The organism is Limibacter armeniacum, from assembly GCF_036880985.1.
In the GTDB taxonomy this organism is placed as follows: Bacteria; Bacteroidota; Bacteroidia; order Cytophagales; family Flammeovirgaceae; genus Limibacter; species Limibacter armeniacum.
The window spans coordinates 2,392,501-2,450,171 of record NZ_JBAJNO010000009.1 but is presented as its reverse complement, the minus strand read 5'-3'; the positions used below and the strand labels follow the sequence as shown (position 1 = coordinate 2,450,171).

Genomic DNA, 57,671 nt, shown 5'->3' with positions numbered 1-57,671 from the left:
AAGTTGCAGAAGCGTACAGATATCGTCATTTATGATAGGCAAGGAAAGCCGTTTATGCTGGTAGAGTGCAAGGCGCCTGAAATCAAGCTTTCGGATGCGACTTTCAATCAGGCGGCTAGTTACAATATGGTACTGAAAGCGCCCTACCTTTCTATCACTAATGGAATGCAACACTATTTCTGTCATATTGATTTTGAGAACAAGAAGTACAGTTTTTTGGAGACAATCCCTAAACTGGAGGAGTAAAAGAAACCTTTTGTATAAGGAGATTTACCGTTAGTCAATTAATGTAAGACTTTCATGTGAACTCTTTTTACATTTTGGAATGGTGAAAAGACAGTCAAGTTATTATGACAGCAGGTTTTTCTGATACGGAACGTAGAATTGATAATATCTGGAAGATAGAACAGCGTAGGTTATACCTGATCTGCCAGATAGGAGGATGGTCGCTTTATGCTGCATATATGGGAGTACTGCTCGCTATTCAAGGCAGCTTGACTTGGAGGAGTGTGGCAGATGTGGTGTTTACAACTACATGCTTGATGGGTTTGTCCCATCTCTACCGAAAGTTTGTGATACGTCATAAGTGGCTACAGCTTACGTTCCCAAGGTTGTTGCTCAGGATGCTGATAGCATCCGTTGTACTTTCCATGTTAGCAATACCTATCGGAATGCTGTCAACTTTATGGTTTAGCCCCGCATCATTTCGCTTTTCATTGTTTGAACTGCTGGGACCACTGATTGCCGGTACTTTTATTTTTATGTGTTGGTCATTAGCCTATTTTCTGTACCACTACGTAAGCAGCTATGGCAGAAGCCTTAAACTGGAGGCAAAAGCCAATGAGATAGAGTTGAACAGGTTACGATCACAGCTGAACCCGCATTTTCTTTTCAACTCACTGAATACTGTAAAGTACTTGGTAGATGAGAACCCAAATAAAGCGAAGGACTCTATTCATCAGTTATCCAATATTTTGAGAAGCTCCTTGATGATGGGCAAAAAACTCCTGATCCCTTTTGAGGATGAGATTGATATTGTAAAGGATTATTTGGCACTTGAACAAACCCGTTTTGAGGAGCGACTACAAATCAGTTACGATATTAAAGGAGATCTTTCTTCATTTAAAGTGCCTCCTATGATGATACAGACTTTAGTCGAGAACGGTATCAAACATGGTGTGGCCCAGTTGGTTGATGGTGGTGAAATTAGGATCAAGGCTTGGAGAGATGAAGAGGTTCTTTACTGCAACATCTACAATAGTGGTTATTTGAACCCAACAAATATCCCCAATGCGGGTTATGGAATAAAAAATACAGAACAAAGACTGTGGCTGTTGTTTGGAGGAAAAGCAACCTTTGAAATACAAAACCAAGATGGAGGTGTTGTAGCATCATTGAAGTTGCCAAAGTGGCAAGAGGAAAAAGTATAATAAACTTGCTGCTATAAAATTTGGACCTTGGCACGGATTTGTTTCATGAATTTTTTGATTGCGAAAAAAAGTTCATTTAAATTATTAAAGAGAAAAATACTTTTAGCTAAGAGAGCATCACCGAGTAAAACAATGTGTTGAAAAGAAATGTGCGCATTTTCAAAGCATAATCATTGAAAAACAAATAGTTCTGTTTTTCAGAATTATGTTAAAGCTTTTGAAATCGGGAATTTTTTTTAAACTAGGTTGTTACCTCAGCGAAGATAAAAGGTTGTTTCTTTAATAAAATAGTTTATTTTCGCAGCCATAAGCCGAATATACATTTGATGGGATTGTGTTAAATGTGACTATTGATGTGGTTTGGCGGTGTTTTTATAAAATAAAATTCTGAGACTGAATTTTTTACAAGTTATTCGTTTGTTGATCATATCATAAATTAGATCAATAAACAAAACAATTGACGCTTATGTACTGGACGTTGGAATTAGCTTCATACTTGGAAGACGCACCTTGGCCAGCAACAAAGGATGAGTTGATCGATTACTCAATCCGTACTGGTGCTCCTTTGGAGGTGGTAGAAAACCTTCAGGAATTGGAAGATGATGGTCAGCCTTACGAGAATATCGAGGAAATCTGGCCTGATTATCCAACAAAAGACGACTTCTTCTTCAACGAAGATGAGTATTAGTCTTCCATTAAGTTATGGTAAAGAAATAGGTCTCTGGGGCATGTCGCACCAGAGACCTTCTTTTTTGTCTATAAAAATGCCTGAGCGACTTTTAAATCTTCAGGGGTTGTAATCTTGATGTTTTCGTAATTCCCTTCAATGAGATTGACCTTGTGGCCAGCATGTTCAGCAACACTCGCATCATCTGTAAAGAATGGTTGGTATGCTGTATTAAATGCATCAAGTATCAGGTCTGTTCTGAATGTTTGAGGCGTTTGGATCAGCTTGAATGCGCTTCTGTCCTCTGCCTTGCTACCAGATGAGGAGATACTCCTGATAGAATCTTTTAAAGAAACGGCAGCGATGGCATTGCCTGTTTTTTCAGCAGTTTCGAATGAGTTGATGATTACCTCATTTGCCACAAATGGACGTACGCCGTCATGAATAGCCACAACACCTCCCCTTTCTACAAGCTTTAGTCCGTTGCTGACCGAGTGAAAGCGTGTTTCTCCTCCAGCAGTCGTTGTGTGTGCTATGGCAAAATCATGTGCTTTCACAAGTGATTCCCATAATGGGATTTCAGCCTCAGGTAGTACAATAATCAACTTGGCTGTTGGAAGCGTATGGGCAAATTTTTCAATTGTGTACATCAAGACAGGCTTTCCTGCCAACTCAAGAAACTGTTTGGGTGTAGCAGTTCCCATTCTGCTTCCCTTTCCTCCAGCCACAATGATTACATATTTTTGCATAAAAAATCTTCAGTGTTGTCGAATTACATGAGTGCCAAGGTCTTTTCCTGTGTTTTGTTTTTTAAGGAAAACTTATGACCTTTGAGCGAAAACGTAAAATTAAACCATATTATTGGAATTTTAAGTGTCTTGGACTTGTCTAAGATGCGAGTGTCTGAAAAGCGTTAAACACTTAACTGAATACGATAATGTCTACAGAAAAAGTAGCGAAACAAGAGAGGACTTTTTCCAAGGAGACCTATATGAAGTGGTATAAAGACATGCTGCTTATCAGAAGGTTTGAGGAAAAATGTGGTCAATTGTACGGACAGCAGAAAATCAAAGGTTTCTGCCACCTTTACATTGGACAGGAAGCTTGTGCAGCAGGTGCTGTATCTGCTTTGGATAAAGACGATAAGTGGATCACAGCTTACCGTGACCACGCTCAGCCATTGGCACTGGGTACTGAACCTAAGAAAGTGATGGCAGAGATGTACGGTAAAGTGACCGGAACTACCAAAGGTAAAGGTGGTTCAATGCACGTCTTTGATAAGGATGTACACTTCATGGGTGGACACGGTATTGTAGGTGCTCAAATCCCTATGGGAGCAGGTATCGCATTTGCAGAGAAATATACTGGTACAAAGAACCTGTGTATTTGTTATTTCGGTGATGGTGCAATCCGTCAAGGTGCTATGCACGAGGCATTCAACATGGCTATGCTGTGGAAATTGCCAGTGATTTTCGTTGTGGAAAACAACGGTTACGCTATGGGTACTTCAGTATCAAGAACATCAAACGTAACAGACCTTTACCATATCGGAAAAGCATATGACATCCCGTCTAAGCCAGTAAATGGTATGGACGTAGAGGAAGTGCATATTGCAGTTGAAGAAGCAGCTGAGCACGTAAGAGCTGGTAACGGTCCTTACTTCCTTGAGTTCAAAACATACCGTTTCAAAGGTCACTCAATGTCAGATCCTCAGAAGTATCGTACAAAAGAGGAAGTGGCAGAGTACAAGAAGCAGGATCCAATCGAGCAAGTGAAAACTTCATTGATCGAAAAAGGTTTTGCTACTGAAGAAGAGCTGAAACAAATTGATAAGGATATCAAGAATGAAGTGATGGAATCTGTGAAATTTGCAGAGGACTCACCATTCCCAGAGCCTGAAAATATCTATGAGGATGTTTATGCAGAACAAAAGGAATTCCCATTTGTGGAAAACTAATTTTGTTGTTCTGTACAATGATATATAAAGCCGGGTTTTATTCCGGCTTTTTTTATGAACATAGTATTGACTGTGGAGAATGTTGCCGGAATAAAGATTGCCAAAGCCTAAAATCCGAAAAATTATATTGCATTTAAGCAATAAAGATTTGGAATATGGTTATAAATTACTATTCTTGCTAGTCAAATGTTTTGAGAATTATATTTAAAAGTGAAAAACGCTTACGTATAATATCTCTAGTTTTAAGAAATTTGGTTATTTTTGCGGCTCAAAGTGGGAATAAAGTACTTTGGAAAAAATCATGGAGGATAAGAAAAATAAGCAGCAGGAAAATCTTGAAAAACTAATTGAAAGCCCAGAAGCGATTCAAGATACCCTTAGTCAAACACAAAGGTTTGCAGACAAAAACAAAAATGTAATTCTGGGCGTACTGGGAGCAGTTATAGCCGTTATTTTTGGCTACTTCTTCTATCAGTTGCACTTAGAAAATAAAAACAAAGAAGCACAAGCGGAACTTTCTCCTGCAGTATTCTACATGGAGAAGGATTCTTTGGGCAAAGCATTGAATGGTGACGGCAACTTTACAAAAGGTTTTGCTGGCATCGCTGATGAATACAGCAACACAGAGGCTGGAAACTTGGCTAAATTCTATGCTGGTGTAGCTTCAATGAGAATGGGCAAATTTGACGAAGCTATCAGCTACCTGAAAGACTTCTCATCTAATGACCTGTTAGTTCAAGCTAGAGCATATGCACTGATTGGTGATGCTTACACAGAGAAAAAAGATTTTGATAATGCTGTAAGTTATTTTGGAAAAGCTGTAGACTATAAGTCAAACGAGCAGTTTACGCCAGCTTACCTGCTGAAACTTGCTTTTGCTCAGGAAGCAAAAGGAGACAAGGATGCAGCAAAAGGTTCTTACGAGCGTATCATTAACGAGTATAGCAAGTCACAAGAAGTGACAGATGCGAAAAAATACCTGTCAATGTTGCAAGTGGTGAAGTAATTATCACTGTTAGCAATAGTGCTAAAAATAAAAGGGAAAGGTAGTATCGGTTACTGCCTTTCCTTTTTTTGTTTTAAAAAAACCTGTGACCATAGTTTTTTCATATCAAATTAGGAGGTTATATTAATTAAGAGGCTAACAGAGAGTGCCTTATTTTTTAACCTTAAAAACTAAAGCGTATGACTCCCCTTTTGCGCTTGATTGACCCATAATTGATATGAACCTTAACTCGATCAGGACAAAGCTGTTTGCAGCTTTTTTCTTCTCTATCCTTCTTGCCCTGATAACAGGGGTGCTTTATTATAGTAGTGCAATCAAAGTAGATCTCTACAATCAAATGGATAAGGATGTCAATACAAGTATCCATCTGATTCATAAAGTGCGTCAGCATATAGATGACTTTATGCTCGAAGAAGTGAGATCTCCTACCTTTTATGAATCCCATCTTAGTACCAATATTCAGCAGAGTTATTACCTGATAGATTCTGCGGCTATGCTCCTTTTTTCTTTAGGTCAAAGTAGTGTTGGGCAGCAAGCCTCAATAGCCAGTCAATTGCAGTTGTTACAGGGAGCTTTGAAGGAGTATAAGAAAAAAGCGAATATGCTGGTGCAAAAGCAGTTGCAACGAGGCTTCAAGGATTGGGGGGCAGAAGGTGAGTTCCGTAAGCGCATTCATGATTTGGAGGCAATCCCTCAAGCAAATAAGGAAATGATTTTGATGTTACGCCGCTATGAAAAGGACTTTCTATTGAGAGGTGGCAATGAGTATGTGCTTAAGTTTGAGAATACATTTAAGGCTGCAGTTTCGGAGTTAAAGAGGCGATTTAATTCTCATTTTGATGAAGCTTTTACAGAAGAGGTTCTCAAAGAGTCATTAGCAAAACTTCTAGCATATAAATATGGCTTTGAGTTGGTAGTAAAGCTTGAGCGAGAGCTTGGAAACAGTGAAGGAAAAGGTATTAGAAGAGATCTTCGGGAAATGAATGCTGCAATTTTAGAAAAGGTGATCATACTTCAACAGGGGGTTGAAAAGGAGACAGACAAGGCTGTAGAGATCATCGAGTACCTATTTATTGCTGTGGTGATACTTCAGGTTTTTTTGGGTGGATGGATTGGGGTTGTCTTTGCTAACGGTTTGTCAAAGCGTATTTTCAGCCTTGCCCGGGAGATCAGGACACTTGCTGATGGTCGTTATATTACACATTATGGTAAGGTGGATGTTTCTGATGAACTTTCAGAGGCAGTAGCACATATTCATACATTAAATGAAAGAATGAAGGCTGTAGCTGCCTTTGCTAAGCAAATTGGAGATGGAGATGTATATGTCAGATACAATAAACAATATAGAGAGGGAGAGTTGGAAGAAGACCTCAGAAAAATGAGAGATAAGCTTCGCAAGGTCAAAGAAGAAGAAAATACCCGAAAATGGATAACAGATGGGGTGGTAAGGTTTGGTGATATCCTGACAGAAGGGAGTGCTCTCGAGCAGATGGGAAACAAGCTGATTAGTGGGTTAGCCCAATATATTAAGGCTAATCAGGGGGCAATGTATATGGTTGTAGAAAGGAATGGAGAGACCTATTATGAGTTAGTGGCTGCTTTTGCCTTTGAAAAGCGGAAATATATTTCTCAAAAAATTGACTTGAATGAAGGGCTGCTGGGACAGGTTTACCGTGAAAAGCGAACCTATTTACTTAATAATATACCTGAAGGGTATGTACATATCACTTCTGGGTTAGGTATGGCAACCCCTAATTATCTAATTATGGTACCGCTTATTGCAGATGGTGGAGTATGTGGGCTGTTGGAATTTGCTTCATTTCATCCATTTGAATCACATCATGTCCAATTATTGGAACAATTGGCAGAAAGTGTGGCTAATGTATTGAGAACTGTAAAAATCAATGAAAAATCTCAGGAGGTAGCACGTTCTCTCCAAGAGCAAGCAGTAGCCTTAATGAGAAAAGATCAGGAATTGGAAGATCAGGTGAAAGTGCTTGAATATGTGCAGAAAGAAATGAAAAGAAATGAGGAACATTATCTCAGTAGAATTCAAGAGTTAGAAAAAACATTGGAAAGTTTGGCGCAGTGAGTTGATAGCGGATTATGAAAAGAATGGTTACCTGAGGAGGTGACCATTTTTTATTGAAAATTATTTATACCAACAGCAACATACATAGCCCATTCATGTAATATTATTTGTTTTTTGTAGAAATGAGTATGATATAAGAATGTCAAATAGTATTATGTGTACTATTTCTTGTGCTATTTTTTGTTTTAAAAGAAGAACAGTCTTTACTGATGAATACAAACTTTAGAAAACCGACGCTGATAGAGGCATTAGTGCCTATTATTTTTCTCATAGTAACGCTGGCAATTAATGTCGCTTTTGTCTTTAAGGATGATGGGCTGTCAGGATCCAACCAAGTGGTAATGATGTTGGCTACTGCAATAGCAGGTATCATGGCTTACAGGCTTGGAATGAAGTGGGATACGATCCTTCAGGGAATAGTGGATAGTATCTCATCAGCGATGTCAGCTATTCTGATTCTGTTGATGATTGGAGCTTTAGCAGGTACTTGGTTGCTAAGCGGGATTGTCCCAGCAATGATTTACTATGGTCTGCAAGTACTTAATCCTTCTATCTTTTTGGTTGCAGCATGTATTATTTGTTCTATAGTTTCAATTGCGACAGGAAGTTCATGGTCAACAGTAGCAACAGTAGGGATTGCTCTGATTGGTATCGGTACAGCATTGGGAATAGATAAAGGGATAGTTGCGGGTGCTATTATTTCAGGAGCTTATTTCGGTGATAAAATGTCTCCCCTATCAGATACAACCAACTTAGCTCCAGCGATGGCAGGTACTGACTTGTTTACCCATATCAGGTACATGATGTACACCACGATCCCATCTCTAATATTGTCGTTACTGATTTTTCTTGGGATAGGATTTACCTACCACACAGGTGGAGAACAAGCGGATATCAGTGGTGTATTAAACTTACTTGAAAATACTTTCAATATTACCCCTTGGCTGTTTTTAGTGCCTGTCATTGTTGTCGTATTGATTGTGAAAAAGATGCCGGCTCTACCGGCACTATTGATTGGTTCTTTGTTAGGAGGTGTGGCAGCCTTGGTATTTCAGCCTGATATTGTGAAAACGATCGCAGGAACTGAGGACTTTGCTATGGCTTCTTACACTGCTATAATGAAAGCGATGTATGGATCAATCTCGATTACGACAGAAAATGAAATGGTTAATGAGCTATTGTCTACGAGTGGAATGTTTGGAATGCTTGGTACAATATGGTTAATATTGATGGCAATGGCTTTTGGTGGGGTAATGGAAGTAAGTGGAATGCTTCATACAATCACGGAAGCAATTATCAGACGTGTATCCTCTACCGGAGGTTTGGTTACTTCAACGGCCCTTACATGTGGATTTTTTAATCTGACAGCATCAGACCAGTATTTGGCTATTGTAGTACCTGGTAAAATGTATGCAGAAGCTTATCAGGATCAGGGGTTGGCTCCTGAGAATTTGAGTAGAACATTGGAGGATTCAGCGACTGTTACTTCTGTACTGATTCCTTGGAATACTTGTGGCGCAGCACAATCAGCAGCTTTGAACGTAGCCACAATGGCTTATATGCCTTTCTGTTTCTTTAATATTATTAGTCCTATCATGACGATTCTGTTTGGTGTATTGGGAATAAAAATCAGAAAGCTATCTGAAGTAAAAAGTAAGGCAACTGATGAAGTAATGGCTAATTGATTAGGTGATTTTATATCAACTTTAAGTGAAGTCGTCATTGTAATGACGACTTTTTTTATGGGGAAATGACTCAAAAGAAAATTAAAGAAATTCTCAAATTGGGAATTAGTATGTTAATTAATTGATTTGGAGTTGCTTTTAAGTTTCTCTTCTAAGGTTGAAAAATATATTAACTTATAATAGTTATATTTTTTATTCAAATAGTTAAAGTTAATTGTTTGGTTCTAATCCTGTACTACTAATTATGTAATGATCATAGTGATTAAATCCGTTAATAATTTGGTGATGAAAGTGATTGTATTAAAGGAATAAAAAATGTTGTAAATCAGATTTTTACAATTCTTGATATGAAACTCAATTCCCAAAATGGGATAAATATTTCACCCTGTTTTATGTGTATTTGTGTGTAATTGACTGGTTATTAGTTAGTTGTTGTTTTTTTCGGATTTGTGGCACAGTATTTACATATATGGTATATGCATGTAAGTGCATTCTAAAAAAGATATATAGGTTTTTGATTGATAATGGGTTAATAAATTAGGTTAAACATTGGAAAAGCCTACTAGATTAGTGGGCCCTTTCTACCTCCAATGTAAGACATAGCCAAATCGTCGAAAACATTCATATAAAAACATAGGTTTTGATTGATAATGGGTTAATAAATTAGGTTAAACATTAGAAAAAGCTCACTATTTTAGTGAGCTCTTTCTTTTTATACCCCTTCCCTATCAAAATCAGAGATAAAAAAATCGATAAATATAGCCTCCCAGAAGGTTGAAAATGGGGGTGCTATGAGAAAAAGTGAAAAAGGCGAACTTATTCGCCCCAAAAAACATTTTAGATATAGATATAAGGTTTTTGATTGATAATGGGTTAATAAATTAGGTTAAACAGGAAAGAGCTCGCTATTTTAGTGAGCTTTTTTTATGTCCATCCCTTTAAGCAAAACCTTGAGGCAAAAAAATAGGCAACCCTGAAGTTGCCTTTTGTATTGTTGGTTAAAACTCTTTTCTAAGCCTTAGATCCATTGGGTAGTAGTTATTAATTCTGTTGGGTAGCACTTTTATAAAACCTAAGGCGACACCTTCGTATTTCACAATAGTCCAATCCTTAACACTACCTGTATCTAGTGGAAAATCTTGTTTTCGGAGATAAGAGATAGCCTGTTCGTAATCAAGCTCGAAACTAGGAACCTTATCTGATATTATGGTATTGACAGCTAAATCATGTGTAGGAATCAGTTTTCCACTTTTTGCATTGATTTTTCCCATGTAAACTCCTGGATTTGTCAGTTTCAGGATGGTGTTCAAATTCTTGAAATCCTTGGTAGCATGTTTGGGTATCGCAAAAATATGTTCCGTGCCTTTTACAGCAAAGTCAAATTCTTCAGGGTTTTTGAGCCACTTTCCTACCTGTTCTGCCTCTTTCTTTGACAGCATATTGGTCTGTTGCGCTTTTTTCTTTGGAACCTTGATCTTTGTATTTCTAGCAGGCTCTCCTTTTTTTCTAAAAGCACTTAAGAACAACCCCTCTCCTTTTGTCTTATGGAATATAAAACGGTAACCATAGCAGGTGCCTTCATGGCTTTCAGTCTCCAGTTCTGTAATCCCCCACGCTTCAGGAACCTCAATTTTCAAGGGTTCAAAATCCCCTGTGGCAGCAATATGCCTCATGGATTCCTCATTTTCTGCTTCAGCGAATGTACAAGTGCTGTAAAGCAGTAGTCCGCCTGGCTTGACACATCCCATGATGTCATCAAGAATCTCTTTTTGTGTATTGGAGCAGGAGTGAACTAGACCCGTACTCCACATGTCAACAGCCTTGTAATCCTTTCGGAACATACCTTCTCCAGAACACGGCGCATCTACAGCGATTACATCAAAAAATTCTTTGAGTGGCTTGAAAGAAGCTGAGTCATTGTGACTGACAAATGTGTTGGCACGTCCCCATCGGACGATATTTTCAGTTAGCGCAGGAAGCCTGTTAGGCATCAGCTCATTGGTAACTAAAAGACTTCCTTCGGTTAGCATAGTGCTAATTAGGGTACTTTTACCTCCGGGAGCAGCACACAAGTCCAAAGCCCTTAAATCTTGTGTTAAAGGGGCATGTTGTTTCAATGCATGCCATAGAAACATGGAAGAGGCTTCCTGTACATAGTAGGCACCAGCAAAAATTAATGGATCCTTGGCAAAAAGAGGTCTTTTAGGCAAGTACTTACCTAAATCACACCAAGGGACCGGTTGTTCGTTGTCAAACTTGTTGGTTGGCTTGGCTGGATTAAGCCTTAGCGATACCGGAATAGGATTATCGAATGCCTTTTCAAATTCACCGAATGCAGCTTCTCCAAGCTGTTCTTTCATTCTTTCAGTGAACTTTTTAGGCAGTTTTATATCGTGATTCATTTATTCAGAATTAATTGTTTGCCTAGCCTGACAGGCTTTCAACGTACAAACTTAATGCTTTTATGGAAGGAACCTTTGGCTGAATGGGGACTAACTTAAGAAAAATAGAAAAGCACTTCAGAATTGCTAAAATCACTGAAGTGCTTTGAAGTTTATCTTGTCTCAATACAATTATTTCGTATTGTTCACATCTGAAGGTTTTGTATTGATAGCGTCTTCTGCAGAATCTTTTTCAGCTTTCAGCCTTTCTTTTACAATCTCATAGATCTCTTTCATCTCCTCCCCATTTTCGAGGTAGTAGGTATAGCTAGTTCTGTATACTGCTGTGTCAAGGTCATACTTTTGGATGATGTCATTGTATAGACCTTCAAATAGCTTGATGCCTTCGAACTTCTTTACACCTTTTGCCGAAACAGTCGCTTCTGCTATATATGTATCAACGATGATGTCAGCCATCTTCTCTTTACTGATCAAGTTGGCTGGCACTTCTTTTTTCTCCTGCTGGCAGCCTGTCAGCGACAGAACTGCAATGAATGCAATGGTTAACAGCTTTTTCATGGCTCAAAAATATTTATTCCGCCCAAAGGAAAAAACAAGGAGAGCTATATCATTGCAGACTAGGCGGTTAAAATGTGTTAAATCAAATCTCCATTTAATGATATACTTATCATTGACTTAAATTTGAGAGGTAACACTATTGATTACGGCATCGTGGTTGATGGTTTACTATCAACTCCTGACGACAGACGAAAAATATTTATACCATAGACCATGAAAGAACTTATCAGTAGGCTAAGACAGTATGAGATCCGGATCCGAAAGGCAATCAACTCGCAGATGCAGGGAGATTACCATTCGGTATTCAAAGGGTCAGGCCTTGAGTTTGACGATGTGAGAGCCTATCAGTATGGTGATGATGTTCGTCACATAGATTGGAATGTGTCAGCGAAAGGGCATGGGACATTTGTCAAAACTTTCAAGGAGGAAAAGGAACAGAACGTATTTTTTATTCTTGATGTCAGTGCTTCACAGGAAATTGGTAAGCAAGGGAAGAGAAAGATTGACATTGGTAAGGAAATCTGTAGTGTGCTGACGCTTTCGGCTGTAAAAGAAGCCAGTTCAGTGGGGGTACTTTGTTTTTCAGATGAAAAAGAGAAGTATATCAAACCGCACAAAGGACTAAAGCATGCTTATGAGGTGATCAATACGCTTTTTAAGCTAACACCTAGCTCACTGAAGACAAACCTTAACAAGGCGATTAGCTTAGCACTTTCTACTATCAAGAGAAAAAGTATTATTATCATCATTTCAGATTTTGTTGATGATGGCTACGAGCGTAACCTGAAGGCAATAGCAAAAACACATGACCTGGTGGTTATACACATTGCGGATGATCGTGAGCGCAGTTTTCCTAAAGTGGGAATTGTACCGCTTTTTGATAAGGAAACACAGCAGACAATTTGGGTAAATACCTCTTCAAAAGACTTTAGAGATAAACTTGATCGCTATTATTCGGACAACAGAAAGGAATTGAGCGAAACGGTTCGAAAGAATGGTGGCAGCTACCTCCTTGTTGATACGAATGAGGATTATGTACCGAAGCTGATCAAGCTCTTCAAGATCAGAAACAGAGCGAGAAAATAGAACAGATAGCCGGAGTATGTCAGTGTAGATAGTGCTGACCTGCTTCTGAACTTTTAGAACTTAATATCTATGCGAAAGCATTATATCGTACTTTTTTGGGTAGGCATATTGTTTTTGCCTTTTACGACCAAAGCACAGGAGACGAGTACTTCTCCTGTCGGACGTTTCAAGGCTGACAGTACTAAGGTAGGTGAAGTGGTGCACTATGCATTGACCTACCGACATGATCCGGATATGGAAGTATTTTTTCCGGACTCAACTTATGATTTCTCTCCCTTTGAATATATGGGGAAAGAGTATTTTCCAACAGTAACGGACATTACTGGTAGTTTGGATAGCGTAGTCTATGAACTTACCACATTTGAACTGGATGAGTTGCAGGAGCTTTCAGTGCCTGTAATTTTGATGCAAAATGCAGCAAAGGCTGATACCATTTATCCTGAAAAGGATGGTGTCTATTTGCAAAAGGTAGTTTTGTCAATGCCGGATTCTGTTAAGTTGATGGAGAATGCAAACCTTGCGACAGTACCTAAGCAATTCAATTATCCCTATTATTTGATTGCATTGGGAGTCTTGCTGTTATTGGGATTGATTGTACTTCTGGTATTTGGAAAGCAAATCAAAAAGAATATTGTGATTCGTAGGTTGCAACGTACACATACAAAATTTGTGGAGGAATACAGTGGTCTTACCAATGGTAATATGGATGTAGAGCATCTTGAGAAAGCATTGGGTATTTGGAAAAGTTATACAGGAAAGGTCAAGAATATGCCTTTACAGAGCTGTACAACTCGAGAAATTAGCGCATTGGTTAGCGACCAGAATCTTGGTAAGTCTCTTAAAGAGCTTGATAAAGCTATTTATGCAGGTATTAGAGACGGAGGCGTGCCTGTAGCACTAAACACACTGAAACAATACGCTGAAACAGCTTACGAACAGAAAATACAGGAGGTGAGAAATGGATAACTTTACTTGGGAATGGTTTAGTATAAAGTGGTTTGACTGGGGTACCTTGTCAAATTTCGAGTGGCAAGCACCTCAATTGCTATGGCTGGTACCATTAGTACCGTTGATTTTCCTGCTTCGCTGGTTACTGCATTTCAAGTTCAGACAGAAATTGGACATCGCATTGCCCGAACAAAAAGTACAATCAAGCAAAATGGCTTTGCTAAGATTTATTCCTGTTGTATTTTTGTCGCTGGCAATCATGCTGTTACTGGTTGCATTGGCTCGTCCGCAAGAGACGAATGAACAAGTGGAACAGTGGACAGAAGGTATTGACATTATGTTAGTACTGGATATCTCCCACTCCATGCAGATTGAGGACTTTACGCCAAACAGGTTGGATGCTGCGAAGAAAGTAGCCAAAAACTTTATAGATGGCAGGTTTCAAGACCGTATTGGTTTGGTGATTTTTGCAGGGGAAGCAATTTCTTATGCACCACTTACCACTGACTATACTTTACTCAAAAAACTGATCGATGATATCAGCTTTGATATGGTCGAAAAACCAGGAACTGCCATCGGTAGTGCTTTGGGAGTAGCTTTGAATAGGATGAGAGAGTCTGACTCAAAGTCAAAAGTGGTAGTACTTTTGAGTGATGGTGAAAATACAGCCGGAAGTATTGCACCAAAGACAGCTGCAGAGTTATGCTTTGCGTATGGTGTCAAGGTCTATTCAATTGGTGTTGGTAAAGATGGTCCAGTGCCATACGGAACCGATATGTACGGAAGGCCACGTTATATTGAGGAGAGCCTAGATGAAACAGCGCTAAGGGAGATTGCCAAAATTGGGCAAGGAAAATTCTTTCGAGCAACGAACAACCAGGCACTTAGCCAAATATTTGAAGTTATTGACCAGTATGAAAAGGCTGAAATAAAGGAAACAAGATATAAGGATACCCAAGACTTCTATTATATCTATTTGCTTCATGGACTGATCTTTTTCTTGTTATGGTTAGTAACTAAAGGAACATTCCTGACTAACGGATTAGAAGATTAATCACAACGCAGAGTTGTATGGCAGATGCCATCACATTTCTGCTTTTATACTCATTATTAAGACATGGCAGAAAGAAAGTGGTATATCGTAGGAGGATTTACATTGATATTTATTCTTTATGCGGTAATCCTACTCAACATTCAGGTATTCAGCAGTGACTACAAAAGGCAGGCAAATGCCAATATGGTAGACCGTATTGTAGAATATCCGCTGAGGGGAATGATTTATGACAGAGACGGCAGAATATTGGTAAACAATGCGCCAGTATTCGATGTGATGGTTACACCCAAGCAATTACACCTAAATGAAGAGGATACTGTCCTGCTGTGTCAACTATTTGAGATGGAAAGGGTAGAGTTCAGGGATAGACTGCAAAAAATTGCAGCAGACAAATATTCTTGGTACAAACCCAACCTATTCCTCAAGCAGCTTACCAAAATGGAGTACGCTAAAATCCAGGATCAGCTGATCCGCTACAAGGGTTTTGAAGTCGTACCAAAAACCATTCGTGAATATCCACACACCAGTTTGGCAAATGCTTTGGGCTATATCAAAGAAGTTTCAAAGAGTTTTCTGGATAAAGATACGACAGAATATTATGGCCAAGGTGACCTTATTGGTAAGGTTGGAGTAGAATATTTCTATGAAAAAGAGCTTAGAGGAAAACGTGGTGTAAGCTACGTAATGAAAAACGTAAAAGGGCAGACAAAAGGTAAATTCCGAAGTGGTGAGTTTGATACACTGCCTGAAGTAGGAATGGACTTAGTGTCTTCTATTGACCTTGAGTTACAGCAGTATGCAGAGCTGTTGATGCAGAATAAGCGGGGAGCAGTGGTTGCCATTGAGCCTTCAACTGGAGAGATTCTAACAATGCTGTCAGCTCCGTCTTATGATCCGAACCTGCTGACAGGGGAAGGTCGTAGAGTGAGCCGTAACTATGTCAAACTCAATGACGACCCAGACAAGCCATTGTTCAACAGGGCAATGCAGTCACGTTATCCTCCAGGATCAACTTTCAAGACTGTAATGTCACTGATTGGCATGCAAGAAGGTGTTTTGGATACGACATATACGCGTTTTCCATGTGCTGGAGAACCTGTAAAGTGCCACGATCACCCATCTCCATTAAGTATCGCAGGTGCCGTACAAAACTCTTGTAACCCATGGTATTACAAGGCAATTCGTAAGATCATGCTTCAGCACAAAGATCCAGACCCGAATAAGGACCTTAAAATGAATATGGATCATTGGCAGAAGATGGTAAAGGAGTTTGGTCTTGGTCGAAAATTGGGTATTGACTTGCCATATGAAAAAGGTGGACTGATCCCCAATGCAGCTTATTATGACCGAGCATATAATGGTAGACAGTGGAAAATCAGTAATGTTTACTCAATCAGTATCGGTCAGGGTGAGATCTTGGCTATGCCTATTCAGCTGGCAAACCTAGCAGCCACCATTGCAAACAGAGGGTATTACTATACACCTCATATCATTAAGGATATTGGAGGGGCAGGTCCCAAAGAGCAATACTCTGAAAAGAACGTAGTCAATATCAAGCGAGACTATTTTGATTATGTGGCACGCGCTATGTCAGGTGTGAAGACGGCAAGGCTTGCGATGATTCCGGATATAGCAATTTGTGGTAAGACAGGAACAGCTCAAAACCCACATGGTAAAGACCACTCTATTTTCATGGCATTCGCTCCTTTGGATAAGCCAAAAATAGCGATTGCTGTATACGTAGAGAATGCCGGCTTTGGTGGTACATGGGCAGCGCCTATTGCCAGTTTGATTATGGAGAAATACATTAGGGGAGAGATCTCTGAACCTAGAAAATGGATAGAAAAACGTATGTTGGAGGCTGACCTGATGGAAAAAAAGGAAACGCCAAAAGTGGCGAAAGCTCACTGATCTAGCTGCTTTATTAGGGAATAAATACAAAAGGGAAGCTACTTCTTATGAGGTAGCTTTTCTTTTTGTGTCAGGTAAAAGCTATTTTTGCGGAAAATTTTGAAAAAGAGCACACTACACAATACAGCTGAAAAGTATGGTATGCTGTGCATCAGAACAGAAAGCATTTTATGAGTGAAGAACTGAGCAAGCAAGGACATATGCTTCACCTGAAGCTTCCGACTGACCCAAGATGGGCAGATATGGCAGGTAAAAGTATTGAAGGAGTATTAGTGGATCATGCATACTGCGAACAAAAAGCAGCTTCATCTTGTATCTCATTGATAGTAACCTTCCCTGAACTGACAAAACTGGTAGAAACACTAACGCCTATCGTAGCCGAAGAGTGGAACCATTTTGAGCGTGTATTGGAACAACTGAAAAAAAGAGGTTACACTTTAGGCAGAATGCGTAAAGATGAATACGTTAATCAGTTGATGAAGCATATCCGCAAAAGTAACAGAGATGAGCATTTGATTGACCGCTTGCTTATCGGAGCCTTGATTGAGGCTCGTAGCTGTGAGCGTTTCAAGATGTTGTGGCAGAATATTGAGGATGAAGAGCTACAGAAGTTTTATTATGAACTGATGGTGTCTGAGGCAGGTCATTATGTCACTTTTATTGAGTTAGCCAGAGAGTACCAGACAAGAGAGGTTGTTGATAAAAGATGGCAGGAGTTTTTGGAAATTGAAGCAGATATTCTCCGTAATATGGAAGTCAGAGGGGATAGAATGCACTGATAAAGCCTTGTTGAAAAACGCTTGGTAGAGATGGACTAAACTGTCTGGAGTTTTATTCAAATGATCTAGGTAATGGTTACTTGCAACAATTTTAGAGAAGAGACTGTACTGAAAAGCTATGTTCCTGAGGATATGGAAACTTTCCGTCAGAAGGCATTGGTATGGGCTAGCCAATTTGAGGTATTTACTTGGCTAGACAATAATGAAATAGCTTATCCTGAAGGAGGTTTTCAGAACTTATTGGCTGTTGGGGCAAAGGAGGTATGTCAGTTAAGGGCAGGTAATACATTTGAAGGCTTACAGGCATTTCATGATGAGAATAAGGATTGGATGTTTGGATTCATGACTTATGACCTTAAAAATGAGGTAGAAGCATTGACTTCCGAGAATCCTGATGGTGTAGATATGCCTATGGCATTTTTCTATAAGCCAATTTATTTGTTGAGGTTCACAGATAATATGGTAGAAATTCTGAAATCAGAGGAAGGCGATCAGTTAATTAATACCATTGAACAATGTTCTTTGCCTGAGATTCATCATACAAAAGGTGTTTCAGTACAGCAAAAAATAGAAAGAGAGAAATACATTGAAACGGTAGAGACAATTCGTCAACATATTGTTGAGGGAGATGTATACGAAATGAATTTCTGTATGGAATTCTTTGCTGAGCAGATTGATGAAAATCCTCTATCCCTATTTCTTCAGCTGAATAAGGTCTCTCCTATGCCTTTTGCAGCATTTCATCGGTTGAATGACAAATACCTTATTTCGGCTTCTCCAGAACGTTTTGTCAGAAAGGAAGGTACACGATTGCTCTCTCAGCCTATCAAGGGGACTATCCGTAGAGGACAGACACCTGAAGAAGATAAACAGTTACAAGATCAGCTTCGCAATGATGAGAAGGAAATTGCGGAAAACATGATGATTGTTGATTTGGTCCGAAATGACCTAGCCCGTTCTTGTGAAACAGGGTCTGTAAAGGTTCCCGAAATATTTGGGATATATGGTTTCCGTCAGGTACATCAGATGATCTCTACAATTGAGGGACAACTTCGAGAAGAAGTTCCTTTCGGGAAGGCGTTGAAGCATCTGTTTCCGATGGGAAGTATGACAGGTGCTCCAAAGGTGAAAAGTATGGAACTCATTGAGCGTTATGAGCAGTCAAGAAGAGGATTGTACTCAGGTACTGTAGGATATATAACACCTGAAGGTGATTTTGACTTCAATGTTATTATTAGGAGTATGCTTTATAATGCATCCTGCCAATATTTGTCTTTTCAAATAGGAAGTGCGATTACGATTGACTCTGTACCTGAAAAAGAATATGAGGAATGTCTTCTAAAAGCGAAAGCGATAAGGAGTGTTTTAGGGGCTATATAGGCAAACACCCTTACGGATTATTAGTCTGTAAGGGTGTTTTTTTAGCTAACCAATAGTATGGTTGCCGTATATCGTGTCTTTTACCGATTGCTGGTAAAGTCTTCCGATAGGTAATTGCTTACCATGAATTTCTATCTGATTGCCTTCAATGGCTTCCACCTTCCTGACTGCTACAGCAAAAGATCGATGGATTCTAATAAACTGATCTGTAGGTAGCATTTCCACAATTTTACTCAATGTATGATGAACAATGAGTTCTTCCTCTGTTGTGAAAATCCTTATGTAGTCTTTTAGGCTTTCAATGTATAGGATGTCATCAAGGTACACCTTGACCATTTTCTTGTCCACTTTCAGAAATACGTGTGGCTTCTCTGTTGTAGCAGGGCCACTGCTAACTGATGGGGCGGGTACGTTTTGTTTACTGTTGTTTTTAGCTAATTGGTTGAGCTGTATGATTTTGCTGGCTTTATTGACTCCTTTAAGAAAACGCTGAAAAGAAACAGGTTTAAGCATGTAGTCAAGAACAGAAAGCTCAAAGCCTTCTAGCGCAAAGTCACGGTAGGCTGTAGTGATGATAACCTCAGGGGCTTTCTCAAGTGTTTTTAGCAGTTCAATACCGCTAAGCATAGGCATATTGATATCTAAAAATAACAGGTCAACAGACTGCTGCTGTAATATGCTAAAAGCATCTACAGGGTTTTCGCATGTGCCAACTACCTCAAATTCATTTAGTCTTGCTAAATAGTTTTCCAGTACTTGAATTGCTAGTGGTTCATCATCTACAATCAAACATTTAATTTTCATTCCAAAGGAATTTTTAATGTTACAGTGTAAGTTTCTTGATCGTCGTCTATGGTAAGTGAATACCTGTCCTCAAACAATAAATCCAACCTTCGCTTTGCATTTTTAAGACCTAGTCCTCCTGCTTTTTTTACCAATACAGTAGCGCCATTGAAGCCTTCTACCTCTACAGGATTTGGATTCTGACAAGTGAAAGTTATATGATTATCTGAAATTTGCAAACTCATTCGCACATGGATTTCGTTAAGTTGGTTTTTAACGCCATGCTTGAAAACGTTTTCGATAAACGGTAAAAATATCAGAGGAACAATCTTTTTACCTGATATATCTCCCTCAATTTCAAAGTCAATATGCAGTCTTCGGCCAAAGCGAAGCTTTTCCAGATCGAGGTAATTCTGAAGGTGTTTTATTTCATCACTGATAAGGACCCTGTTGTCTTTCTGATAAAGCATATAGCTCATTAACTCAGAAAGTTTGAGTACCGTATCGGGAGCTTTAGGCGATTGTATAAGCGTCAGTGAGTACAGGTTATTGAGTGTATTGAAAAAGAAATGAGGTTGCATTTGAGATTTCAGCAAGTTCAGTTCTGTTTCCATATGTTGTTTCTCGAGTTCACGAGTCCGCTGTTGGTTACGTAACCAGTCGATTGTTAGCTTGATGGACGTTGTGATGCCAATCACATACAGCTCTCCTATCATGACTGTCAGGATATGGTTTAACCCCAATACTTCTTGCCCATTGTTGGATTCAGGCCAAACATTGGTGGTGACAAGTAGCCAAGTGAGTCCCACTTTAACAAAGAGCATCACAGTCAAAGACAGCAATAGGAGTAGGAAGTAAGTGATATACTTCTTTTGTGGAATAAATTTAGGAAGCAGGTAGTAGGCATGGAAATAACACAATACGATATGGATCGAAAAGCCCAATAAGTTGGATTTAAACGAGTAGTAGTAATCGTGAAAGTAGTTTCCCCATTTGAATGTATTGAACAGAAAGTAACCAATCCAAAAGAGGGCGTGGTATACGATCGGCTTCTGAATGTTTTTCATAGCAAATCGAATTATATGTTCCATCAAAATAGATGTATTCACAGGGGTTGTGGGTAAAGCTCTCTGCTCCATCTTTATTCCGTTAAGAATGAACGATATGTTTCACATCCCTTCTAGATACACCTTTAGTTATTCACAATGAATTAATTTAGATAGGTGTGTCAAAAATACGCTTTTATTCTATTATTTCTTAGACGAATGCAGTTTATCTTTTTGATGTTGTCGTTTGGAGGGAGTTCAGTGTAGTTCAGCTAATTTATTATCCCTTAACAAGTGTGAACGATAGATTTACTCACAAGAAATTTATTGGCCCCGCGCCAAAAACCTTTCATCAATAAACTCGATCCGAATATGAAAATGAAATTACTCATGATGCTGAGTGCTTTGCTACTAGCGTTTGGCTCAGCTAATGCACAAGAACGGGTAATCACCGGCCGTGTCACAGATGGTGACAGCAGTGATGGATTACCTGGTGTAAACGTATCAATCAAAGGAACGACTAAAGGAACAATCACAGATTTTAATGGTAAGTACTCTTTGAATGTAGCTAATACAGATGTGTTAGTGTTCTCATTTGTTGGATACATTTCACAAGAAGTAACTGTAGGAAACCAATCGGAGGTCAACGTAGGTTTACCAGTAGATGCTGAACAGCTAGAAGAAGTTGTGGTTACAGCGTTTGGTATGGAGAGGGAAACCAAAGCATTGGGTTACTCTGTAACAAAAGTAGATGGGAAAGGACTTGCACTTGCAAAAGAACCAAACGTAATCAATGGCTTATCTGGTAAAGTAGCTGGTGTACAAATAACAAAGACAGCAGGTGGTGCTGGAGGTTCTGCAAGGGTTATTATTCGTGGTAATAATTCACTTAGTGGAGATAACCAACCCCTGTATATTGTAGATGGCGTGCCAATTGATAATAGTTCATTCTATGCAGCTCCAGGATATTGGGATGGGGGAATTGATTATGGTGATGGTATTGGTGATATCAACCCAGATGATATTGAGTCAATGTCAATTTTAAAAGGTCCTTCAGCTGCCGCTTTATACGGTTCAAGAGCTGCTGGTGGTGTAATTATTATTACAACAAAAACAGGTAATAGAAAAGGTAAAAATGGTATAGGTGTGGAATACAACGGTAATATCACATTTGAAAGTCCATTAGTATTACCAAACTACCAAAATAAATATGGGGTTGGAACACAAGGGCAGATCCCGTCTACATTAGCAGAAGTTAGAACTTATGGTGGTGATTGGACTCCTGCTAGCTGGGGTGCAGAAATGCAAGGACAGACTTTTATAGACTGGATGGGAGAGGAAAGAGCATATTCTCCTCAGGAAAATAACATATCAGACTTTTTCCAGACTGGTAAAACAATTACTAATACGATAGCGCTTACAGGTGGTGACGACAAAGCAAACTTCAGAGTTTCATATACTAATCTTCAAAATAAAGGTATAGTCCCAACAAGTGAATTTGACCGAAACTCATTAGGCGTAAGAGGGATGATTAAACCAACTGAAAAGTTGACTATTGATGCAAAAGTAAACTACTTCCAAGTTTCTGGTTATAACAGAACCATGATGGCAGAAACGATGGAGAATCCAATGTTTGCATTTGTGAATATGCCTCGTTCAGTAAGAGTTGAGGATCTAGAGAACTATGCTATTGTAAATGGAGAGCATTTAAACTTTACAAATAACCTTTGGAGACAGAACCCTTATTTCTCATTAGATAAAGGTTATAATGATGACTTAAAAAAGAGAACGCTTGGTTTTGTATCGGCAAAATATGAGTTCACAAATTGGTTGAGCCTACAGGTGAGATCAGGTTTGGATACTTGGACTCATGATAGATATACAAGAAGACCACAAGGCTCAGAGGGTTTTGTATATGATCCAGCAGGTAGAATCACAAAGAATGCATATGCTGTTTCAGAAATGAATACGGACTTCCTATTCGTTGCTAAGAAACAATTGTCAGCTGAACTAGATGTGACAGCTACATTGGGTGGTAATATGCTACATCAGCAGACAAAACATACGTTTGCTCAAACACCTCTTGCATTGAAAGGTGGTTGGTCTTCGTTTAATAATGCTGCTAGTTTGACTGGTCAGGAAAACTATTTTGAGAAGAAAGTGAACTCAATGTATGGCATGGTAAACCTTGCATATATGAATACTTTCTTCCTAGATATAACGGCGCGTAATGACTGGTCTTCTTCTATTCCAGATCAATCATTCTTCTACCCTTCCGTAACAGGGGCTGTAGCTTTTTCTGAACTGTTGAATATTGACGAGAGCGTTCTGACTTTTGGTAAAGTAAGAGGTTCTTGGGCGAAAGTGGGTATTGATACAAATCCTTATGCTCAGACAAAGCCATATACAATCAACACAAGTCAAGTGTATGGAGGTCAGACAGCAGTCGTTCCTGGTACATTCTCTGATGGATGGTGGTCAATATCAAATGTAGTGCCTTCTCAGGATTTGTTACCTCAAGAGACTATTTCATACGAAATTGGTTTAGATCTGAAGTTTTTCAATAACCGAGTAGGACTAGATGCAGCATATTATGATGCTTCTACAAAGAATCAAATTTTGCCATTGACATTGACTCCTTCTTCAGGAGCATCACAATTGATGATTAACAGTGGAGAAATCAGAAACAGGGGTTTTGAGGTAGCGTTGACTCTAACCCCAGTAAGGTCTGCTGACCTTGAATGGAATGTTGGCTTGAATTACACTAAAAACAAAAATGAGGTAGTAGCACTTGCCGATGGGTTAGAAAGTTATGAGCTAGCAAACGTAAGAGGTGGAACTGCTTATATATATGCTAATGTAGGACAAGCATATGGTGATATCGTAGGCTTTGATTATATAAGAGATGAAAATGGCTTGCCAATGGTAGATGCAAAAGGTGATTTAGCAAGAGAACGTAAAACATTAGGCAATATCACTCCTGATTGGATGGGAGGTATCTCTAATAGTATTAATTATAAGAATTTTGCATTCAATGCAGTGGTTGATATGAAAATAGGAGGAGACTTGTTCTCTTACACTAATTTCTACTCACATTTTAATGGAAACCATGAAAACACTGTAGCTGAGCGTGAAAGTGGTATTCAGGTAAATAACAATGAAACAATTGAAACTTGGTCTGCACAGGAGTTCTATTATGAGCATGTCTATAATGAAGGTTATGAGAAGATTATCTCTCCATTTGTAGAAGATGCAAGCTATGTAAAACTTAGAGAGCTAAGTTTAGGATATAGACTACCTAAATCAATTACAGATAAGGCAGGTCTTCAGGAGGTTACATTCTCTTTAGTAGGTAGAAACTTAATGTTCTTATACAGTGGAATTAAGGGGATTGATCCTGAATCTTTGGTAAGTAGAGGGTCTATTGGAACTGAATTCGCAGCTGTACCATCTACTAAAAGCTTTGGTTTCAATATAAATGTGAAGCTGTAAGAAGGGGTAATATCCATTTTCAATTGAATTTTAATCATAGACCTCATTAAAAATGAACGGAATAGATATGATAAAGAAACTCTTGGTGGCAGGTGCCCTTATGACAGGAATGGTTTCTTGTACCAATGATTTTGAAGAAATAAACAAAAATCCGAATGTACCAACAGAGGATAAAGTAGCAGCTGAATATTTGTTTACAACAGCCTTGGCTACAACTCACCCAACTGGAGTTTGGCAATATAGACTTAACTCATTAGGTACAGAGGTGATGGCTTTCCATACTATTGATGCTTTTGGCAATGCAACAAACTATGGCACTAACTCAAGAGGTTGGGTAGCTGAATATTGGAGACAATCTTATCAGTTAGTTGTAAACCCTTTAGTTTCTGCATACAAAATTGTAGACGCAGGAGAAGCTACAGATAAAAATCAATTAAAAGCTATCATTAATACATGGAAAGCATATTATTTCCATAGAATGACGGATATGTATGGAGATATTCCATTTTCTGAAGCAGGACGTGTTGATGAGGGAATCTACAAACCAAAATTTGATAGACAGGCTGATATATATGCAACGCTAATCTCAGAATTGGGAGATGCAGTAGATACATTGGAAATTGCAAGGGGAAATACATCAACATTTGGAACTCAAGATATTTTGTTTGATGGAGAGTATGAGAAATGGTACCGCTTTGCAAACTCTCTTAGGTTAAGGCTAGCAACAAGATGGGGGGATACACAAGCAGTGAATGAAGCCCTTTCTAAAGATTTGATTGATCAGGTTGGGTTTAATGTTGCAGACCGTTTTGATTCATCAGATGGGATTTCAGATGGTGAAAATACAAATGGTGATTATGTAGCACTTGCATGGGGAGAAGCAAATAAGCCAACAGCAGCAATGCTGAATATCATGCAAAATAGAAATGCTGATCCCACTGATGATGACCCTCGTTTGATGCGCTACTTCGTTAAAGGGACGGATTCACTAGGAGTTGAAGTTGGGTATAAGTCAATTATTACAGGGGCGGATTACACAGGAGCATATTCTAATTCAGAGTATACTACAATTAACCCTGATTATATATTTGGTCGTATCACACCAGCATTGATTATGGATGCTGGAGAAGTATACTTCCTGAAAGCCGAAGCTTTGTTAGTGACAGATATTACTGCAGCAAAAGAAGCTTATAAGATGGGAGTTAATGCTTCATTGGAATATTATGATCTTGACAGTGATGTAGAAACAAGCTATCCAGAATTTTGGAGTGTGCTATCAGCTAATTTTGATACAAATCCAAAAGAAGCAATTATTACTCAAAAATGGGTAGCATTGTTCTCAAATGGACCAGAAGCTTATGCTGAAATTAGACGAACAGGTTATCCAACCTTTGTTGAAGGTGAGGATTATGTAGGAAGTGGACAGATGCCAACGAGAATCGATTATCCTGATTTCGAGTATACATCTAACGGAGATAATGCAACATCAGCGGCAAGTAATACATCTGGCTTCTGGTGGGATTAATTGAGAAATCTTTTCTTATAAATATTAGCAGGAGGACTTAAACCCTCCTGCTAAATTTTCCTGATTTTATAAGATAACAATCAGCATACGAAAAATTAATTGACCTTATTATCAACAGAACAATTACTAAATGATCTGATCTAAGTAGGTGGATCCATATTTCACTAACTAATTGGATAAAAACCAAATCACTGAACATGTACAAGAAAATTATTGGTGTTGTTGTATTCTGCTGGATGGCGTGTTTAACGGTAAAAGCTCAAACCCCAAAACAGGAGGTTGACCTGATGCCACTTCCTGCGAATGTCCAAATGGCAGAAGGGAAATTCAGGTTGCAAACAGACTTCAGACTTGCACTGCATGGTACTTTTGATAAAAGACTTTTTGGAGCTTCTAGCAGGTTTTTAAGCAGGTTAAGAGATAAGACAGGGTTGTTTCTCCCTCAGGATTTTGTAGGTCTTGATGATATAGGAAAAGAAACAAATCTGAATATATATGTAAAGAGGGAAGGTAAAGTTGTATTGGGAGAGGATGAGTCCTACACCTTAAAGGTGGAAAAGGATGGCATCACGATTGAAGCTGCAACTGACCTTGGTGCATTGAGAGGGCTTCAAACACTGATACAGTTGGCAGAGGCTGACTCAGAAGGATATTATTTTCCTGCATTGACGATCAAGGACAAACCAAGGTTCCCATGGAGAGGTATTATGATCGATGGATCACGACACTTTATGCCAATAGAGGTTATTAAAAGAAACCTTGATGGAATGGCAGCTGTGAAGATGAATGTTATGCACTGGCACCTGACTGATGATCACGGCTTGAGAGTGGAAAGCAAAGTGTATCCGCAAATTCAGGAACGTGCTTCAGATGGAATGTACTATACACAGGAACAGGTCAAAGAGATAATTACCTATGCCGCAGAAAGGGGAATCAGGGTAGTACCAGAGTTTGATGTTCCAGGACATGCAACGGCTTGGTGTGTAGCTTTTCCTGAATTAGCAAGCTCTCCTTGGCAGTATATGAAAGACCAAGAAGGAGGGAAAAGTGAAAAAAAATTGGGAGAAAGTCCTTTGGCATTGGGTGATGCACCAAGATTGCCACCAATGTATAAAATAGAGAGACATGCAGGTATTTGGGATGCGACACTAGACCCAACCAATGAAAAAACTTATGAGGTGTTGGGTAATTTCCTTAAGGAGATGATGACACTGTTCCCTGATGAGTATGTGCATATTGGTGGAGATGAGAACGAAGGTAAGCAATGGGATGCCAATCCTAAAATCCAGAAGTTTATGAAAAAGCATAAGCTAAAGGATAACCATATGTTGCAAAACCACTTTAATGAACGCTTGTTGAAAGTGATTCAAGATGGAGGTAAACGTATGATGGGATGGGATGAGATCTTGGTGGAAGGGTTACCTAAAGATGCGGTAATCCAATCATGGAGAGGACATGAGTCGCTTGTAAGTGCTGCGAAAGATGGCTATCAGGTACTGCTTTCAAATGGCTATTATATTGACTTGATGCACCCTGCTGCTGACTATTATTTGGTAGATCCTGTACCGGCAGAGGTGGGACTTAGTGAAGAAGAAGCCAAGAATGTATTGGGTGGAGAAGCTACTATGTGGAGTGAGTTGGTAACACCTGTTACAATTGACTCGAGAATGTGGCCAAGATCAGCTGTCATTGCAGAGAGACTTTGGTCTCCTAGAGAGGTGAATGATGTAGATGATATGTACCGTAGGTTGGATATCATAAGCCTTGAGCTTGAAAGAGTAGGCCTGACACACTTGACTTATAGAGAAAAATTGATGCGAAATATTACGGGTGGTAGAGATATCGGGCCTGTAGAAGTATTGGTAAATGCATCTGTGCCTTTCCGTTTTTATAACCGGAATTCACAAGGTATGATGTATACTACTTACGGATCTCCATATACACTGTTGGCAGATCTCTGTGGTGCTGATGCAGTGGATGCTCTTCATTTTAACAATCTTGTAGATACATATGTAGCTACGAATGATCGGGAGGTTAAAAAAGAGATGCAAGATCAGCTAAATGTATGGATAGCAAATGATCAAAAAATCAAGAACCTAATCAAGGTTTCTCCTATCCTGAAAGATGCTGAACAAGCTTCAGCTAATCTGGCAAAAGTATCAAGCATTACTTTGGAAGTACTTTCAATGGAAGGAACACCTGACCATAAGTGGTATGAAAGTAAGTTGAAAGAATTGGAAGCAGCACATCATGATGGACCATTCACTGAGAAATTCTCTTCACCAGAAGATGTGGAGACAAAGGTCGGAAGCCGTACTTCACTGTTAGCAGTAGAAGGAATGATTAAGTTATTGAAGTACAAAGCGGATAAGATTGACGGTTAACTAGATAAAAAAGGCAGAAGTAAAACTTCTGCCTCCCCTTGTAAAAATGAACAGTTAGAAAACCTAGTAGGTAGTTTGGAAAAGGCTAAGCAGTATGCTTAGTCTTTTTTATTGTTCAGCAGAGATAATCCTGAACTCCACCCTTCTGTTTTGCTGTCTGCCTTCATCAGTGTCATTGGTGTCAACTGGAGAGTTTTCTCCATATCCCTTCGCTGTTATACTGTTGGGACTGATTCCTTTTGATAAAAGATACTTTCTTACAGCATTGGCCCTAGCTTCGGAAAGCTGTTGGTTGGCAGCGTCGCTTCCTACATTATCAGTGTGTCCGGCAATCTCTACTTTAAGTCCAGGGTTTAATGTGAAAATTTGCAGTAGCCTATTTAGCTCCGTGTAAGAGTTTGGGCGGAGTGTTGCCTTAGCGAAATCAAAGAAAAGGTTTTTCAGTTTAACAACTTGCCCAGCTTCTAATGGAACTAAGTACAGGTCACGTCTGACAAATGTATTAGCATAAAGGTTGGCAGAGTTTAGACTGTCACTGATAGAAACAAAACCATCTTTTTGTGCATAAATAATATACTGAGGGCCTACTGGAATAAATACCTCATACCCTCTTTCAGGGTCGGTAATCGTAGCCGTAGCCATTTCCTCACCTGTATCAATATCTTTAACTGTTACATCAGCAGTTACGGCTTCTCCAGTAGCTTGATTAAATACAGTCCCTTCTAAGTAGAAACTATTGCAAGGTGCATTATCCCAGAAATGAAGTTTATTGATTTCTTCTTCTGAGAGTGCTTTGTCAAATATTTTCACCTGATCAATAGCACCTCGGAATGCACGGTTAAGTCCTAGTTCTTGCCTTCCCACTCTTATTGGCAGTGTTGACTGCTGGTTGATACCTTGTGATTTCTGAAGTCCTTTTCGCTCCAGTTTGCCATTGATATAAAGGCTGATTTTATTAGGAAACTCCCATACAGCGACAATGTGGTGCCATTCTTTAGCATAAAGAGAGGTTTTTCCATATACACCTACTTCTGCTTCTACACCATTGCTAACCGCAAAAAGTAACTTATTACTTGGACTTAAAAATAAGCCAAACTGGTCCTGCTCTGTTTGCCCAGGTTTTCCCCAGCGACCCAATAACATTTGAATATCATCATCAGAATCACTTTCAGGTCTGACCCATACTGAGACACTCAAGCCATTGACTACTTTATTCAGTTTGTCAGGTGCAGGTATTTCCATTACATGATCATTGCCATTAAAACTGTAAGCGCCAGACGTACATCGAAAACCGTCATTGAAGATTGCCCCTCTTACTTTTCCTTCAGTACCATTGATTACATCCTTTGCATTCTCATCGAACGGTAAGTGTAAGATTGGTTGTTGTCCAAATAGATATACAGGCAGTATGAATAACAGTAGTAGTATACTTTTTTTCATAGCAGAAATATTATTAATTGTGATGTGTGAAATTGTATTCTCATTAGAAAAAAATAGTCTTGATTAAAGAATTGCAAAGATTGGGCTAAAGTGTTTGGTTTAGGAGATGAGAAAGGGTTTCAGAACAAATAGTGTGTAAGTTTTCTGATTCTTTTTGATTCATATAGAGAATATTAGATGCTAACAGATGCACAAAGTTGTGACTTGAAAAAATATACAGATTATGCAAAAGCATGAGACAAAACAATGCAAACGGTGCGGAGCCTCTTTTGAATGCAAAACCGGTTCAATTACAGAATGCCAATGCTATTCGGTGAAATTATCACGTGAAGAAGGAGAGTATGTGGCGGAACAGTTTGAGGACTGTTTATGCGCAGCTTGCTTGCATGAGCTGAAAGATGAGTTCAAAGCCAAACAGAAAGTTGATCTAAAAACCTGAAAGCATGAATTACCCAATAGAGGCACTAATCAGTCAGATGCGAGAAAATGCCAATCCTAATATTGCTCCTTCTATGAAAACCTATATGAAAGAGCAATTTGAGTTTTTTGGAATCAAATCTCCTGAAAGGAATGCGCTGCTGAAGCATTTTATAGAGACATATGGACAGCCTGATTATTCTGAACTGGAAGAGGTGGTAAAGGTATTGTGGAATCAGCATGAAAGGGAGTGCCAGTATGTGGCTTTGGAGTTGGCTAAAAAACAGAAGCGCCATTTTACCATAGAGTCATTGTCATGGTTTGAATGGATGATCGTAAACAAATCATGGTGGGATACAGTGGATGCAATTGCTTCCCATTTAGTAGGAGCACTGTTTAAGAGGTATCCCGAACTAGTTTATCCAACAGTGGAAAAATGGATGGTTTCTGATAACATGTGGCTTAAGCGGACTTGCTTGATTTTTCAACTGAAATATGGCAAAACTACTGATGAGGACTTACTTTTTTCCTGTGTTCAGGATTTACGTGAGGTGGATGACTTCTTTATTAGAAAAGCAATTGGTTGGGCACTCAGGCAGTATGCAAAAACAGCCCCTAATACAGTTGTAGATTTTGTGGCTCGTATTCCACTAAAACCCCTTAGTGAGAAAGAAGCCTTGAAACATATCAGGTCAGAAAATTAAAAAAGGAAATACTTTTAATAGAGTATTTCCTTTCTGTAGTAGTTTAAGCTGGGTTGGTAGTGATCACTGTCAAAGGAGTGTCTCTGTAATTGATCAGTCGCTTTGCCATTCCAGGGAAAATGAAAATATGCATTGGGTAGACTAAGTACCAATATAGTCTGCCCCAAATACCTAGAGGTCGGAAAGTTGCTTTTTGCATTAAAACTTTTCGGAAAGGGTTTTCCTTTATTTTAAATTCTAGCCAGGCTTCTCCAGGCAGCTTCATTTCTGCAAAAAGTAAGAGTCTTTTATTTTTTCTGTCAGCTAGTAGAACTCGCCAAAAATCCAATGCCTCTCCTGCTTTTAAGTCAGAAGGACTTCTTCGTCCTCGTCTAAGCCCCACCCCTCCTACTATTCTATCCATAAGCCCACGAAGTCCCCATAACCAACTGGCATAATACCAACCTCGTTCACCACCAATGCCCCATATATTGTCAAGTACCTCTTCTGTATTCCGTTCAAACTCGAAATACCTTTTGTCTGTAAAACAACCATACTTTGGAACTTGTATAAAGTCCATAAAGTCTTTTTGTATTGGGCCTTGTATGGCATCTATCCAACTAGAAACCACTTCATTTTGCTCGATACGCTGAAAGGCAAGTTCTAACGCTTCCCGATAGGAAAGCTTTTTGATCGGAACAATGTCATCTATTCCTTCATGTAAACATGTCACCTCATTGTGCATACTATCTACTAGGTTTCTAGCCAGACGGAACGATGTGGAGGTGACAAAATATAACCAATAAGAAGACAACCTTGGAGTAAAGACTGGAACGGTAATAATACGACGTTTCAGGTTCCTGACATTAGCGAACGCAAGTAGCATTTGCTTATAGGTAAGAATGTCTGGCCCGCCAATATCAAATACACGGTTAAAGGCTTCTTTTTTCAATAAGACCCCATCAAGGTATTGGATGACATTTCTTATAGCGATAGGTTGACAACGTGTTTCGACCCATTTGGGAGCAATCATCACAGGAAGTTTTTCCACCAAGTCACGGATGACCTCAAATGAAGCACCACCTGATCCAATAATAATCGCAGCTCTTAGTACAGAGAGAGCTGCCTTTGAAGTTCGAAGGGTTTCTTCTACTTGCTTACGAGAAGTGAGGTGTTTGGAGAGGTCATTGTCATTGCAAATACCTCCTAAGTAAATTATTTGTTGACATTTCGTTTCGTCAATATAGGAAACAAAGTTTTCGGCAGCTTTACGTTCCAGGTCTGAGAAATCTCCAGTAGCGCTACTCATAGAATGGACAAGGTAATAAGCAGCATCTATATCTCTTGGTAAGCGATTGAGTGTAAAACTGTCCAGTAAATCGGCTTCAATTACTTTTACTTTGTTCAGAAATTCCTGATCGAAGTCTTCTATATCAAATCTGCGATGGTCTCTTACCAGACATACTACCTCATGCCCGTTTTGAACCAATACAGGTAATAGTCTTCTGCCGATATAACCTGTTGAGCCAGTAAGTAGTATTTTCATAGCTTTTGGATTTTATAAAAACTGACGTAATTGGTTGAAAATATGATAAAAAGAATATCATATTACTTAATCTAATAACCTTATGCTGTTTAGAATTGTTGAATAAAATGTTTGGGGGCCATTGGCATTTTGAGTGTATTTGGTGGTTACCCAAGGCTTTGATGAAATTGCTTTTACATTTGGCTATATAATACCATTACGATCTATGAACTACAGAGAAATTCCTACAGATCAATTGCTCAAGATAAAAACACTTGGTGAGCTTAAAGCCGCAGGTTATCAACCAAAGACCATTAAGCAGGAGCTCAGGCAGAACCTGATCATTGCCTTGCGAGAAGGTAGAGGTGTTTTTGATGGAATACATGGTTATGAGGAAACCGTTATACCTGAGCTACAAAGAGCAATTCTATCTTCGCATGACATCAACTTGTTGGGTTTAAGGGGACAGGCTAAAACCCGCTTGGCTCGTATGATGATCAATCTGTTGGATGAGTATATCCCTTATATTTCAGGTTCTGAGCTGAACGATGATCCACTACGACCACTTTCTCGATATGGTAGAGATATGGTGGAAGAAAAGGGCGATGATACTCCAATTGCTTGGATGTACCGAAGCGAGCGTTATGCGGAGAAGTTGGCAACTCCAGATGTTTCGGTCGCCGACCTTATTGGTGATGTAGACCCTATCAAAGCCGCAAACCTGAAGTTGTCTTATGCTGATGAGCGCGTAATACATTTCGGTTTGATTCCTCGATCAAATCGTTGCCTTTTTGTTATCAATGAATTACCGGACTTACAGGCAAGAATACAGGTGGCACTTTTCAATATTTTGGAAGAAGGTGATATCCAAATCAGGGGTTTTAAGCTAAGACTCCCTTTGGATATACAATTTGTGTTTACGGCAAACCCAGAAGATTACACTAATCGGGGAAGTATTGTAACGCCTTTGAAAGACCGTATTGCAAGCCAGATTATTACGCATTATCCTGAAAGTATTGAGATTGGTAAGAAAATTACGCAGCAGGAAGCGGATGTGAAACCTGAGCAGGCTGAAATGGTGGAGGTCAATGAAATCGCAAGAGATTTGATTGAACAAATAGCCTTTGAGGCAAGGGAAAGCGAATATGTAGATGAAAAAAGTGGGGTGTCAGCTCGATTGACAATTTCTGCTTATGAAAACTTGCTTAGCGCGGCTGAAAGGCGGGCATTAATTAATGGAGAAACTCACACACATGTCAGGGTTTCGGACTTTTGGGGAGTGTTGCCAGCAATTACGGGAAAGGTAGAGTTAGTATATGAAGGTGAACAGGAAGGTGCTGGTATTGTTGCACAAAATCTGATTGGAAAGTCTATACGGACAATGTTTTTGAAATTCTTCCCAGACCCCGAAAAGGAGAAAAAGAAAGAGCAAAATGTCTATAAAGAGTTGCTTGACTGGTTTGAAGAAGGTGAAGGAGTAGACTTGCTTAATGATGCAAGCAACAAAGTCTACAGCGATACCCTTAAAGGAATCAGAGGGCTTTCAGGTATCATCAAGAAGAAGTATAGCAAGGCTACAGAAGCAGAGCAGCTTTTCATGATGGAATTTGTTTTACATGGCTTGGCTGAGTACTCTATGCTGAGTAAGAAGATGCTTGTATCAGGTGTTCATTTTAAGGATTTATTCAGCAGTATGTTTTCACTTCCGGGTGAAGAAGATGATGAATAGGTAAAGATATAGTGTTTATAACTAACTAAAGGTGTTTCATGCTTTAAGGCAGAAACACCTTTTTTATGAGTGCTGCTTCTTCCATTCTTCCAAAAAAGCATCATCATAGTATTCATAGGAAGTTTGAACCTCTTTTATTTCAAATCCAACCTTTTGGTAAACGTTCAGTGCATTGGGGTGGTCATATTCACAAGTATGAAGCCACAGTTTTGTTATTGGATTATTCCATGCTTTCATAATTCCCCATTTCAGGAAAAATCCACCTATTCCTTTTCCTGTGAAAGCTTGAAGTAAACCGAAGTACAGTATTTCTGGTTCACTCGTGTCCCATTGCGAAAATTCAATAAACCCAGCGAAATGGTTTTGATGAAAAATTCTGAAAATTTTATTGTGTGCACTTTTGAGTTCAGCGTTTAGCTCTGTTTCAGACAGTAAAAGTCTTCCAGTCCACCCCCAAGGAGACCCTACTTTTCTGTAAATTTCCAAATACTCAGATGCTGTAGGATAATTCCATTCTTCTATATTTACATTTTCAGGTGTAGCGGTTACAATATGTTGTGGACGGGTATGCATCTCAAGATACGTAGTTTTTACAGGTATTTTAATCAAATTTTTCATGTGACATTTCATTGAATTCTTGTAGATTATAATTGAATTTTTTTCAGAAGTTTTTAAATTCGGCACATGCATTGAAAATACCTCCATGTTGCCTTTTTAGGATAAATCATTTTGTAACAAAGAATAGACAATGTGAATTACCCTAAAAATAAACTCAAAAATATGGCAGAATTTTTACGAATCAATCCCGATAATCCTCAGGAAAGGAAACTAGAAGAAGTAGTGGATGTATTACGGGCAGGAGGGCTTGTTATTTATCCTACTGACACTGTTTATGGCATAGGTTGCGATCTATACAATCAAAATGCTGTAAAAAGGCTATGTCAATGGAAGGGGATCAACCCTAAGAAAATGAACTTGTCCTTTATATGTTATGACCTTTCTGACATTACAAATTATGTGAGAGGAATGGATACACCAGTATTCCGTGTATTGAAAAAAGCTTTGCCAGGGCCTTTTACCTTTATTATGGAAGCCAGCAGCAAAGTACCAAAGATTGTAGGGGTAAAAAAGAAGCAGGTTGGTATCAGGGTGCCAGATCATAATATTCCAAGAGAGTTGGTAAGGTTGCTAGGCAATCCAATTATTACATCTTCATTGAAGACTTCAGACGAAATATTGGAATACCCAACAGATCCTGAGCTGATCGCTGAAGATTTTGGTAATGATGTAGACTTGGTAATTGATGGTGGAGCAGGGCATAATATGGCTTCCACTGTAGTAGATTGTACCTCTGGAGATTTTGAAGTACTGCGGAAAGGACTAGGTGATATTGAGTTATATTATTAAAAAACTGAAATAGATGCGTTTTAAATCTCTTTCGCCGTTTGTAAATTGAAATGAGTTTTACATGGTGAAAGCCCAACTATAATTTATTGTATTTAATAAACCAAAAGGCCTTTTATCTCAAAAAAAGACAAATATGAAAATTGCTGTTGTAGGAACAGGATACGTTGGCTTGGTATCCGGAACATGTTTTGCCGAGACTGGTAATCATGTAATTTGTGTTGACAATAATGAGGAAAAAGTAGATAAGCTTACAAACGGACGTCTGACAATTTATGAACCAGGTTTGGAGCTTCTTTTTCACAGAAACACAAAAGAAGGCCGTTTGACATTCACAACTAATCTTGAAGAAGCGGTTCGTGAATCTGAAATCATTTTCCTTGCATTGCCAACACCTCCAGGTGAAGATGGTTCTGCAGACCTATCGTATGTTTTAGGTGTAGCTGAAGAACTGGGGCATATTATCAGGGACTATAAGGTAATTGTAGATAAAAGTACAGTACCAGTAGGTACTGCGGAGAAAGTAACTGCTGCAATTGCTAAGCATGCAAAAGTAGATTTTGATGTTGTGTCAAATCCGGAATTTTTGCGTGAAGGTGTAGCTGTAGATGACTTTATGAAGCCTGATCGTGTAGTGATTGGTACTTCTTCTGAGCGGGCAAAGAAAGTAATGCACAGGCTATATGAGCCATTCGTACGTCAGGGTAACCCTGTATACTTTATGGATGAGCGTAGTGCAGAAATGACAAAGTATGCAGCTAACTCTTATCTAGCTACACGTATTACATTCATGAATGAGATTGCGAACCTTTGTGAGAAATTGGGCGCAAATGTAGATATGGTTCGTATTGGTATGGGTAGCGATAGCCGTATCGGTAAGAGATTCTTGTTCCCAGGTGTTGGGTATGGAGGGTCTTGTTTCCCTAAAGATGTTCAGGCATTGGCAAAAACAGCAAGGGAAAATGATTATGACTTCAGATTGCTACACTCTGTGATGGATGTCAATGATCAACAAAAGTTTGTGTTGGCAAATAAAATCAAGAGACACTATGGTGAGAACCTGAGTGGAAAAACAGTGGCTATTTGGGGCTTGGCATTCAAACCGAATACAGATGATATTCGTGAAGCTCCAGCAATTTATATCATTGAGGAGTTATTGAAAGCAGGTGCAAAAGTGAGAGCTTATGACCCTGAAGCAACAGAGAATATGCAAAAAATCTTTGGTGATCAGGTAGACTTTGTGGACCATCGTTATGACGCTCTGAAAGATGCAGATTGCTTGGCTATTATTACTGAATGGAGCATATTCCGTACACCGGATTTTGAATATATGGGAGAGTTGATGAAGGAGAAAGTGATCTTTGACGGTCGTAACCTTTATCATTTGGAAGACATGAAAGCATCAGGGTTCTTCTATAACAGTATAGGTAGAAATGAAGTGCCTAATAAACAAGTACAGACGCAGTTCTAATTTGTAGGTACAGGGAAAATCTCTGAAGGATTACCTTCAGAGATTTTTTTTCAATCATGGCAACAGCAATATTGCATGATTTACTGATAAGCTAGACATTTCCATACCAATTATAAATTTATAGATTGATGAAAAGAGTGCTAATTACGGGAGCTGCTGGGTTTTTGGGTTCTCACCTATGTGATCGTTTCCTGAAAGAGGGTTTCCATGTGATCGGAATGGACAACTTCCTGACAGGAAGTGCTGATAATATAGAACACCTGTTCCCTAATAAGAATTTTGAATTTTACCACCATGATGTAACTAAGTTTGTTCATGTTCCTGGTGACCTAGACTACATATTACATTTTGCATCTCCTGCTAGCCCAATAGACTACTTGCAGATGCCTATTCAAACATTGAAGGTTGGTTCATTGGGTCCATATAATCTTTTAGGGTTGGCTAGAGTAAAAAATGCTCGTTTTGTAATTGCCTCTACTTCGGAAATCTATGGAGATCCAAACGTACATCCACAACCAGAGTCTTATTGGGGAAATGTAAACCCGATCGGTCCTAGAGGGGTATATGATGAGGCGAAACGTTTTCAGGAAGCAATTACTATGGCATATCATACATTCCATGGTGTAAATACTGGTATTGTAAGGATCTTCAATACTTATGGCCCTAGAATGCGTTTGGATGATGGTAGAGCTTTACCAGCGTTTATGAGTCAGGCACTTAGAGGAGAGGATATTACTGTATTTGGAGATGGAAGTCAGACACGTTCCTTCTGCTATGTAGATGACTTGGTTGATGGTATATTCAAGCTTACGATGAGTGATTACCATGACCCTGTCAATATTGGTAACCCTCAAGAAATTACAATCAAAGAATTTGCTGAAGAAATTGTAGAGCTTATTGAAACAAATAGCAAAGTAGTCTATCAGCCACTTCCTAAGGATGATCCAAAACAGAGAAGACCAGATATCAGCAGAGCAAAAGAAGTATTGGGTTGGGAGCCAAAAGTGCAACGCTCAGAAGGATTAAAAATCACGCTTGAGTACTTCAAGGAGAAAGTAAACCCTAAAGTAGGCGTTTAATAAAATATTTAAGCCTATCAGGACCTAATATGATATAGGGCTTGGTAGGCTAATTTTTTTGAATTTAGGATATAATGATTGTATCTGTAGAACTGAACCAAACAACACATTCTTTTCAATTAGATTGCCCAATAGATATTTCTATTCCAATTCAGGAAGGAAGCCAAAATCCCAATTGCTATTATGCAGCTCCTGTAAGAATTGAGACAATCCGGATGGGGTCATTTGTAGGAAGTATAGCAGATGGCGGAAGCTGTGAGTACAAACAATTGACGATTACACCTCACGGAAATGGTACGCACACAGAATGTCTTACACATGTGGCAGGGGGTGATCTAACCATAAATAAAGCATTAACAAAAGGACATTTTGTAGCCCAACTTCTGACAATAGAACCAGAAACTGTAGGTGAGGATATGGTATTGACCTTTGAGGCTTTTATGGCAGCATGGCAAAATATTGAAGTGGAGGCAGTAGTAATAAGGTCATTACCAAATACTGCTGATAAACAGCAAAAACAATATTCAGGAACAAACCCTCCATATCTTTCTCATCAGATAGGCGTGTTTTTAGCAGAAAAAGGAGTGAAACATCTTCTAGTAGATTTGCCGTCGGTAGATAAAGAAGTGGATGGAGGTCAACTAAAGATGCATAAGGCTTTTTGGTGTTTACCAGAGAGTCCAAGAGAGGATGCTACAATCACAGAACTGATATATGTCCCCGATAAGGTAAAAGATGGGTTGTACTTGCTCAACCTTCAAATTCTTAACTTGGTATCAGATGCAAGCCCTTCAAGACCTGTGTTATACCCCGAGGTACTGAAATGATAAAATGCTGATAATATCTATTCTAAAAGTTATATATTTGCCATACTGCGATTACGCTCTTATTATAGATATTGTAGGAATATAAACTTCAAATACTGTAAGAAGAGCAATTGAGGAAGTAGCTTGAAAACGGAAACCTAACAGTATCACTTTTTTTTATCGAATAACCTTCATAACTACTCATATATGACCACGGAAGAAAAGAAAGCATATTTGCTTCTGAAATCTGTTATCTTTCATAAGCATGGCTTGGATGAATCAGAACAACAAATTCTGAATGAAACAGCTATAAAACTGGATGCTCACACTGAGTTGGATTGGGCAAACCAGTTTATCGAAGAAGATTACTGCAATGCTTTTGAGAGAGCTAGGGCTTATTTACTGGATAAAATGATGGAGTTGGATAAAGATGTGCGTTTGGACTATTTGAGTAAAGTATGGGAGGCAAACGATCAAAAAGGATATGTTAGTGAGATAGAAGCAACAGCAATGCTGAAACTGGCAGCTGATTGGGATATTGAGCGAGCATTTATCAATGCAATTAAAAGTTTGAGTGCTAAATGATAACTACTAATTGCAAACATTAAATCCCCAATAAGGTTTCCTCTTTCAGTAACGAAAGAGGTTTTTTTGTTTTAAATAAGAAAGGCTTCAGCCTGACAGATATAGAGTAGCGATGGAAATAAATAAAAAGACAGAAGTAAGGAACCTTGGTACAGTCAGCTATAAAGAAGCTTGGGATTATCAGACTGAATTGTTTGAAGAAACAGTACAGCAGAAACTGGAGAACAGGCGCAGAAGTGATAGAGGGGAAGCTGAGGTTACGACTAAGAACTATTTGTTATTTTGTGAGCATCCGCATGTATATACATTAGGGAAAAGTGGTAAAGAAAACCATTTGTTGCTGAATGAAAGTGGGTTGAAGGAGAATCATGTTGAGTTTTTCAAAATCAACAGAGGTGGTGATATTACGTATCATGGTCCGGGGCAAATTGTAGTTTACCCGATTTTGGATTTGGACCATTTCTTTACAGATATCCACAAGTACATGCGTTATCTGGAAGAAGCTGTTATCCTGACATTAGCGGACTATAATATTCAAGCTGGTAGAATTGAAGGCTTGACAGGTGTTTGGATAGACTTTGAGGAAGGGAAGACCAACCCTAGAAAGATATGTGCAATGGGGGTGAAAACGAGCAGATGGGTAACCATGCACGGATTGGCATTTAATGTTAACACAGACCTTTCTTATTTTGGAAATATAGTGCCTTGTGGTATTTCAGATAAAGCAGTTACCTCTTTGGAGCAAGAGTTAGGGAGACAGGTGCCGATAGAAGAAGTAAGAGTAAGACTGCAAAATCATATTGCCACACTTTTTGAAATGGAAATAATTGAACCTACAAAATAAAGCTGAAAGTCAGTTTTCGGCTTTTACCACTTAAACTAAACAGAAAGAATGAGTCGAGTAAAAGTAACCCACCCGACAGCAAAAATTGATGTAACAATTCCATTGACTTCGTCGAAGAGTGAAAGTAACCGTGCATTGATTATTCAGGCATTAGCCGAAGGAGGAATTGAATTGAAAAACCTTGCAGAAGCAAGGGATACACAAACCATGATTCGCTTGCTGGCTTCAGAGGAACAAACCTTGGATGTATTGGATGCTGGTACAACTATGCGCTTTTTGACTGCATGGAGTGTTGCTACAGGTCGTGATACAATCATGACAGGAACCGAACGTATGCAAGAGCGCCCGATTGCTATTTTGGCAGAAGCCTTAAAAGAATTGGGAGGAGACGTTGAGTACTTGGGGAAAGAAGGATATCCTCCATTACGTATCAAGGGGTTTAAGCAGAAAACCAACCAGATCTCAGTAAAAGGAGATGTAAGTAGCCAGTATATTTCTGCTTTGTTAATGATTGCTCCGGTATTGCCAGAAGGGCTTGAACTGAAGCTTCTGGGAGAAGTGGCTTCTCGTCCATACATTGAGATGACATTGCAACTGATGACGTCATTTGGCGTTGATTGGAAATGGGATGGGGATACCATTACTGTCGCTCATCAAGCTTATCAAGCTGGAACTTTTACGGTAGAGTCCGATTGGTCTGGAGCTAGTTATTGGTACAGTATAGCCGCTTTGGCGAAAGATGCCAAGATCAAACTCTTGAACCTACGTGAGGAGTCGTTGCAAGGAGATAGTGCCATAGTTGAGATTATGGAGAAGCTGGGGGTAAACTCTACTTTTGATGCAGAAGGTGTACTGTTGACAAAAGGGACTATTTCTGAAGACTTTGATTACGACTTTACACATTGTCCTGATTTAGCACAGACAATCGTCGCACTTTGCGCTGCTTTAGGTGTGAAGGCTCGTTTAACAGGGTTAAAGAGTTTGAGAATAAAGGAGACAGACCGAATTCAGGCACTTTATAATGAGGTGAAGAAATTAGGTACTACCATTGAAGTGATTGGTGATGACGAAATTATTGTACCTGTAGGACAGTTGAAATTTCCTGAAGGAGTTACGGTAGATACTTACGAAGATCACCGTATGGCAATGGCATTTGCACCACTGGCTCTTGTGCATCCTGTTGTTATTGAAGAACCTGATGTGGTAAAGAAATCATATCCTAGATATTGGGAACATCTTGAACTGGCAGGGTTCGAGGTTGAATAAATCTACTATATCAGGAAAGAATAAGAACGGCACTATTTAAAGTAGTGCCGTTTTCTTTTTTAATCATTAGGAATGAGATAGGCTTCCAGTTTTTGCTTGTGTACAGTGTAAACTTTGAAGGCTTTTTCTGATGAAACATATTCCATTCTAATATTTTGGTTACTTGGTAATGGCTTATCTAAAACAGGTTCACCATTTATGTAAAACAAGTATGTGAGTTGTGTTTCTGGTAATGTAAAAGATAAGACTTCTGCATCTACTCCAAAATCGAAGTATTGTATAATTGGGTCATGGTTGAAAAGGTGAGGTACTTTGAATATTAATTGGCCTCTTTGGTTTAGTACTTTAAGAACCTTTCCATTTTGAACTGTCAATAACCACTTTTTTTGCTCAATCTCATCAACAACCATTTGGAAATAACCATTTGGAAATTCTTCATGAAGCTCTAGACGCTCAGTGACTTTTCCATCTTGATCAACTGTAGCAAAAGCACCTTCATCGCTGATAAAACCAAAGGATAATTGGTTGTCATTTTTTTGGAGTGACCCATTTGTACTGACAGGAATGCCAAATTGCATAGGAAAGCCTTTAATAGGCTTACCATTTATATCAAAAGCAGAAACTTTTCCTTTATCAGACAAAGTAAAAAGATAACCTTTGCCGTTGGCTTCTTTGTAATGAGGAGGAGTAACCAATGGCTCCAGTAATTTTTGGGGTGCCCATCCTGAAAGAAACTTACCGTCGGTATGTGTAATATACATTTGCCCATAACCATCTACAGCAGCAAGGCAGTATTGCTCATTCTTTTTAGGGTGTTTAAAAGCCATAAACTGCTCAAACTGAATATAGGGAGGCAATGATAGGGGAAACCCTCGATGCATCTTTCCCGACACAGTGATAGCATATATTTTATTGCCCGCAGCAAAGGTGATTAGGTCTTCCTTTTTGCCAAAGTAATGAAGCTTGTGTATGCCTTCTGCTATAGGAGCATCCAAGTTAAATGCCCACAATTGATTTCCTTTCGTATCAGCACAGATCAGCTTGTTATGTTGATCTTGAAAAAGAATATATTGATGATCCAATAGGATCAATTCATTTAATAGCCTGTGGAAGGTCTTCGAAAAAACTTTAGCAGGAGTGTCTTTTTGCTTGAGTGGGATCTGTTTATATGTATTATGAGTGACTTTAAATGCTGTTGTACTGTCATTAATCGTCAGGGATAGGAATTCAAAGTCGAGTAGTTTTCTTCTTTGCAGGTTCAGCTTTTTCTGCCATTCAGGTGTTAAAGTTGATAAGAAATTTTTCCACGCAGTTTTAGTTTGAATAGCTAGACTAAAGGTACTTTCTCCGTATTGATCACTCACAATGGATGAAAAATGATCTTGTTGCGTCCACACCTGTTGAAGTTCTTGAGACCTGATCCACTCTTGAATTGTTTCCAAACTGTTGGCTCCCACCAATAGGTTATGGTGAAAAGTATAATAAAACTTAGGGTACCCTTTGAAAAGCTTACCAAATAAGGCAGCAGGAACTTCCGTCATTTCCAAACTGAAAATCGTATGACTTCTGTAGTCCTTTTGGTAAGCGGATTCATTTTTCTGCTCCTCAAATAGCTCTTGAAATGTATCAGTAGCTTTTTGTATGTTTTCAACTTTACAAAGGAGTAATAACCCAGCTTCCCCACTTTGCTCTTTATAAGTAACGACTTGTCCAATTTCTTCCAGAATGTTTTCATAAAAATCATCCAAGTCAAAGCCTAATGCATTAATACGCTCACGTGTAGCCCTAGCCTCTGGTGATATTGATTCTAACTGTTCAAATGCCTGTTCTCCAAACCTTTCGCCATCCGTTATACCAAACCGGAAATAATAAGCAGCCCCATTCGGAATCCACTGTAAAAGCTTGTTGGGTGTAGGATGTTGCCCATTTGTAAGGAAAGAAAGATAGGTGTCTTCTTCATTTTGTTTATGCTTCTGACTGGCTAACAAAAGCCCATTAGGTGCCTGTAATAGTGATACTCCAGTACCTTTATAAATATCTTTTAACCAGCTTAATGAGCTATTGAGTTCAGGCTGAAAGACTTTGTGGAATAAGCCATTAATCTTATGAAAGTCAATATAGAGGTGATAGCCATCCTGTTGATAGGTGTATTTTTTAAGTCTATGTGCATCAGGGTAAAGTTTGGCTTCTTGGCGAATAGCAGATTCCACCATTACACCATCCCAACTACCTATCAGGTGATCTTTTACACGAGCAAATACTAACTTTCGCCCTTTTGACATAGGAACCTCCCAAATTGTATGTTTACGGTACTCCCTTTTTGTAGGTGTTTGCTTGAGCTTTACTTGAAAGTGAGCAGCAAGTGTATCTGCATATGTAGTCGTTTCAGATTGGTTTATGGGAAGAATAACAGAGAAAGCATATGGTTTTACACCTTCTGTACTGACTGTTAAATAAGCTTTTCCTTCAGCAACTTGGTGTGGAAATACAGAACAAAGTTGTATGATTTCGTCTTGAATACTTGCAGCTAGTGGTATTTGAGAAAGGCTTTGCCAAACACTAAGTGTATCCAAAGAAGAACAAAACCCATTAAGATTATCAGATTCAGCGACAATAACACTACTCTCAGGAATCAATTCCCAAGGGTCTGCGGATCGTTGTTTCTCTTGAAATGAAAAGGCTAGTCTGATTGCTATGTATAATAACCCAATAACAGCCAATGTAGCTGCTAACAGGTGTTGATCTTCCTTTTGTCTCAACCACATATTATGCTCATTTATTCATTGGATAGGTAAAGCTATTATTTATTTCTGATGAATATATAGCTTTACCTATATCTCCTCACATCTTTTAGAAAGAGAAAACAACCCCGTTTTCAATGGTATAGTTAGTCTGTTTGATTGGAACTACTGGAGCAGCATCATGCCATAGGGAAGCCATTAAATTAAATTTCATATGCTCACTTAATCCTACTTGAAAGTTGAACTCAGAGCTGATTCTTGGCTCATCTAGCGTTTCAAACATAGCTTGGTAATAAACGATGCAGTTAATGGACGTCTCATCTGAAATATCATAGGTAACAGAACAGTAAGTATTGTTCTTCAATCTGTCTGTAATACGTGAGATGACATCTCCTTCATTCCATCCTAGTGTTTCATCCACTTCATTTTCAGTGATGGTCCACTCCCACCCTTCATGTTCAAACATGGCACCTGTACCAATAGCAATTTTTACTTTTTCTTTACTGTGTAAGGCATAGCGAACTCCGCCTCCTCCAAGGTAGCGTTGCTGCATTCCTCTTACTTGGTCATATTGAATTTGCCCGAAGAGTTCATAGGATAGCCGCTTCTTGTGAAAAAGGTTTGTACGGATGTGTCCATACCCCTGACTCTCCAGTAAAGAACCATTACCTTTCAGCATTTCCAACTCCCCAATCATGATATAGGCATGTGTTGTCCCATAATATGTGAGGTTACTGTTCAGGCTGAATATCATGGACTGAACTTGCTGGTTTTGTAGAGTGAAATTGGCTCCAAGGTTTCCCATCCATTTTGTGGAGTCACTATCCTCAGTTCGTTCCTTTTCAATATTGAGAATTTGGGCAGAAAGTGCCCATGGAGTAAGTATCAATAGTAGTAAAGCAAAATACCTTCTCATAAAAAATAAGTAGTTAATAAGATGATCTCTTGTTGAAGCCTATTAGGCTTGTTAATTAAATATTGGTTTTGGTTACTGCATAAACAGAAAGTGCTGTCCCCTGTACAAGAACAGCACTTTCCATGCCTTGTTTACAGGCAAAAGTGAATAATGGTATTCAGAACTATTTTTTGATATTCATTTGATCCAACAGTTCTTCCAAAATTCTGTTGTAGAGTGCGTCAGAATCCGATTTCTGTGATACTGTCTTGCTAGCATGTACTACAGTACTGTGATCACGCCCTCCGAAATGGTCACCAATGGCTTTGAGAGGCTCTTTCGTGTACTCTTTTGAGAAGTACATGGCAATTTGTCTCGCATTGGCAATGTCCTTTTTACGGGTTTTAGACTTCAGTTCTTCAACAGAAATACTGAAGTACTCGGCTACCACTTGCTGAATAAATTCAACGGTGATTTCCTTCTCCGTATTGCGGACAATATTGAGAAGAGCGCTTTTAGCCATGTCAAGGTCAATCTCCCTGCTCATTAGCGAAGCATTGGCAACCAAAGAAACTAGTACGCCTTCCAATTCTCTAATATTGGAGTCAATATTATAGGCTAGGTATTCTACGACATCTTCAGGAACATTGATACCTTCTGAAGTCAGCTTTTGTTGTACAATTGCTACTCTTGTTTCAAAATCTGGCTTTTGAATGTCAGCAGTCAATCCCCATTTAAAACGTGAAAGCAGTCTATCTGTCAGCCCTTCAAGCACCCTTGGTGGACGGTCAGAGGTCATAATGATTTGTCTGCCGCTTTGGTGAAGACGGTTGAATATATGGAAGAATGTTTCCTGTGTTTTCTCTTTTCTGGCAAGGAACTGAATGTCATCAACAATCAAGACATCTACCTTAAGGTAGTACTCTGTAAACTGGTTGACATTGTTGTTTTTTAGAGCTTCAATAAACTGAGTAGTAAATTGCTCTGAAGAAACGTACAGTACGAATTTTCTATGATCATTCTGCTTGATCTCATTACCTACAGCTTGTGCCAAGTGCGTCTTGCCAAGTCCTACACCACCATATACCACCAGTGGGTTAAAGGATGTAATACCAGGTTTCTTTGCAATGGCGATCCCCGCTGATCTTGCTAGCCTGTTACAATCTCCTTCGATGTAAGTGCCAAATGTATAATTAGGGTTCAGGTTTGACTCCCTGTACTCAGGATCATTGACAGTTGGAATATCGTAAGTATGTTGCATACTGCTTTGTACAGGAACATGAGTTTTATTCCTGTTTGGTTGCTGCTGCGGCTTTGAGCTATTTCCTGATTTTTGTTGGACATGGGCACCTGTATAAGGCTGCTGTTGCCTTTTTTCAGGCATCGTTGACATACCTCCAGACTGTTGTCCATAACCTTGTGTAGAAGATTGAGACTGCTGAGGGTAAGAAGTATTTTGTTCGTAATTGTTGCCTTGCTGTTGACCAAAATTACCATGCTGGGGCTGTTGCTGATACATAGGGTTAGCATGCCCAGGATTTGGTGTTTGTCGGTTTTGTAAAGTGAAAGGTGTATTGGCCGGACGGGTCTTCATGACAATTGAATACTCAAGTTTACCAGAAGGTCCCAGTTCAGTATCAATAGCTTTCTTTAATAAATGCACATAATACTCCTCTAACCATTCATAGAAAAAAGGACTAGGAACGGCTATAGTAAGTACATTATTTTCCAACTTGACAGCCTTGATAGGCTGAAACCATGTTTGAAAACTCTGTGCAGAAATTTCTTTGCGAATTACCTCAAGGCAATTTTGCCACACTGTATGACAGTCTTTTGCCATCTATTTATAATCGTGTTTGTTTATTGAACTCAATTAAAGGCGCTACAGGCTAGCATCTGCCTTTTTATAAAGCAGGGGTCGAAAATAGATAAAAGGCGGGTCTTTATCAACCAATTATTTCCCTCGTGAGTTTACCTCTTCCCTAAGCCATTCTGATGATTTGTCAAGATGTAGCGCAATCAGGTCAATTGACCCTTTTTGTAAAGGGTTGATACCTATTTAGTATGCTTTGAAATATCCAAAATGGGATTGGAAAAATCATAAGGCACAACAAATGCAAAAGTCTTAAAAAATACTGAGAATGAAAACCTTAAAAGGTTATCAATTCTGAATATTCAGTAGCAATTTTTAAAGTAAAGCTAGAGAGGTGTTTTTCTCTGGTGCAAAAAGATAATGGAGAAGTACTAGAAAAACAAAAAGCTCAAACCTTATAATACAGGTTTGAGCTTTCAGATATAGATCTGACAATAGTCTGTGACTATTCAGCTGGAACTACTGATACGTAAGATCTTTTGTTCAGTCCTTTTTTGAACTCAACTTTACCGTCTACCAAAGCAAACAGTGTGTGGTCTTTACCCATACCCACGTTTTTACCTGGGTGGTGCTGAGTACCTCTTTGTCTTACGATAATGTTGCCAGCTACGATTGCCTGACCTCCGAAAATTTTCACGCCGAGACGTTTACTTTCGGACTCTCTTCCGTTTCGCGAACTACCAACGCCTTTCTTATGTGCCATTGTATTCTAGAGTTTTAAGATTCTTACTTAGTGATACCTTCGATCAGAACTTTAGTGAACTGCTGTCTGTGACCGTTTCTAACTTTGTAACCTTTTCTTCTTTTCTTTTTGAAAACGATTACTTTTTCGCCTTTAACGTGACCCAATACTTTGCCAGTCACTTTAGCGCCATCTACTTTTGGGGCACCAACTTCTACAGTTGAATCATTGTCCAGAAGCAATACACTGTCAAATTCTACTGATGAACCCTCTTCAGCATCCAGCTTCTGGGTGTAGATATATTTATTCTCTTCAACTTTAAATTGTTGCCCAGCTATTTCTACTATTGCGTACATTTTTATCTCGAGTTAATTTTTTTTTCACGAAATGGCTGCAAATTTAAATCTATAGTTTTATAAACGCAACATTATCACAGAAATAATAAAGAGGTTGGCCTTAAAAAGTCTAAATACTTTAAAGACAACCCTTAACAATGCTGTGTTTAGAGGCTATAGAAACCCCATTTGCAACAAAAACATGCTAAGATAACACATTCTATCCGATTGACAAAAAACAAGTCAGGTACTTAGGGGATTGGCTGACAACAAGTCGGTTAGCAAATAAGATGTTTAGGCGCTAAAGGTGCTAATGAGCAGGGACGAAAGGTCGTGAAATTTAAGCTATGAACTCAAGAACATTCGACTTAACTTTGGTTGTATAGGTAAGCTACACCTCAGGTTACCCAAAGCCTGAATATTCAATACTTAAATACTGTATACTATGAGCGAAAGAATAGAAGAACCAATTCTGAAAGAGAATAACGATCGCTTTGTCTTGTTCCCGATTCAACACGCAGATATCTGGGAGTTTTACAAGAAAGCGGAAGCCAGTTTTTGGACAGCCGAAGAGATTGACCTGAGTCAGGACCTGACAGATTGGGAAAAGCTAAATGACGGAGAGCGTCACTTTGTTTCTCATGTTTTAGCGTTCTTTGCTGCCAGTGATGGCATCGTAAACGAGAATCTAGCCGAAAACTTTCTTTCAGAAGTTCAATATACAGAGGCTAAGTTCTTCTATGGCTTTCAGGTTGCCATTGAAAATATCCACTCAGAAACGTACTCCTTGTTGATCGATACTTATGTAAAAGACAATAAGCAGAAAGACTTTTTATTTAAAGCCATTGATAATCTTGAATGTGTAAAGAAAAAGGCTGATTGGGCATTGAGGTGGATTGATAATGGTTCATTTGTAGAGCGACTGATTGCTTTTGCAGCTGTTGAGGGTATTTTCTTTTCAGGCAGTTTTTGCTCTATTTTCTGGTTAAAGAAAAGAGGTCTGATGCCAGGGTTGAGTTTCTCTAATGAGTTGATTTCAAGAGATGAAGGATTACACTGCGACTTTGCTTGCCACTTATATAATAACCATGTGGTGAACAAGCTGCCAAAAGAGACTGTGACAGAAATTATTCGTGATGCGGTGAATATCGAGCAAGAGTTTGTCAGAGATGCAATTCCTGTAAAGCTGATTGGAATGAATGCAGACCTGATGTGTCAATATATCGAGTTTGTAGCTGATAGACTTCTGGTTTCATTGCAGTGTGAAAAGGTGTATAACGCAGAGAATCCTTTTGACTTCATGGAACTGATCTCGCTTCAGGGTAAGACCAACTTCTTTGAAAAGCGTGTTTCGGAGTATCAGAAGTCTGGTGTGATGAACAGTATTGGCAAGGATGATAATCCTAAATTTTCTTTGGATGAAGATTTCTAGGTTTAGGACTTTGTCAAGATGACTATAATAGACGGCTTTGTGAAAATCATGACTACAAAGCCGTTTTTTCTTTCTAAAAATTGTTAAATTGAATTATAAATTAACAAGGGTATTTCATTATTAATGAATGATTATATTTGTTATACAATACCAAAAACATCATTTGCAGTTTTTTTAGGTCAAATTTTAAATATGACACAACCAATGATGAACTAAACACATTTTCCGGATATGGCGTACTAAACCTATTATTGTAAAGAAAATGTGCTTTTGATCACTAATGGGAGTAAAAATATGGTACTGAAGATGGGAAAAGCGAAGTCTGGTAATAAGCCAACAGAAGACAGCACGATTATAAATACCAACGGAGACAGCTTGATTCCAAAAAAGAAAAAGAAGTTTAAACTGATTGGAATTGATAGCTTTGGGAATGTCATTTTTCTGAAGCGAATGCTTATCAGCGTATTGGCAAGTGCCACTTATGCGAGAATGAATATTTATAATAAGCTGAAGGTAAGTGGGATGGAGCACCTGAAAGGGCTACCAAGTAATAATGTCTTGTTTATCTCAAACCATCAGACCTACTATTCAGATGTGATGGCACTATATCATATCTTTTGTAGCGCCAAATGGGGGCTGAACGATGTGAACTTACCTATTTATATTTTGAGTCCAAGAGCAAACATGTTCTATGTGGCGGCAGAAGAGACCATGAAACAAAGTGGTATCTTGCCTAAGATATTTTCACTGACAGGAGCCGTGACGGTGAAGCGTTCATGGAGGGCTTCAGGTCAAAATGTAAGCCGTGGAGCTGATGTATCTGCACCTGCCAAAATTAAAAAAGCTTTGGACCAAGGATGGGTAGTGACCTTTCCGCAAGGAACTACAAGTCCATATGCGCCGGTAAGAAAGGGTACTGCCAATATTATCAAAACATATAACCCAGTTGTAATTCCGGTTGTGATAGATGGTTTTAGAAGGGCTTTTGATAAGAAAGGACTCTTCTTTAAGAAAAAAGGAACTACGTTGCAGGTTCGTATCAAACCACCAATGGAGTTTGATATGGACGATAACCTGAATGATATTGTAGCAAAAATAACGGATGCTATTGAGCAAAACCCTGAAAAGGCAAAAAGTGCAAATAGCTAAAACAAAAAGTCCATTGCAGAGTAAGTGCAATGGACTTTTTTATTATCCAATAAATTCTCTAACAGCTGAGAGAAACTTTTCAGGTTGTTCTGCATGTATCCAGTGACCTGCGCCGTCAACCATTTTAATATCGACATTACGGAAAAGTGTATTGATTTCCTCCTTGTCAGATGCTTGTATGTAGTTGGAATTTTTGCCTCCGACAAATAAGCTTGGAACATCAATGACACCATTAGTAGTAAGTCTTTGTCCAACGTTACCGATCTTTTCTGTAATAACAGGCAAGTTGATTCTCCATCCAAACCCACCTTCAGGTTTACGATAAAGGTTTTTGAGCAAGAACATTCTTACTCCCATTTCAGGAACGTAAGTTGCCAAAGCTTTGTCAGCATCTCCTCTACCCTTCAAGTTATCAATGTCAATAGCGTTCAGCCCTTCCAAAATGGTTTGGTGGTGGATTGGGTATTGTCTAGGTGAAATGTCAACCACAACAAGCTTACTGAGCATTTCAGGATATTTGGCAGCAAACTGCATCGCTACCTTACCTCCCATTGAATGTCCAATGATGATAGGGTTTTCAATTCCTTTTTCCTGAATGAAATTTTTAAGGTCTTCTACGAAGGTTTCGTAGTCGAATTCAGGGGTGTTAGGAGATTGACCATGGTTACGTTGGTCTACGATGTAGACATGGTAATCTTCAGAAAGGGTTTTGGCAATTGAAAGCCAATTGTCTGATGAGCCAAATAAGCCATGAAGTATGATAAGCGGCTGTCCACTTCCTTGTTCTCTGTAGAATAGTTCCATTGTGATATATACTGTATATATTTGTGCCGTCTGTTAGGCTTAAAATAAATTACGCTGTCATCTATAGCTAACAAGCTAGAAGCAGACAGGTTTGATTCGTAGCCCGAAAAAGTAGATAGGTTACGAGGTTTGTTCCGCACAAATGTAAAGTATTTTATAATGAAGACGCTAAAGGTATTCTTTCTCCTTGTGATGATATCAGGTTTGGCTGCATGCCGACTTGAGGTGAAAACTGATATAGACACCAAAGCTGTAAACAAGGAGTTGCAAAGCAGAAAGATCAGAAGGATTTCAGATACAGAAATTTCTCAAGAGGCTTATAAGAGAGGTACACAAATTGGTGCATTCTATAAAGCTTCGTTGGATAAGCAAGAAAGCATATGTTCATTAGGGGTGCTACCAACATTGCCTGATTCACTAAAGCAGTTTGTGTTGAGGAGTCAAGTCATTTGTGAAACACCAGCCGATTCGACTACGGTTGAGTTTCAGCTTTATGAAGCTTACAGGTATGCCTTGGAGCAAGGTGGTAGTATCAAGGAGAATCTTCAGGAGAAGTCTGAAACAGAGTATTTATACTCTTTGCCATTCACCTATCAAGAGGGAGAGGTAAGTAGATTAGCGCTTTTGAATATAGCACTAAATAAAAAACAAATTGTTTTGGGCTTGTATTAAGCAAACGGGTTTGACTATTTCAAGTAGTCAAACCCGTTTATTGTTATTTATCTCTTTTATAGAGTTCCTCAGCAAAGCCTCTTAAATACTGCTTCTTCTCCTCAGGAATGTTGAGTTTGTCTAGACAGTCAAATCCTTTTTGGAAATACTCATCCATTTTTTGTTCAGCAATGGCTTTGATGCCAAGAGCATCATAGATGCTTGTAACAGCTTTTACTTTTTCAGTTTTATCAAAACTATCAATAGAGAGCCAATGGGTTAGCTCTTTCTCTGTCTCACCAGAAGCCAACTCCATAGCCTTGATTAGCATATAGGTTTTTTTGTTGGCAATGATGTCCCCTCCTACTTGCTTACCAAATTTGGCTTGATCAGCATATACATCTAAGATATCATCCTTGATTTGGAAACCAGTACCAATATTTTCACCAAACTCTTTCAATAAACTAGCTTGGTGGGCATCAGCACCGCCTATTATTGCGCCCAGTCTGAGACTGAATCCAAGCAATACAGCTGTTTTTAGTCTGATCATTTCCACATATGCATCTTCTTTGACATCATTAAGTGTCTCAAAGTTCATGTCATATTGTTGTCCTTCACATACTTCAGCAGCGCATTTGTTAAACAAAGCTAGTACGGTTGATAGCTTATCTGTAGGAAGTTGAAGAAACTGATCGTATGCTTTTACTAGCATAACATCTCCTGAAAGAATGGCTGTATTGTCATTCCACTTTTCATGGACAGTAGCTTTTCCTCGTCTTAAAGGTGCCTTATCCATAATGTCGTCATGCATCAGCGTGAAATTATGGAACATTTCGACACCAAGAGCTGGTTGCATAGCTTTTAGATAATCATCATCAAAAAGGTAACAGCCTAAAAGTGTTAAGACTGGTCTAGTCCGTTTTCCTCCTATAGAAAGAATATAATAAAGCGGGTCATACAACTCGGCAGGTGTCGTGCCTGCATCTAGATTGTGAATGGCCTCTTGCACTTGTACGGCCGCAGCTTTAAAATCAAATGACATATATAAGGTGTTTAGTTTATTCTACAAATTAGTGCTACTCCCATTTTCTACTGTTTAAAGCAAGTTTGGCGAGAGAGAGCATGATGGTAATGATACTAAGGAAGTAAAGTACGTTTCGTGAATCTATTAGTCCTTTGCTTACAGAACGGTAGTGATAGTCAATTCCCCATTTAGATAGTATATAAGAGTAATCAGCCCAAACATTCACAGAAGCAAGTAATGTAAATCCATCGTATAATAGGAAACAGAAAAAGAGTGAGATGATAAAGGCTACAATCTGGTTGTCTGTTAAAGATGATGCTAGTATTCCGATAGCTGTAAATGTTGCTCCTAAGAAAAATAAGCCAATATAAGAGCCAATTACAGCTGCTGTATCAATATTGCCTTGTGGTGTGCCTAGTTGGTATACGGAATAGTAGTAGATAAATGTAGGAATGAGTGATACGATAACCAGTACTAAACAAGCTAAGTACTTGCCTGTTATAATTTGAAGGTCTGAAAGTGGCCTAGTCAGTAACAACTCTAAAGTGCCTGTACGTTTCTCTTCTGATATACTTCTCATCGTAATGGCAGGAATGAGAAACATAAAAATGTAAGGAGCCAATGAGAATAGCGGTTGTAAGTTAGCAAAGCCTCCTGCAGGAATACTTGTGTTGGGAAATACCCAAGAGAATAATCCTGATACAATCAGAAATACCAATATGACAATGTACCCAGCTAATGAACTCAAGAAGCTGTTGACTTCCTTTAATAATACCTGCAGCATAACTCTCTCCTATTTGTTCTTAATTCTATTATAATGGAAGGCAATTTTACTTAATTTATTAAGAATATCCTCGTGTAAGTACCATGTTAGTTTTTAGCAGAATGTTTCCGATTTACATATGGAATCCTTTTATTTGTATTGGGCCGGATAAATTGGAAAATTCAACATAATTAAAATAAGGCGATCTAACCATTTATAGAGCAGGCCGCACCCCGATAATGTAGGGGCTCTTTAAGGGAGTTAACAGCGGAAGGTCGACATTTGGTGGTGAGTCTAATCCTGTCTATTTGGAATTTTTTCCAACCGGCCCACTTTTTTCTGCTTGATAATCAGGTAACACTGATCACTCCTATTTAAAATCCTATTATTAATCTTGTGTTAACGGAATGTTTTTCTACCTTTGCACTCCGCAAAACGGGAAACACCCGCAGCGGCCAGCCACTCCAACGGGAGCGGCAATAATGCTTCCTGACAGCGACAATGGATAAGTGAAAATTAATTCACAATGTTGCTTGCAAATAACGGGGAAAAGGTTTTACCTTTGCATCCGCTTCTTTCGGGAAGGTTTTCGAGCTAACGGTTCGGAAATAAAAAATAAAGAAAAGTCTTGGAGTTTTGGTGAAGGTTTTCTTACCTTTGCAGCCGCTTCAAGCGAAAAGGTTCCGGAAGGGTCCACGGAAAAGTCCAAGAAGTTGGATTTTGAAAAGTTCTTTGAGAGGATTTAGGACAGTGGTAAGAGATAAAGCTTTAGGGTTTTATTTCGATCACGCAAAACAAGTACGACAAGACAAGCACAAGCGTCAATTCCAACAATTGAAAAGCAGGAGACAGGTCAGAAAACACGACGACAATTGGAGCTGTTCCTTTCAAGGGGCAGCCCAAGTCAACAATCTCTTACAATGGAGAGTTTGATCCTGGCTCAGGATGAACGCTAGCGGCAGGCCTAATACATGCAAGTCGCGGGGTAGGGTTTCCTTCGGGGAGCCTGAGACCGGCGCACGGGTGCGTAACGCGTATGCAACCTGCCCGCTGCAGGGGAATAGCCCGGAGAAATCCGGATTAATGCCCCGTAGCACTGTTTACCTGCATGGGTGAACAGTTAAAGGAGCGATCCGGCAGCGGATGGGCATGCGTCTGATTAGCTAGTTGGCGGGGTAACGGCCCACCAAGGCCACGATCAGTAGGGGTTCTGAGAGGATGATCCCCCACACTGGTACTGAGACACGGACCAGACTCCTACGGGAGGCAGCAGTAGGGAATATTGGGCAATGGGCGCAAGCCTGACCCAGCCATGCCGCGTGAGCGAAGAAGGCCCTCGGGTCGTAAAGCTCTTTTATAGGGGAAGAACAAGTGGGGTGCGCCCTGCTCTGACGGTACCCTATGAATAAGCACCGGCTAACTCCGTGCCAGCAGCCGCGGTAATACGGAGGGTGCAAGCGTTGTCCGGAATTATTGGGTTTAAAGGGTACGCAGGCGGTCTGTTAAGTCAGTGGTGAAAGTTCACAGCTCAACTGTGAAAGTGCCATTGATACTGGCAGACTTGAGTACCGGAGAGGTAGGCGGAATTCCCCATGTAGCGGTGAAATGCACAGATATGGGGAGGAACACCGAAAGCGAAGGCAGCCTACTGGCCGGTAACTGACGCTCAGGTACGAAAGCGCGGGGAGCGAACAGGATTAGATACCCTGGTAGTCCGCGCCGTAAACGATGAAGACTAGGTGTCTGCCCTTCGGGGTGGGTGCCCAAGCGAAAGTGATAAGTCTTCCACCTGGGGAGTACGCTGGCAACAGTGAAACTCAAAGGAATTGACGGGGGTCCGCACAAGCGGTGGAGCATGTGGTTTAATTCGATGATACGCGAGGAACCTTACCTGGGCTCGAATCCCATTCGACAGGTCTAGAGATAGATCTTTCTTCGGACGGATGGGAAGGTGCTGCATGGCCGTCGTCAGCTCGTGCCGTGAGGTGTTGGGTTAAGTCCCGCAACGAGCGCAACCCCTACCTTCAGTTACCATCGGGTAAAGCCGGGGACTCTGGAGGAACTGCCTGCGCAAGCAGAGAGGAAGGCGGGGACGACGTCAGGTCATCATGGCCCTTACGCCCAGGGCTACACACGTGCTACAATGGTAGGGACAGAGGGCAGCGACATGGCGACATGAAGCGAATCCCAAAAACCCTATCTCAGTTCGGATCGCAGCCTGCAACTCGGCTGCGTGAAGCTGGAATCGCTAGTAATCGCGTATCAGCAATGACGCGGTGAATACGTTCCCGGACCTTGTACACACCGCCCGTCAAGCCATGGGAGTTGGGTGGGCCTGAAGAGGGTGGCCGTAACAGGAGCTCTCAAGGGCAAAACCAGCGACTGGGGCTAAGTCGTAACAAGGTAGCCGTACCGGAAGGTGCGGCTGGAACACCTCCTTTCTGGAGACCGTCCCTGTAGTTGTAGGGGAAGGCGCCTGTGCCGTTGGTTGTACGGCGTGAACACTGTCCAAATCTAATCTCACAAAAGTGAGGGCGCGTAGCTCAGGTGGTTAGAGCGCTACACTGATAATGTAGAGGTCGCTGGTTCGAGTCCAGCCGTGCCCACTCACTCCTTGTGTATCCCCTTGATTTAAAGGGGATACGTTCTACAAGGGAAAGGTTCTTTGACATACTGCCAAATTAAAAAGCAACGAGGCCTGCCTGCCGCAGTTGATGCTGTTTACGGTATTGACGGCAGGCGGCAAGAAGAAAAGCAAGAAAAAGTAATAAAGGGCGTACAGTGGATGCCTGGGCTTCCAGAGGCTATGAAGGACGCGACAAGCTGCGAAAAACTTCGGGGAGGTGCACATGACCCTTGATCCGAAGGTATCCGAATGGGACAACCCACCATGCTGAAGGCATGGTTTTAGAGCCAACGCGGGGAACTGAAACATCTAAGTACCCGCAGGAAGAGAAAACAAGAGTGATTCCGCAAGTAGTGGCGAGCGAACGCGGAGAAGCCCAAACCGTCGGTGTTACGGCACTGTCGGGGTTGTAGGGCTTGCATAATGTGAAGACACGGAACTGGAAGGCGCTGGAAAGCGCCGCCGCAGAGGGTGAGAGTCCCGTACAGGTAATGTGTTGATCAGGCAAGTACCCTGAGTAGGGGGGAGCCGGTGAAACTCCCTCTGAAGCAGGCAGCACCATCTGCCAAGGCTAAATACTCCTGGAAGACCGATAGCGAACAAGTACCGTGAGGGAAAGGTGAAAAGCACCGTGAATAACGGGGTGAAACAGATCCTGAAACTGTACGCCTACAAGCGGTCGGAGCCCATCAGTTGGGTGACGGCGTGCCTTTTGCATAATGAGCCTACGAGTTGCACCTCACCAGCAAGGTTAAGTTCTTCAAGGGACGGAGCCGCAGCGAAAGCGAGTCTGAATAGGGCGCCATAGTTGGTGGGGGCAGACGCGAAACCGTGTGATCTACCCATGGCCAGGGTGAAGACGGGGTAACACCCGTTGGAGGCCCGAACCAGTTGACGTTGAAAAGTCTTTGGATGAGCTGTGGGTAGGGGTGAAAGGCCAATCAAACTCGGAAATAGCTCGTACTCCCCGAAATGCCTTTAGGGGCAGCGTGGGGTGTTTTCTTGCGGAGGTAGAGCTACCGATTGGACTAGGGGGCTTCACCGCCTACCGAATCCAGACGAACTCCGAATGCCGCAAGATTAAGCCCTGCAGTGAGGGCTGGGGTGCTAAGGTCCCAGTCCGAGAGGGAAAGAACCCAGACCGCCGGCTAAGGTCCCCAAATCTGTGTTAAGTTGAACAAAGGAAGTGCAGTCGCGGAGACAGCCAGGATGTTGGCTTGGAAGCAGCCATTCATTTAAAGAGTGCGTAACAGCTCACTGGT

The 57,671-nt window shown here is 39.8% G+C and carries 45 protein-coding genes, 1 tRNA gene and 2 rRNA genes (2 of these 48 only partly in view); 32 read left to right on the top strand and 16 right to left on the bottom strand.

The genetic code is table 11. The annotated features are described in order from the left end of the window. The 3 genes from V6R21_RS28030 to V6R21_RS28020 all read left to right on the top strand — a co-directional run. Nucleotides 1-246, top strand: the 3' portion of a protein-coding gene (locus V6R21_RS28030) for a type I restriction enzyme HsdR N-terminal domain-containing protein (RefSeq protein WP_334246811.1). Its footprint begins 204 nt before the window's first position; 246 of the gene's 450 nt are visible here — the last part of the coding sequence; its start codon lies off the left edge, out of view; the stop codon is at nucleotides 244-246. A 104-nt stretch (nucleotides 247-350) separates the two neighbouring features. Further along, nucleotides 351-1,430 carry a sensor histidine kinase gene (locus V6R21_RS28025; protein ID WP_334246810.1) on the top strand — a complete coding sequence of 360 codons (1,080 nt, stop codon included), beginning with the start codon at nucleotides 351-353 and terminating at the stop codon, nucleotides 1,428-1,430. 466 nt (nucleotides 1,431-1,896) lie between these two features. Continuing rightward, the gene (locus V6R21_RS28020) at nucleotides 1,897-2,118 is read left to right on the top strand and encodes a DUF2795 domain-containing protein (RefSeq protein WP_334246809.1); all 222 of its coding nucleotides are present in this window, start codon (nucleotides 1,897-1,899) and stop codon (nucleotides 2,116-2,118) included. A gap of 68 nt (nucleotides 2,119-2,186) precedes the next feature. Here V6R21_RS28020 and V6R21_RS28015 read toward each other — a convergent pair whose 3' ends face one another. Next, nucleotides 2,187-2,846, bottom strand: coding sequence for a 2-C-methyl-D-erythritol 4-phosphate cytidylyltransferase (locus V6R21_RS28015; RefSeq protein WP_334246808.1), 660 nt, complete (start codon nucleotides 2,844-2,846; stop codon nucleotides 2,187-2,189). A 188-nt stretch (nucleotides 2,847-3,034) separates the two neighbouring features. Here V6R21_RS28015 and pdhA point away from each other — a divergent pair, with 188 nt between their 5' ends. From pdhA to nhaC, 4 genes are all read left to right on the top strand, one after another. Beyond that, nucleotides 3,035-4,054 (top strand): pyruvate dehydrogenase (acetyl-transferring) E1 component subunit alpha, encoded by a 1,020-nt coding sequence (gene pdhA, locus V6R21_RS28010; protein WP_334246807.1) that lies wholly within the window; start codon nucleotides 3,035-3,037, stop codon nucleotides 4,052-4,054. 301 nt (nucleotides 4,055-4,355) lie between these two features. Next, nucleotides 4,356-5,060: a tetratricopeptide repeat protein gene (locus V6R21_RS28005; RefSeq protein WP_334246806.1), complete on the top strand. Its 705-nt coding sequence runs from the start codon at nucleotides 4,356-4,358 to the stop codon at nucleotides 5,058-5,060. Nucleotides 5,061-5,277: 217 nt separating this feature from the next. After that, complete coding sequence (locus V6R21_RS28000; protein WP_334246805.1) at nucleotides 5,278-7,152, top strand: GAF domain-containing protein; 1,875 nt, start codon at nucleotides 5,278-5,280, stop codon at nucleotides 7,150-7,152. A 209-nt stretch (nucleotides 7,153-7,361) separates the two neighbouring features. Then, complete coding sequence (nhaC, locus tag V6R21_RS27995; RefSeq protein ID WP_334246804.1) at nucleotides 7,362-8,837, top strand: Na+/H+ antiporter NhaC; 1,476 nt, start codon at nucleotides 7,362-7,364, stop codon at nucleotides 8,835-8,837. A 998-nt stretch (nucleotides 8,838-9,835) separates the two neighbouring features. Here nhaC and V6R21_RS27990 read toward each other — a convergent pair. Further along, a complete protein-coding gene (locus tag V6R21_RS27990; protein WP_334246803.1) occupies nucleotides 9,836-11,239 on the bottom strand; it encodes a methyltransferase RsmF C-terminal domain-like protein in 1,404 nt (467 codons plus the stop codon). Nucleotides 11,240-11,410: 171 nt separating this feature from the next. Further along, nucleotides 11,411-11,797, bottom strand: coding sequence for a DUF4296 domain-containing protein (locus V6R21_RS27985; protein ID WP_334246802.1), 387 nt, complete (start codon nucleotides 11,795-11,797; stop codon nucleotides 11,411-11,413). Between the two features lie 213 nt (nucleotides 11,798-12,010). Here V6R21_RS27985 and V6R21_RS27980 point away from each other — a divergent pair, with 213 nt between their 5' ends. The 6 genes from V6R21_RS27980 to V6R21_RS27955 all read left to right on the top strand — a co-directional run bounded on the left by V6R21_RS27980 (nucleotide 12,011) and on the right by V6R21_RS27955 (nucleotide 18,955). Then, nucleotides 12,011-12,883: a DUF58 domain-containing protein gene (locus V6R21_RS27980; protein ID WP_334246801.1), complete on the top strand. Its 873-nt coding sequence runs from the start codon at nucleotides 12,011-12,013 to the stop codon at nucleotides 12,881-12,883. 69 nt (nucleotides 12,884-12,952) lie between these two features. Next, nucleotides 12,953-13,849 (top strand): hypothetical protein, encoded by an 897-nt coding sequence (locus tag V6R21_RS27975; protein ID WP_334246800.1) that lies wholly within the window; start codon nucleotides 12,953-12,955, stop codon nucleotides 13,847-13,849. Further along, nucleotides 13,842-14,885 carry a vWA domain-containing protein gene (locus tag V6R21_RS27970; RefSeq protein WP_334246799.1) on the top strand — a complete coding sequence of 348 codons (1,044 nt, stop codon included), beginning with the start codon at nucleotides 13,842-13,844 and terminating at the stop codon, nucleotides 14,883-14,885. Before V6R21_RS27975 ends, V6R21_RS27970 begins: the two co-directional genes overlap by 8 nt. A 63-nt stretch (nucleotides 14,886-14,948) precedes the next feature. Further along, a complete protein-coding gene (gene mrdA, locus V6R21_RS27965) occupies nucleotides 14,949-16,796 on the top strand; it encodes a penicillin-binding protein 2 (protein WP_334246798.1) in 1,848 nt (615 codons plus the stop codon). A 170-nt stretch (nucleotides 16,797-16,966) separates the two neighbouring features. Next, entirely contained in the window at nucleotides 16,967-17,575 is a 609-nt protein-coding gene (gene miaE, locus V6R21_RS27960) for a tRNA-(ms[2]io[6]A)-hydroxylase (protein WP_334246797.1), read from the top strand. Nucleotides 17,576-17,647: 72 nt separating this feature from the next. Next, the gene (locus V6R21_RS27955) at nucleotides 17,648-18,955 is read left to right on the top strand and encodes an anthranilate synthase component I family protein (RefSeq protein ID WP_334246796.1); all 1,308 of its coding nucleotides are present in this window, start codon (nucleotides 17,648-17,650) and stop codon (nucleotides 18,953-18,955) included. Nucleotides 18,956-19,000: 45 nt separating this feature from the next. Here the strand turns inward: V6R21_RS27955 and V6R21_RS27950 are convergent, their stop codons facing one another. Next, nucleotides 19,001-19,759, bottom strand: a complete 759-nt coding sequence (locus V6R21_RS27950; protein WP_334246795.1) for a LytR/AlgR family response regulator transcription factor — start codon at nucleotides 19,757-19,759, stop codon at nucleotides 19,001-19,003. Further along, nucleotides 19,756-20,805, bottom strand: coding sequence for a sensor histidine kinase (locus V6R21_RS27945; RefSeq protein ID WP_334246794.1), 1,050 nt, complete (start codon nucleotides 20,803-20,805; stop codon nucleotides 19,756-19,758). Before V6R21_RS27945 ends, V6R21_RS27950 begins: the two co-directional genes overlap by 4 nt. Nucleotides 20,806-21,156: 351 nt before the next feature. Here V6R21_RS27945 and V6R21_RS27940 point away from each other — a divergent pair, with 351 nt between their 5' ends. From V6R21_RS27940 to V6R21_RS27930, 3 genes are all read left to right on the top strand, one after another. Beyond that, nucleotides 21,157-24,276: a SusC/RagA family TonB-linked outer membrane protein gene (locus tag V6R21_RS27940; RefSeq protein WP_334246793.1), complete on the top strand. Its 3,120-nt coding sequence runs from the start codon at nucleotides 21,157-21,159 to the stop codon at nucleotides 24,274-24,276. 67 nt (nucleotides 24,277-24,343) lie between these two features. Then, nucleotides 24,344-25,801 (top strand): SusD/RagB family nutrient-binding outer membrane lipoprotein, encoded by a 1,458-nt coding sequence (locus tag V6R21_RS27935; RefSeq protein ID WP_334246792.1) that lies wholly within the window; start codon nucleotides 24,344-24,346, stop codon nucleotides 25,799-25,801. A gap of 197 nt (nucleotides 25,802-25,998) precedes the next feature. After that, nucleotides 25,999-28,185: a beta-N-acetylhexosaminidase gene (locus V6R21_RS27930; RefSeq protein WP_334246791.1), complete on the top strand. Its 2,187-nt coding sequence runs from the start codon at nucleotides 25,999-26,001 to the stop codon at nucleotides 28,183-28,185. 108 nt (nucleotides 28,186-28,293) lie between these two features. On the opposite strand, the gene V6R21_RS27925 is transcribed toward V6R21_RS27930, so the two are convergent. After that, entirely contained in the window at nucleotides 28,294-29,625 is a 1,332-nt protein-coding gene (locus V6R21_RS27925; RefSeq protein WP_334246790.1) for a LamG-like jellyroll fold domain-containing protein, read from the bottom strand. A gap of 223 nt (nucleotides 29,626-29,848) precedes the next feature. On the opposite strand from V6R21_RS27925, the gene V6R21_RS32435 reads away from it, so the two are divergent. Both V6R21_RS32435 and V6R21_RS27920 read left to right on the top strand, forming a co-directional pair. Further along, on the top strand, nucleotides 29,849-30,064 hold the full coding sequence (locus V6R21_RS32435; protein WP_408613093.1) for a cysteine-rich CWC family protein: 216 nt from the start codon (nucleotides 29,849-29,851) through the stop codon (nucleotides 30,062-30,064). Nucleotides 30,065-30,068: 4 nt separating this feature from the next. After that, nucleotides 30,069-30,746, top strand: coding sequence for a DNA alkylation repair protein (locus V6R21_RS27920; RefSeq protein ID WP_334246789.1), 678 nt, complete (start codon nucleotides 30,069-30,071; stop codon nucleotides 30,744-30,746). A 43-nt stretch (nucleotides 30,747-30,789) separates the two neighbouring features. Here the strand turns inward: V6R21_RS27920 and V6R21_RS27915 are convergent, their stop codons facing one another. Beyond that, a complete protein-coding gene (locus tag V6R21_RS27915; RefSeq protein ID WP_334246788.1) occupies nucleotides 30,790-32,271 on the bottom strand; it encodes an SDR family oxidoreductase in 1,482 nt (493 codons plus the stop codon). Between the two features lie 205 nt (nucleotides 32,272-32,476). Between V6R21_RS27915 and V6R21_RS27910 the strand changes: the two genes are divergently transcribed. Further along, on the top strand, nucleotides 32,477-33,979 hold the full coding sequence (locus V6R21_RS27910) for a magnesium chelatase (RefSeq protein WP_334246787.1): 1,503 nt from the start codon (nucleotides 32,477-32,479) through the stop codon (nucleotides 33,977-33,979). A gap of 63 nt (nucleotides 33,980-34,042) precedes the next feature. Here the strand turns inward: V6R21_RS27910 and V6R21_RS27905 are convergent, their stop codons facing one another. Beyond that, nucleotides 34,043-34,684, bottom strand: coding sequence for a GNAT family N-acetyltransferase (locus V6R21_RS27905; protein ID WP_334246786.1), 642 nt, complete (start codon nucleotides 34,682-34,684; stop codon nucleotides 34,043-34,045). 75 nt (nucleotides 34,685-34,759) lie between these two features. Here V6R21_RS27905 and V6R21_RS27900 point away from each other — a divergent pair, with 75 nt between their 5' ends. The 7 genes from V6R21_RS27900 (at nucleotide 34,760) to aroA (ending at nucleotide 41,434) form a co-directional block, all read left to right on the top strand. Beyond that, nucleotides 34,760-35,386, top strand: coding sequence for an L-threonylcarbamoyladenylate synthase (locus V6R21_RS27900; RefSeq protein WP_334246785.1), 627 nt, complete (start codon nucleotides 34,760-34,762; stop codon nucleotides 35,384-35,386). Nucleotides 35,387-35,519: 133 nt separating this feature from the next. Continuing rightward, the gene (locus V6R21_RS27895; RefSeq protein WP_334246784.1) at nucleotides 35,520-36,854 is read left to right on the top strand and encodes a UDP-glucose dehydrogenase family protein; all 1,335 of its coding nucleotides are present in this window, start codon (nucleotides 35,520-35,522) and stop codon (nucleotides 36,852-36,854) included. A gap of 128 nt (nucleotides 36,855-36,982) precedes the next feature. Beyond that, nucleotides 36,983-37,933 (top strand): UDP-glucuronic acid decarboxylase family protein, encoded by a 951-nt coding sequence (locus tag V6R21_RS27890; RefSeq protein ID WP_334246783.1) that lies wholly within the window; start codon nucleotides 36,983-36,985, stop codon nucleotides 37,931-37,933. A gap of 74 nt (nucleotides 37,934-38,007) precedes the next feature. Next, entirely contained in the window at nucleotides 38,008-38,760 is a 753-nt protein-coding gene (locus V6R21_RS27885; protein WP_334246782.1) for a cyclase family protein, read from the top strand. Nucleotides 38,761-38,946: 186 nt separating this feature from the next. Beyond that, nucleotides 38,947-39,324: a hypothetical protein gene (locus V6R21_RS27880; RefSeq protein ID WP_334246781.1), complete on the top strand. Its 378-nt coding sequence runs from the start codon at nucleotides 38,947-38,949 to the stop codon at nucleotides 39,322-39,324. Nucleotides 39,325-39,436: 112 nt separating this feature from the next. Next, complete coding sequence (lipB, locus tag V6R21_RS27875) at nucleotides 39,437-40,168, top strand: lipoyl(octanoyl) transferase LipB (protein ID WP_334246780.1); 732 nt, start codon at nucleotides 39,437-39,439, stop codon at nucleotides 40,166-40,168. A gap of 48 nt (nucleotides 40,169-40,216) precedes the next feature. Further along, nucleotides 40,217-41,434: a 3-phosphoshikimate 1-carboxyvinyltransferase gene (aroA, locus tag V6R21_RS27870; RefSeq protein WP_334246779.1), complete on the top strand. Its 1,218-nt coding sequence runs from the start codon at nucleotides 40,217-40,219 to the stop codon at nucleotides 41,432-41,434. 59 nt (nucleotides 41,435-41,493) lie between these two features. Here aroA and V6R21_RS27865 read toward each other — a convergent pair whose 3' ends face one another. The 5 genes from V6R21_RS27865 to rplU all read right to left on the bottom strand — a co-directional run bounded on the left by V6R21_RS27865 (nucleotide 41,494) and on the right by rplU (nucleotide 47,981). Continuing rightward, a complete protein-coding gene (locus tag V6R21_RS27865; protein ID WP_334246778.1) occupies nucleotides 41,494-44,199 on the bottom strand; it encodes a hypothetical protein in 2,706 nt (901 codons plus the stop codon). An 85-nt stretch (nucleotides 44,200-44,284) separates the two neighbouring features. After that, complete coding sequence (locus V6R21_RS27860) at nucleotides 44,285-45,091, bottom strand: DUF481 domain-containing protein (RefSeq protein ID WP_334246777.1); 807 nt, start codon at nucleotides 45,089-45,091, stop codon at nucleotides 44,285-44,287. A gap of 163 nt (nucleotides 45,092-45,254) precedes the next feature. Continuing rightward, a complete protein-coding gene (gene dnaA / locus V6R21_RS27855) occupies nucleotides 45,255-46,910 on the bottom strand; it encodes a chromosomal replication initiator protein DnaA (protein ID WP_334246776.1) in 1,656 nt (551 codons plus the stop codon). Nucleotides 46,911-47,388: 478 nt separating this feature from the next. After that, on the bottom strand, nucleotides 47,389-47,646 hold the full coding sequence (rpmA, locus tag V6R21_RS27850; RefSeq protein ID WP_334246775.1) for a 50S ribosomal protein L27: 258 nt from the start codon (nucleotides 47,644-47,646) through the stop codon (nucleotides 47,389-47,391). 23 nt (nucleotides 47,647-47,669) lie between these two features. After that, nucleotides 47,670-47,981, bottom strand: a complete 312-nt coding sequence (gene rplU, locus V6R21_RS27845) for a 50S ribosomal protein L21 (protein WP_334246774.1) — start codon at nucleotides 47,979-47,981, stop codon at nucleotides 47,670-47,672. A 424-nt stretch (nucleotides 47,982-48,405) separates the two neighbouring features. On the opposite strand from rplU, the gene V6R21_RS27840 reads away from it, so the two are divergent. Continuing rightward, a complete protein-coding gene (locus tag V6R21_RS27840; protein WP_334246773.1) occupies nucleotides 48,406-49,392 on the top strand; it encodes a ribonucleoside-diphosphate reductase small subunit in 987 nt (328 codons plus the stop codon). Between the two features lie 294 nt (nucleotides 49,393-49,686). Next, on the top strand, nucleotides 49,687-50,541 hold the full coding sequence (locus V6R21_RS27835) for a lysophospholipid acyltransferase family protein (protein ID WP_334246772.1): 855 nt from the start codon (nucleotides 49,687-49,689) through the stop codon (nucleotides 50,539-50,541). A 42-nt stretch (nucleotides 50,542-50,583) separates the two neighbouring features. Here V6R21_RS27835 and V6R21_RS27830 read toward each other — a convergent pair whose 3' ends face one another. Further along, the gene (locus tag V6R21_RS27830) at nucleotides 50,584-51,345 is read right to left on the bottom strand and encodes an alpha/beta fold hydrolase (RefSeq protein WP_334246771.1); all 762 of its coding nucleotides are present in this window, start codon (nucleotides 51,343-51,345) and stop codon (nucleotides 50,584-50,586) included. 159 nt (nucleotides 51,346-51,504) lie between these two features. Here V6R21_RS27830 and V6R21_RS27825 point away from each other — a divergent pair, with 159 nt between their 5' ends. Then, the gene (locus V6R21_RS27825; protein ID WP_334246770.1) at nucleotides 51,505-52,017 is read left to right on the top strand and encodes a hypothetical protein; all 513 of its coding nucleotides are present in this window, start codon (nucleotides 51,505-51,507) and stop codon (nucleotides 52,015-52,017) included. Nucleotides 52,018-52,060: 43 nt separating this feature from the next. Here V6R21_RS27825 and V6R21_RS27820 read toward each other — a convergent pair whose 3' ends face one another. After that, nucleotides 52,061-53,038, bottom strand: a complete 978-nt coding sequence (locus tag V6R21_RS27820; protein ID WP_334246769.1) for a polyprenyl synthetase family protein — start codon at nucleotides 53,036-53,038, stop codon at nucleotides 52,061-52,063. Nucleotides 53,039-53,072: 34 nt separating this feature from the next. Then, on the bottom strand, nucleotides 53,073-53,804 hold the full coding sequence (gene gldF, locus V6R21_RS27815) for a gliding motility-associated ABC transporter permease subunit GldF (RefSeq protein ID WP_334246768.1): 732 nt from the start codon (nucleotides 53,802-53,804) through the stop codon (nucleotides 53,073-53,075). A gap of 896 nt (nucleotides 53,805-54,700) precedes the next feature. Between gldF and V6R21_RS27810 the strand changes: the two genes are divergently transcribed. The 3 genes from V6R21_RS27810 to V6R21_RS27800 form a co-directional block, all read left to right on the top strand. Further along, nucleotides 54,701-56,224: ribosomal RNA gene (locus tag V6R21_RS27810) — 16S ribosomal RNA — on the top strand. A gap of 91 nt (nucleotides 56,225-56,315) precedes the next feature. Further along, nucleotides 56,316-56,389 (top strand) — tRNA-Ile (locus tag V6R21_RS27805). Nucleotides 56,390-56,541: 152 nt separating this feature from the next. Then, a 23S ribosomal RNA gene (locus tag V6R21_RS27800) occupies nucleotides 56,542-57,671 on the top strand (it continues 1,682 nt past the right edge of the window). The 16S and 23S rRNA genes sit together here with 1 tRNA gene alongside, the layout of an rRNA operon.

Coding starts and splice junctions, on each gene's coding strand:
- V6R21_RS27910 (WP_334246787.1), top strand. CDS start 32,477: ATGAACTACAGAGAAATTCCTACAGATCAATTGCTCAAGATAAAAACA.
- V6R21_RS27825 (WP_334246770.1), top strand. CDS start 51,505: ATGAAGACGCTAAAGGTATTCTTTCTCCTTGTGATGATATCAGGTTTG.
- V6R21_RS28000 (WP_334246805.1), top strand. CDS start 5,278: ATGAACCTTAACTCGATCAGGACAAAGCTGTTTGCAGCTTTTTTCTTC.
- V6R21_RS32435 (WP_408613093.1), top strand. CDS start 29,849: ATGCAAAAGCATGAGACAAAACAATGCAAACGGTGCGGAGCCTCTTTT.
- V6R21_RS27915 (WP_334246788.1), bottom strand. CDS start 32,271: ATGAAAATACTACTTACTGGCTCAACAGGTTATATCGGCAGAAGACTA.
- V6R21_RS27820 (WP_334246769.1), bottom strand. CDS start 53,038: ATGTCATTTGATTTTAAAGCTGCGGCCGTACAAGTGCAAGAGGCCATT.
- lipB (WP_334246780.1), top strand. CDS start 39,437: ATGGAAATAAATAAAAAGACAGAAGTAAGGAACCTTGGTACAGTCAGC.
- V6R21_RS27835 (WP_334246772.1), top strand. CDS start 49,687: ATGGTACTGAAGATGGGAAAAGCGAAGTCTGGTAATAAGCCAACAGAA.
- V6R21_RS27905 (WP_334246786.1), bottom strand. CDS start 34,684: ATGGAGGTATTTTCAATGCATGTGCCGAATTTAAAAACTTCTGAAAAA.
- mrdA (WP_334246798.1), top strand. CDS start 14,949: ATGGCAGAAAGAAAGTGGTATATCGTAGGAGGATTTACATTGATATTT.
- V6R21_RS27920 (WP_334246789.1), top strand. CDS start 30,069: ATGAATTACCCAATAGAGGCACTAATCAGTCAGATGCGAGAAAATGCC.
- pdhA (WP_334246807.1), top strand. CDS start 3,035: ATGTCTACAGAAAAAGTAGCGAAACAAGAGAGGACTTTTTCCAAGGAG.
- V6R21_RS27945 (WP_334246794.1), bottom strand. CDS start 20,805: ATGAAAAACATTCAGAAGCCGATCGTATACCACGCCCTCTTTTGGATT.
- miaE (WP_334246797.1), top strand. CDS start 16,967: ATGAGTGAAGAACTGAGCAAGCAAGGACATATGCTTCACCTGAAGCTT.
- V6R21_RS27890 (WP_334246783.1), top strand. CDS start 36,983: ATGAAAAGAGTGCTAATTACGGGAGCTGCTGGGTTTTTGGGTTCTCAC.
- V6R21_RS28015 (WP_334246808.1), bottom strand. CDS start 2,846: ATGCAAAAATATGTAATCATTGTGGCTGGAGGAAAGGGAAGCAGAATG.
- V6R21_RS27840 (WP_334246773.1), top strand. CDS start 48,406: ATGAGCGAAAGAATAGAAGAACCAATTCTGAAAGAGAATAACGATCGC.
- dnaA (WP_334246776.1), bottom strand. CDS start 46,910: ATGGCAAAAGACTGTCATACAGTGTGGCAAAATTGCCTTGAGGTAATT.
- gldF (WP_334246768.1), bottom strand. CDS start 53,804: ATGCTGCAGGTATTATTAAAGGAAGTCAACAGCTTCTTGAGTTCATTA.
- aroA (WP_334246779.1), top strand. CDS start 40,217: ATGAGTCGAGTAAAAGTAACCCACCCGACAGCAAAAATTGATGTAACA.
- V6R21_RS27955 (WP_334246796.1), top strand. CDS start 17,648: ATGGTTACTTGCAACAATTTTAGAGAAGAGACTGTACTGAAAAGCTAT.
- V6R21_RS27865 (WP_334246778.1), bottom strand. CDS start 44,199: ATGTGGTTGAGACAAAAGGAAGATCAACACCTGTTAGCAGCTACATTG.
- V6R21_RS27860 (WP_334246777.1), bottom strand. CDS start 45,091: ATGAGAAGGTATTTTGCTTTACTACTATTGATACTTACTCCATGGGCA.
- V6R21_RS27830 (WP_334246771.1), bottom strand. CDS start 51,345: ATGGAACTATTCTACAGAGAACAAGGAAGTGGACAGCCGCTTATCATA.
- V6R21_RS28025 (WP_334246810.1), top strand. CDS start 351: ATGACAGCAGGTTTTTCTGATACGGAACGTAGAATTGATAATATCTGG.
- V6R21_RS27975 (WP_334246800.1), top strand. CDS start 12,953: ATGCGAAAGCATTATATCGTACTTTTTTGGGTAGGCATATTGTTTTTG.
- V6R21_RS27925 (WP_334246790.1), bottom strand. CDS start 29,625: ATGAAAAAAAGTATACTACTACTGTTATTCATACTGCCTGTATATCTA.
- V6R21_RS27950 (WP_334246795.1), bottom strand. CDS start 19,759: ATGAAAATTAAATGTTTGATTGTAGATGATGAACCACTAGCAATTCAA.
- V6R21_RS27930 (WP_334246791.1), top strand. CDS start 25,999: ATGTACAAGAAAATTATTGGTGTTGTTGTATTCTGCTGGATGGCGTGT.
- nhaC (WP_334246804.1), top strand. CDS start 7,362: ATGAATACAAACTTTAGAAAACCGACGCTGATAGAGGCATTAGTGCCT.
- V6R21_RS27980 (WP_334246801.1), top strand. CDS start 12,011: ATGAAAGAACTTATCAGTAGGCTAAGACAGTATGAGATCCGGATCCGA.
- V6R21_RS27885 (WP_334246782.1), top strand. CDS start 38,008: ATGATTGTATCTGTAGAACTGAACCAAACAACACATTCTTTTCAATTA.
- V6R21_RS27990 (WP_334246803.1), bottom strand. CDS start 11,239: ATGAATCACGATATAAAACTGCCTAAAAAGTTCACTGAAAGAATGAAA.
- rplU (WP_334246774.1), bottom strand. CDS start 47,981: ATGTACGCAATAGTAGAAATAGCTGGGCAACAATTTAAAGTTGAAGAG.
- rpmA (WP_334246775.1), bottom strand. CDS start 47,646: ATGGCACATAAGAAAGGCGTTGGTAGTTCGCGAAACGGAAGAGAGTCC.
- V6R21_RS28020 (WP_334246809.1), top strand. CDS start 1,897: ATGTACTGGACGTTGGAATTAGCTTCATACTTGGAAGACGCACCTTGG.
- V6R21_RS27970 (WP_334246799.1), top strand. CDS start 13,842: ATGGATAACTTTACTTGGGAATGGTTTAGTATAAAGTGGTTTGACTGG.
- V6R21_RS27935 (WP_334246792.1), top strand. CDS start 24,344: ATGATAAAGAAACTCTTGGTGGCAGGTGCCCTTATGACAGGAATGGTT.
- V6R21_RS27900 (WP_334246785.1), top strand. CDS start 34,760: ATGGCAGAATTTTTACGAATCAATCCCGATAATCCTCAGGAAAGGAAA.
- V6R21_RS27895 (WP_334246784.1), top strand. CDS start 35,520: ATGAAAATTGCTGTTGTAGGAACAGGATACGTTGGCTTGGTATCCGGA.
- V6R21_RS27940 (WP_334246793.1), top strand. CDS start 21,157: ATGAAAATGAAATTACTCATGATGCTGAGTGCTTTGCTACTAGCGTTT.
- V6R21_RS28005 (WP_334246806.1), top strand. CDS start 4,356: ATGGAGGATAAGAAAAATAAGCAGCAGGAAAATCTTGAAAAACTAATT.
- V6R21_RS27880 (WP_334246781.1), top strand. CDS start 38,947: ATGACCACGGAAGAAAAGAAAGCATATTTGCTTCTGAAATCTGTTATC.
- V6R21_RS27985 (WP_334246802.1), bottom strand. CDS start 11,797: ATGAAAAAGCTGTTAACCATTGCATTCATTGCAGTTCTGTCGCTGACA.